The 41,395-nt window shown below is 59.3% G+C and carries 41 protein-coding genes, 1 tRNA gene and 2 pseudogenes; 20 read left to right on the top strand and 24 right to left on the bottom strand.

The window, feature by feature from the left end; genetic code table 11:
- On the top strand, positions 1–328 hold a 328-nt coding region (locus ACIOU6_RS22490; protein ID WP_128614188.1), incomplete at its 5' end, for a phosphoenolpyruvate carboxykinase (ATP).
- Between the two features lie 41 nt (positions 329–369).
- Here the strand turns inward: ACIOU6_RS22490 and ACIOU6_RS22485 are convergent.
- The 6 genes and pseudogenes from ACIOU6_RS22485 to ACIOU6_RS22460 all read right to left on the bottom strand — a co-directional run.
- Positions 370–492, bottom strand: a pseudogene (locus tag ACIOU6_RS22485) (XRE family transcriptional regulator); the annotation flags it as partial.
- Between the two features lie 91 nt (positions 493–583).
- Entirely contained in the window at positions 584–856 is a 273-nt protein-coding gene (locus ACIOU6_RS22480) for a type II toxin-antitoxin system RelE/ParE family toxin (RefSeq protein ID WP_401138938.1), read from the bottom strand.
- The gene (locus tag ACIOU6_RS22475) at positions 856–1,299 is read right to left on the bottom strand and encodes a hypothetical protein (protein ID WP_221731032.1); all 444 of its coding nucleotides are present in this window, start codon (positions 1,297–1,299) and stop codon (positions 856–858) included. The genes ACIOU6_RS22480 and ACIOU6_RS22475 overlap by 1 nt, the downstream gene beginning before the upstream one ends.
- Before the next feature lie 154 nt (positions 1,300–1,453).
- Positions 1,454–1,753, bottom strand: coding sequence for a hypothetical protein (locus ACIOU6_RS22470; RefSeq protein ID WP_401138937.1), 300 nt, complete (start codon positions 1,751–1,753; stop codon positions 1,454–1,456).
- A 354-nt stretch (positions 1,754–2,107) separates the two neighbouring features.
- Positions 2,108–3,235 (bottom strand): hypothetical protein, encoded by a 1,128-nt coding sequence (locus ACIOU6_RS22465; RefSeq protein ID WP_221731034.1) that lies wholly within the window; start codon positions 3,233–3,235, stop codon positions 2,108–2,110.
- Between the two features lie 96 nt (positions 3,236–3,331).
- Positions 3,332–3,619 carry a hypothetical protein gene (locus tag ACIOU6_RS22460; RefSeq protein ID WP_401138936.1) on the bottom strand — a complete coding sequence of 96 codons (288 nt, stop codon included), beginning with the start codon at positions 3,617–3,619 and terminating at the stop codon, positions 3,332–3,334.
- A 293-nt stretch (positions 3,620–3,912) separates the two neighbouring features.
- On the opposite strand from ACIOU6_RS22460, the gene ACIOU6_RS22455 reads away from it, so the two are divergent.
- The 4 genes from ACIOU6_RS22455 (at position 3,913) to ACIOU6_RS22440 (ending at position 8,429) form a co-directional block, all read left to right on the top strand.
- Complete coding sequence (locus tag ACIOU6_RS22455) at positions 3,913–4,416, top strand: polysaccharide deacetylase (protein WP_401138935.1); 504 nt, start codon at positions 3,913–3,915, stop codon at positions 4,414–4,416.
- Between the two features lie 163 nt (positions 4,417–4,579).
- Positions 4,580–6,514 (top strand): ATP-dependent DNA helicase RecQ, encoded by a 1,935-nt coding sequence (locus ACIOU6_RS22450; protein ID WP_401138934.1) that lies wholly within the window; start codon positions 4,580–4,582, stop codon positions 6,512–6,514.
- Positions 6,515–6,681: 167 nt separating this feature from the next.
- On the top strand, positions 6,682–7,905 hold the full coding sequence (locus tag ACIOU6_RS22445) for a 3-hydroxyacyl-CoA dehydrogenase NAD-binding domain-containing protein (protein ID WP_401138933.1): 1,224 nt from the start codon (positions 6,682–6,684) through the stop codon (positions 7,903–7,905).
- 104 nt (positions 7,906–8,009) lie between these two features.
- Positions 8,010–8,429 (top strand): acyl-CoA thioesterase, encoded by a 420-nt coding sequence (locus tag ACIOU6_RS22440; RefSeq protein ID WP_401138932.1) that lies wholly within the window; start codon positions 8,010–8,012, stop codon positions 8,427–8,429.
- Between the two features lie 67 nt (positions 8,430–8,496).
- Here ACIOU6_RS22440 and ACIOU6_RS22435 read toward each other — a convergent pair whose 3' ends face one another.
- The 4 genes from ACIOU6_RS22435 to ACIOU6_RS22420 all read right to left on the bottom strand — a co-directional run bounded on the left by ACIOU6_RS22435 (position 8,497) and on the right by ACIOU6_RS22420 (position 13,471).
- Positions 8,497–8,979, bottom strand: a complete 483-nt coding sequence (locus tag ACIOU6_RS22435) for a glycine zipper domain-containing protein (RefSeq protein ID WP_221731040.1) — start codon at positions 8,977–8,979, stop codon at positions 8,497–8,499.
- A gap of 327 nt (positions 8,980–9,306) precedes the next feature.
- Entirely contained in the window at positions 9,307–11,655 is a 2,349-nt protein-coding gene (locus ACIOU6_RS22430) for an FdhF/YdeP family oxidoreductase (RefSeq protein WP_401138931.1), read from the bottom strand.
- Positions 11,652–12,491: a formate dehydrogenase accessory sulfurtransferase FdhD gene (fdhD, locus tag ACIOU6_RS22425; protein ID WP_401138930.1), complete on the bottom strand. Its 840-nt coding sequence runs from the start codon at positions 12,489–12,491 to the stop codon at positions 11,652–11,654. The genes ACIOU6_RS22430 and fdhD overlap by 4 nt, the downstream gene beginning before the upstream one ends.
- Before the next feature lie 92 nt (positions 12,492–12,583).
- Positions 12,584–13,471, bottom strand: a complete 888-nt coding sequence (locus ACIOU6_RS22420) for a LysR family transcriptional regulator (RefSeq protein ID WP_221731043.1) — start codon at positions 13,469–13,471, stop codon at positions 12,584–12,586.
- A 143-nt stretch (positions 13,472–13,614) separates the two neighbouring features.
- Here ACIOU6_RS22420 and lysM point away from each other — a divergent pair, with 143 nt between their 5' ends.
- Positions 13,615–14,064, top strand: a complete 450-nt coding sequence (gene lysM / locus ACIOU6_RS22415; protein WP_221731044.1) for a peptidoglycan-binding protein LysM — start codon at positions 13,615–13,617, stop codon at positions 14,062–14,064.
- Positions 14,065–14,158: 94 nt separating this feature from the next.
- Here lysM and yrfG read toward each other — a convergent pair whose 3' ends face one another.
- Positions 14,159–14,821, bottom strand: a complete 663-nt coding sequence (gene yrfG / locus ACIOU6_RS22410; protein WP_401138929.1) for a GMP/IMP nucleotidase — start codon at positions 14,819–14,821, stop codon at positions 14,159–14,161.
- An 88-nt stretch (positions 14,822–14,909) separates the two neighbouring features.
- On the opposite strand from yrfG, the gene nudE reads away from it, so the two are divergent.
- Both nudE and cysQ read left to right on the top strand, forming a co-directional pair.
- On the top strand, positions 14,910–15,476 hold the full coding sequence (gene nudE, locus ACIOU6_RS22405; RefSeq protein WP_221731046.1) for an ADP compounds hydrolase NudE: 567 nt from the start codon (positions 14,910–14,912) through the stop codon (positions 15,474–15,476).
- An 11-nt stretch (positions 15,477–15,487) separates the two neighbouring features.
- Positions 15,488–16,315, top strand: coding sequence for a 3'(2'),5'-bisphosphate nucleotidase CysQ (cysQ, locus tag ACIOU6_RS22400; RefSeq protein WP_401138940.1), 828 nt, complete (start codon positions 15,488–15,490; stop codon positions 16,313–16,315).
- Between the two features lie 64 nt (positions 16,316–16,379).
- Here the strand turns inward: cysQ and ACIOU6_RS22395 are convergent, their stop codons facing one another.
- From ACIOU6_RS22395 to rfbC, 4 genes are read right to left on the bottom strand one after another with little or no spacing between them, the layout of a single operon-like run.
- Positions 16,380–16,835 carry a thioesterase domain-containing protein gene (locus ACIOU6_RS22395; RefSeq protein WP_221731047.1) on the bottom strand — a complete coding sequence of 152 codons (456 nt, stop codon included), beginning with the start codon at positions 16,833–16,835 and terminating at the stop codon, positions 16,380–16,382.
- Positions 16,832–18,217 (bottom strand): sigma-54 dependent transcriptional regulator, encoded by a 1,386-nt coding sequence (locus ACIOU6_RS22390; RefSeq protein WP_221731048.1) that lies wholly within the window; start codon positions 18,215–18,217, stop codon positions 16,832–16,834. Before ACIOU6_RS22390 ends, ACIOU6_RS22395 begins: the two co-directional genes overlap by 4 nt.
- Positions 18,214–20,022: an ATP-binding protein gene (locus ACIOU6_RS22385; protein WP_401138928.1), complete on the bottom strand. Its 1,809-nt coding sequence runs from the start codon at positions 20,020–20,022 to the stop codon at positions 18,214–18,216. The genes ACIOU6_RS22390 and ACIOU6_RS22385 overlap by 4 nt, the downstream gene beginning before the upstream one ends.
- Before the next feature lie 42 nt (positions 20,023–20,064).
- Positions 20,065–20,610 carry a dTDP-4-dehydrorhamnose 3,5-epimerase gene (gene rfbC / locus ACIOU6_RS22380; RefSeq protein ID WP_221731050.1) on the bottom strand — a complete coding sequence of 182 codons (546 nt, stop codon included), beginning with the start codon at positions 20,608–20,610 and terminating at the stop codon, positions 20,065–20,067.
- A 147-nt stretch (positions 20,611–20,757) separates the two neighbouring features.
- Between rfbC and ACIOU6_RS22375 the strand changes: the two genes are divergently transcribed.
- From ACIOU6_RS22375 to ACIOU6_RS22360, 4 genes are all read left to right on the top strand, one after another.
- Positions 20,758–23,670, top strand: a complete 2,913-nt coding sequence (locus tag ACIOU6_RS22375) for an aminotransferase (protein ID WP_401138927.1) — start codon at positions 20,758–20,760, stop codon at positions 23,668–23,670.
- Positions 23,671–23,972: 302 nt separating this feature from the next.
- The gene (aguB, locus tag ACIOU6_RS22370) at positions 23,973–24,851 is read left to right on the top strand and encodes an N-carbamoylputrescine amidase (RefSeq protein ID WP_221731052.1); all 879 of its coding nucleotides are present in this window, start codon (positions 23,973–23,975) and stop codon (positions 24,849–24,851) included.
- Between the two features lie 5 nt (positions 24,852–24,856).
- On the top strand, positions 24,857–25,963 hold the full coding sequence (gene aguA / locus ACIOU6_RS22365; RefSeq protein WP_401138926.1) for an agmatine deiminase: 1,107 nt from the start codon (positions 24,857–24,859) through the stop codon (positions 25,961–25,963).
- 245 nt (positions 25,964–26,208) lie between these two features.
- Positions 26,209–26,421, top strand: a complete 213-nt coding sequence (locus ACIOU6_RS22360; protein ID WP_221731054.1) for a hypothetical protein — start codon at positions 26,209–26,211, stop codon at positions 26,419–26,421.
- A 185-nt stretch (positions 26,422–26,606) separates the two neighbouring features.
- On the opposite strand, the gene ACIOU6_RS22355 is transcribed toward ACIOU6_RS22360, so the two are convergent.
- Positions 26,607–28,700 (bottom strand): TonB-dependent receptor, encoded by a 2,094-nt coding sequence (locus ACIOU6_RS22355; RefSeq protein WP_401138925.1) that lies wholly within the window; start codon positions 28,698–28,700, stop codon positions 26,607–26,609.
- A 256-nt stretch (positions 28,701–28,956) separates the two neighbouring features.
- On the opposite strand from ACIOU6_RS22355, the gene ACIOU6_RS22350 reads away from it, so the two are divergent.
- The 6 genes from ACIOU6_RS22350 to ACIOU6_RS22325 all read left to right on the top strand — a co-directional run bounded on the left by ACIOU6_RS22350 (position 28,957) and on the right by ACIOU6_RS22325 (position 33,653).
- Entirely contained in the window at positions 28,957–29,625 is a 669-nt protein-coding gene (locus ACIOU6_RS22350; RefSeq protein ID WP_221731056.1) for a DsbA family protein, read from the top strand.
- A gap of 297 nt (positions 29,626–29,922) precedes the next feature.
- Positions 29,923–31,209, top strand: coding sequence for an OprD family porin (locus ACIOU6_RS22345; protein ID WP_401138924.1), 1,287 nt, complete (start codon positions 29,923–29,925; stop codon positions 31,207–31,209).
- Between the two features lie 231 nt (positions 31,210–31,440).
- The gene (locus ACIOU6_RS22340) at positions 31,441–32,187 is read left to right on the top strand and encodes a 2OG-Fe dioxygenase family protein (RefSeq protein ID WP_221731058.1); all 747 of its coding nucleotides are present in this window, start codon (positions 31,441–31,443) and stop codon (positions 32,185–32,187) included.
- Positions 32,188–32,266: 79 nt separating this feature from the next.
- The gene (locus ACIOU6_RS22335; protein WP_175555635.1) at positions 32,267–32,644 is read left to right on the top strand and encodes a GNAT family N-acetyltransferase; all 378 of its coding nucleotides are present in this window, start codon (positions 32,267–32,269) and stop codon (positions 32,642–32,644) included.
- Positions 32,641–33,357, top strand: coding sequence for an AzlC family ABC transporter permease (locus tag ACIOU6_RS22330; protein WP_221731059.1), 717 nt, complete (start codon positions 32,641–32,643; stop codon positions 33,355–33,357). The genes ACIOU6_RS22335 and ACIOU6_RS22330 overlap by 4 nt, the downstream gene beginning before the upstream one ends.
- Complete coding sequence (locus ACIOU6_RS22325; RefSeq protein ID WP_339434265.1) at positions 33,336–33,653, top strand: AzlD domain-containing protein; 318 nt, start codon at positions 33,336–33,338, stop codon at positions 33,651–33,653. Before ACIOU6_RS22330 ends, ACIOU6_RS22325 begins: the two co-directional genes overlap by 22 nt.
- On the opposite strand, the gene ACIOU6_RS22320 is transcribed toward ACIOU6_RS22325, so the two are convergent.
- A complete protein-coding gene (locus tag ACIOU6_RS22320; RefSeq protein WP_221731060.1) occupies positions 33,570–34,496 on the bottom strand; it encodes a LysR family transcriptional regulator in 927 nt (308 codons plus the stop codon). The genes ACIOU6_RS22325 and ACIOU6_RS22320 overlap by 84 nt on opposite strands.
- Before the next feature lie 333 nt (positions 34,497–34,829).
- On the opposite strand from ACIOU6_RS22320, the gene ACIOU6_RS22315 reads away from it, so the two are divergent.
- Entirely contained in the window at positions 34,830–35,240 is a 411-nt protein-coding gene (locus ACIOU6_RS22315; protein ID WP_221731061.1) for an MbcA/ParS/Xre antitoxin family protein, read from the top strand.
- An 11-nt stretch (positions 35,241–35,251) separates the two neighbouring features.
- Complete coding sequence (locus tag ACIOU6_RS22310) at positions 35,252–35,917, top strand: RES family NAD+ phosphorylase (RefSeq protein WP_401138939.1); 666 nt, start codon at positions 35,252–35,254, stop codon at positions 35,915–35,917.
- 92 nt (positions 35,918–36,009) lie between these two features.
- Here ACIOU6_RS22310 and ACIOU6_RS22305 read toward each other — a convergent pair.
- The 7 genes and pseudogenes from ACIOU6_RS22305 to ACIOU6_RS22275 form a co-directional block, all read right to left on the bottom strand.
- Positions 36,010–36,085, bottom strand: a tRNA-Thr gene (locus ACIOU6_RS22305).
- A 75-nt stretch (positions 36,086–36,160) separates the two neighbouring features.
- Entirely contained in the window at positions 36,161–36,997 is an 837-nt protein-coding gene (locus ACIOU6_RS22300) for an FkbM family methyltransferase (RefSeq protein WP_401138923.1), read from the bottom strand.
- Between the two features lie 345 nt (positions 36,998–37,342).
- Positions 37,343–38,578 carry a methyltransferase gene (locus tag ACIOU6_RS22295; protein ID WP_401138922.1) on the bottom strand — a complete coding sequence of 412 codons (1,236 nt, stop codon included), beginning with the start codon at positions 38,576–38,578 and terminating at the stop codon, positions 37,343–37,345.
- Positions 38,559–39,248, bottom strand: a complete 690-nt coding sequence (locus ACIOU6_RS22290) for an ABC transporter permease (protein ID WP_221733170.1) — start codon at positions 39,246–39,248, stop codon at positions 38,559–38,561. The genes ACIOU6_RS22295 and ACIOU6_RS22290 overlap by 20 nt, the downstream gene beginning before the upstream one ends.
- A complete protein-coding gene (locus ACIOU6_RS22285; RefSeq protein ID WP_221733169.1) occupies positions 39,245–39,940 on the bottom strand; it encodes an ABC transporter permease in 696 nt (231 codons plus the stop codon). The genes ACIOU6_RS22290 and ACIOU6_RS22285 overlap by 4 nt, the downstream gene beginning before the upstream one ends.
- Before the next feature lie 78 nt (positions 39,941–40,018).
- Positions 40,019–40,765: an ABC transporter substrate-binding protein gene (locus ACIOU6_RS22280; RefSeq protein ID WP_221733168.1), complete on the bottom strand. Its 747-nt coding sequence runs from the start codon at positions 40,763–40,765 to the stop codon at positions 40,019–40,021.
- A gap of 13 nt (positions 40,766–40,778) precedes the next feature.
- Positions 40,779–41,324: pseudogene (locus tag ACIOU6_RS22275) on the bottom strand (ATP-binding cassette domain-containing protein); the annotation flags it as partial.
- Between the last annotated feature and the right edge of the window lie 71 nt (positions 41,325–41,395).

Here is a 41,395-nt window from a genome sequence, read left to right as displayed (position 1 = left end):
CTCCAAGGTCTACCTGGTCAACACCGGCTGGACCGGCGGTGGCTACGGCGTCGGCAAACGCTTCAACATCCCGACCACCCGCGCAGTGATCGCCGCCATCCAGAGCGGCGCACTGATCGGTGCGGCCACCGAGCACCTGGACACCATCAACCTCGACGTGCCACTGGCCGTACCGGGCGTTGAAACCAACCTGCTCAACCCACGCAACACCTGGGCTGACAAGGCTGCGTACGACGAGGCTGCCAAGGCACTGGCCGGTCTGTTCATCGAGAACTTCAAGAAGTTCGAAGTGAGCGACGCGATCAAGGCTGCTGGGCCTAAGTTGTAAGCGTTGGTTTGTGGTGAATGAAAAAGCCGCCCTTAGGGGCGGCTTTTTTGTGCGAGTTGTTTGGCCGTCAGCCTCCTGCGTAACCGAGCCAATTTCAAGCGTTCGCCAAGGTCCTTCAGGAGTCGTGCAGTTTTAGGAAGCAGAGCCGCAGTCTTTCTGGCCATAACGCTAGTATTCCTTCACTTGGGTATTGATAACGCCAGAATAATTGCACTTCCGGGGAATGGGTTTGCCCTGTCGAATCCTCGTGATCTGTCATAGCCATTGCTGTCGGGCATGCATTATTCGAAGCACCTCCACACATTCATCTTTGATCGTGTAGACGATGACATAGTTGGAAGCTGCGACGATTTCTCGTGTGCCTTCAACTCTGCCCCTTCTGTATAAGGTCGGGCGCTTTCGGGCGACTTCCCCTTTTGATTCAAACACCTCGTCGAGATCCGCAGCCGCTTCAGGATTGTCTTGACTAATGCGGTCCATTATTCGGTCTCGGTCATCAAGCGCCTCTTGGCGCCAGATCAACCTCATCAACGCACGCGTTGACGCAGGGCATCGCGCTTGGCAGCAAATATTCGTCGAGCGTCTTCATCGCTCACGCTGGGTCTTGGATCATCAATGCTGATTTGCACCTGCCGCTTGAACCACTCTTCATACGCCGCCGCCTCATGAGCTTGCTTCATTGCTTCGGCGCGATCAGGACGTGTGTAGGTTTTCATTTGCAGCGGGTCATAGCTGGATGCATCCACATTGAAGTGAGTGATACCCAGTTCTTGCAAATAGGCCACTAATGTTTCAAGGCGTTTGAACAAGCGCACCTGACCACTGCGTTGCGCTGCGAGCGAACTTGCTTTGCTTCCCTGATGAATTTGAATCGACCAGCCACCAGGCTTGGCGATGATACGTGTGCTGCTGACTGAACCGTTTTCAATCAGGCGCGTCAGGGTGCTGTGATCGATGGTTTCAGTGGTCATGACGGCGAACTCTTGGCTGAACAATGGCTGCCATCGTACGCAATCAATAGTAGTTTGCAAAATTCAACTCCTGCACTGGACGCCGGGTGTCCCGCATCCATGTTCTTTGGTGAGGCAGGCGCCACTTATTGGGAGCGCACCTGCCTGAGATTTTTCAGACTGGCGCTTTCCAATTGAGCATTTGCTGCTGCGCGACTTGCAGCAGACCACAGCCATCCTGCGTCAGCAGATAGAGGGCGTGGGTGATGTGGGCGATGTCTTCGACGTCGGTTTGTTTGAAGCTGAGGCAGTAGTGGGTTTTAAGCAGGTCGCTGGAGGCGCGCAGGCGCTGGACGGCGCATTCGAGGATGTCGTGCGGGTTGGCCGCAGTTTCGATGATCAGGGGCTTGGTGTCGGTGAGGTTGGATTCGAGTGGGCGGTAGCGATCGGGGGCGAGCGGGTTCCATGCGTTCATTATGTTTGGCCTCGAAATATGTCATGAGAATCCGCGCCCACCGTGACCAAGCGATAGGTGGCGGACTGCGTTCGGGTTGGTCAACCAGTGAGGCACTCACAACCGGCACGCCCGAAGGCGTCCCGAGCTCAGCCGCCATAAAGCGTGCCGACACAAAAAGCGCCAGCAGCGTACAACGAGTGCGAGTGCACAACTCATACGGGTGACCAAGCCCGAACCGCTGATTTGACAGCGACAGTCACGACTATAGGTTTGAACTACCAAGCGCCGATAGGCGGCAGCGGGGTCCAGACTTGTAGGAACGGGACGAAGATCAGATAAGAGATTGCTGTAGGTTTTTTCGCTCGCTCACCGTCAACCAAGATTCTTGTACGCCGCCTCATCCAGCACACTGGTCGTCAGCCCGGTTTCGGGTGTGTAAATCGAACCTTTCACCGCTGAAAACGGCACACCTTTGCTACCCAGCGACACATAACGTTCGTCTTGGTCCAGTTCGGTGAAGTAGGTGTACGAACACTTTTCCATGGCCTGGTATTTCGCGGCGGCCCTGACGATGGCGTCGGTGTGCTGGCGCAGGTCAGTGTCGCTCAGGTTCAGGGTTTTGCTCAGCGGCGTGCCCCAGCGCTGGAGGCACACTTCGGCGAAGTGGCGGACGATCAGGCCGGGTTCGGCCAGCACGTTAGGGCCGCTGTCGCCGTCAGCGGCGGCGTTGCCCACCAGTGTGGCGTGGCGGCCGGGCATCGGGAAAACGCTGGTTTTGGTGCCAGTGGCGGTTTGCGGGATGACGCAACTGAAGCCTTTGGAGCGCTCGTTCCGGGCATAAAAGCCGACATATTCTTTGACGTTGGCATTGAGTTTCACCCGGTGTTCCTGAAAATTGCCGATGCCCGGAACCGGGTCAATGGCGAAGATCTTGACCGGAATGTTCTTCAGTGCGTCGTCGGCGTACAAGGCGTTGGCCAACATGTGGCAACTGACGCCGCCGCGACTCCATCCCACCAGGTTGACTTGAGTGGGAATGACACCGTCCTTACGGTACGTCTTGATGATTTGTTCCTGTAACGTTTGCTGAGTAACGCTTCGCTCTCCGTAGTTATATTTTCGCCACATCCACGAGCCTTCGATTTTTACGTCTTCGATGGGAATGCCGGCAGCTTTCAGTCGGTTGTATTCTGCTTCGGTCAGTTGTTCACGCTGCCAGTCGCATTTGCCTTTGATAATGTTCACGGCATGTTGGACGTTCTCCTCCCAACCTTTTCCGAGCAGCGTACCGCTCAGGTTGTAATCGCCGGACTCGGTAAACAGTTCATCGGCCTGCAAATTGCTGGTGCCCGGGCCGTCGACGACGACCCATTCGGCAAACTCCCGGCCGCTGTGGTGCGAAGCAAGCGTGGAAACCAGTTCGCCGTTCCAGTAGTTCGGATTGTTCGTATCAAATCTGGTGGAGCCAGTACCGCAAAAAAAGACAGTTAAAGTCGTCATGTTTGTTGCTCTTTTAATGGAAGAGCAATCAATCTAGTGCGGTTCTTTTTTGTGGTGAAGCAGTGGGTTGTTGCCAAGTTTGTTGCGTGTTGTTTTTTAGTTTTTATTATTGACTTTGAATTTCGCCACTTCCAGTAGTTCGCAACCATCCTGAGTCAATAAATAAAGCGCATTGATGATGTTGGGAATGTCTTTGACATCCGCTTGTTGAAAACACATGCAGTAAAGCGTTTCCAGCAGATTGTTGGCGGCGCACAGTCTTTGTTGAGCGGCATTGAGCAAGTCTTCATGGCTGGCGTCAGTGTCGATAACCAGCACCGGATTGTCGCTGTAGGTGGTTTTCAAGCGGCGATAGCGGTTGATGGGTGGATGCAGTGAGTTCATGGATGAAGTCTGTCCTTTGAGAAGTCGCTACGGCGAGATTCAGTCGCGCCGGCCACTATAGGAGGGTGTTGCGCAGCGGGACAAGACGGCCAGGATGGACAGCGTTTGTAGGGGGTTTTCCGGGGGAGCAAGTATTTGCCCTACATGTTTTCATGACCTTTTTAAGGCAAAACCCTTATATGGGAAATTTCCCACGGCTTTATCAGGCACTTCTGGGTAAACATCTGTATTGTGCGCGCCAGAATCTGTGGGACTTTTCCAAACGTCCGATACACGCTTAAAGGGAATTAGGTATGCAGTGGCTACGAATGGCCTCGATCATATTGCTGTGGGCTATTGGCTACCGTTTGACATTGGCAGCTGATATTGGCAACGCACTGGTACTGGATCATCTGGATCGAACCGGTTGGCCCGGTGCACTGACCAACCAGGTGAATGTCGACACGGCCTCCCGCGCCGAAGTGCTGATGTTCGGCAAAGCCTTGCTCGCCAGCGAAGCGCTGGACGAGTCGGGTTTGAAGCAACGGCTGGGCGTGCCGCAAGTGCAGCTCAAGTCGATCAGGCAAGTGCGCAACGATCTCTGGGATCGTTTGCTGAGCACCTATCGCAACGCCAGTCAGGACTGTGACGGGCAACCCTTTTGTCCACAGGTGCGTAGCATCTCCGATCTGCGCCAACTGGCGGCGGCGTTCACCGGGGACATCAGCCCGGCCCATGCGCTGTGGGCGAGCAAGAGCCTGGATGTGCATGAGCAAATGTTGAACGAGCAGTTGCGCGTGGCGGTGTTGCGGCCCTGAGTTCTGGATTTCGTGTTGCTTGGGCGGGCCGCCTCCCGGGCACTGAGCTGTGCGCGCCTTTCGCTGTATCATTCCGTATCGATTTGGCCCCCGACCTTTTCTCGACTCGCTGCGATCGCCCGCTAGGCTGTTGGCATGGCAGCGGTCAAAGGAGTGACAGCGAATGCACAACACCCTGGAACAGGTTTTTGGTTATCCACAGTTTCGACCCGGACAAGAGGCCGCCATCAGCGCGGTGCTGGCCGGGCGCTCGGCGGCGGCGATCTTTCCCACCGGTTCCGGCAAGTCCCTTTGCTATCAATTATCGGCGCTGATGCTGCCGAATCTGACCCTGGTGGTTTCGCCGCTGTTGGCGCTGATGCAGGATCAATTGGCGTTCCTGCAGCGCCACGGCATTTCGGCGGGCAGCATCGACTCGGCGCAGAGTCGAGACGATGCCAATGACGTGATGGCCCGCGCCCGTTCGGGTGAATTGAAGATTCTGATGATTTCGGTCGAGCGTCTGAAAAACGAGCGCTTCCGCAATTTCCTGCAGCAGGTGCCGATCTCTTTGCTGGTGGTGGATGAGGCGCACTGCATCTCGGAGTGGGGCCACAATTTTCGCCCCGACTACCTCAAACTGCCGGACTACCAGCGCCAGTTCAATATCCCGCAAGCCTTGCTGCTGACCGCCACCGCCACGCCGAAAGTCATCGCCGACATGCAGGCAAAATTTGCCATTGCCGCTGACGATGTGGTGACCACCGGTTTCTACCGGCCCAATCTCAATTTGCTGGTGGAACCGGTGCGTGGGCAGGACAAGCGCCGGCGTCTGGTGGAGTGGATGGCCGAGCGTCCGGGCCAGCCGAGTATCGTTTATGTGACCTTGCAGAAAACCGCCGAACACATCGCTGAACACCTTGAACGCAACGGTATTCAGGCTGAGGCCTATCATGCCGGTCTGCCCCACGATAAGCGTGAAGGTATCCAGAAACGCTTCATGGCCGGGCAGTCCAATTGCATCGTCGCGACCATCGCCTTCGGCATGGGCATCGATAAAAGTGATATCCGCAATGTGGTGCACTTCGACCTGCCCAAATCCATCGAAAACTACAGCCAGGAAATCGGCCGCGCCGGGCGTGACGGGCAGCCTTCGGACTGTCTGGTGCTGGCCAATCGCGACAGCCTCAATGTGCTGGAAAACTTCGTCTACGGCGACACGCCGGAACGCGAAGGCATTCGTTATGTACTCGATGAATTGAAAGCTTCGGCACCGCAAGGGCAGTGGGAGTTTCTGCTCGGGCCATTGGCAGATCACAGCAACATCCGTGCGTTGCCCCTGAAGACTTTGCTGGTGCAATTGGAGTTGCGTGGCTTGATCGCACCGCGTTACGCCTATTACGCCGAATACCGTTTCAAATACCTGCTGGAGCCCGAGGCGTTGCTTGAGCGTTTCGAGGGCGAACGCCGGGATTTCGTCGCGGCGATCATCCACACCTCAAGTCGGGCGCGAACCTGGGCTACGGTGGATTTCGAGGCGATGTATACGCAGTATTCGGCCGAGCGTAATCGGGTGGTGAAGGCGCTGGATTACTTCCAGGAAAAGCGCTGGGTCGAGCTTGAGAGCAAGCAGATGACCGAGGTCTACAGCTTGTTGCAAAGTGACTTCGACAGCGACGTTATGAGTGCAGAGTTGCACGATGTCTTCACTCGCCACGAGCAAACCGAAGTCGCGCGGATTCACGCCATGCTTGATGTGTTCGCTACCGAACGCTGCCTGGGTTATCGCCTGGCGGAGTACTTCGGCGATCACAATGCCCCTGAGCGCTGTGGGCATTGTTCGGTGTGCCATGGGCACATTGCCCGGTTGCCGGCGCCACCGGAACTGCCTGCGCTTGTGGATAAAAGTTTTGCGGCTCTGTGCGGTGATTTTATCCACAAGCATGAGCAGCACACGGGCCATGCGCCGACGGCCGAACGACTGACGCGGTTTCTGTGCGGGATCAGTGTGCCGCTGTTCACCAAGCTCAAGGCGCGGACGATTTCCGGGTATGCGGCGTTGGAGGAGTATCCCTTCGCTGAGGTGCGAGGCTGGGCCGACAATCACTTGCTCGACTGAACCGAGAGTTCTGTGGGAGCGAGCCTGCTCGCTTCCACAGGGATTGTTGTGATCGAGCAGAGCTGCATCCATCCGCTGAATGTTGATCATCACGGTAATAAACTTCAAAAACCGTCGCTGGCTGATTATGGTGAGACCAGTCTTTGGATCGCCAACAAGAGAACAACATGAGCCAGACATTCGGTATTGAGCAGGCTGCCGTGATCGGTGCGGGGACCATGGGGCGCGGCATTGTCATGTGCCTGGCCAACGCTGGGGTGACGGTGCAGTGGGTCGACAACAATCCACAGATGCTTGAGCAGGCGCTCGCCACGGTGGCGGACACTTACGCACACAACGTGCGTCAGGGGCGCATTGATCAGGCTGAGGCAGATGCGCGGCTCGCCCGGGTCAGTGCGGCGGCGGATTACACGGCGGTCCGCAATGTCGATCTGGTGATCGAAGCGGTGTACGAAAACCTTGAGCTGAAGCAGAAGATTTTTCGCGAACTCGATGGCCTGCTTAAGCCCGAAGCGCTGCTGGCGAGTAATACGTCGGCGCTGGATATCGATGCGATTGCTGCCGCCACCCGTCGCCCTGAGCAAGTCCTGGGCCTGCATTTCTTCAGTCCGGCGCACATCATGAAACTGCTTGAAATCGTCCGTGGCGCGAAGACTTCACCCGCCGTGCTGCACGCCGCGCTGGCGCTGGGCGAGCGCATGGGCAAGGTCAGTGTGGTATCGGGCAACTGCCACGGTTTTATCGGCAATCGCATGCTCCATCCGTATGTGCTTGAAGCACGCAAGATGTTGCTGGAAGGGGCTTACCCACAGCAGGTCGACGCAGCCTTGCAGGGCTTTGGTTTTGCCATGGGGCCGTTTCGCATGTACGACGTGGTCGGTATCGATCTGGAGTGGCGTGCGCGTGAGTTGGCCGGCAAGGGCCAGGATGCTCTGCAAGTTCAGGTGGATAATCGCTTGTGCGAGATGGGCCGGTTTGGTCAGAAATCCGGCAACGGTTATTACCACTACGAGCCGGGCAGTCGTCAGGCTGAGCATGATCCCGAGGTCGATGCGTTGGTGTTGCGGGTCAGTGAAGCATTGGGTTTCCAGCGCCGTGACATCGGCCCGGAAGAGATTCTTGAGCGGTGTTTGCTCGCGCTGGTCAACGAAGGGGCAAAGATTCTGCAGGAAGGCATTGCCGAGTCGGCGCATGACATTGATCTGGTCTATCTGAACGGCTATGGCTTCCCGGCGGACAAGGGCGGGCCGATGGCCTGGGCGGATCGGCAAGGGCTGGCGGATATTCATCAGCGCTTGCTGGCGCTGGAGACACGGCAGGGCGATCAGTGGAAACCGGCGCGGTTGATCGGTGAGTTGGCAGCGCAGGGGAAGGGTTTTGCCGACCGTTGAATGATGTGGCGCCATTACTGGCGCCTTCGCAGGCAAGCCCGCTGCCACAGGTATAGTGGTCGTCCTCACTGTCAGCGTGAGGTCGATCAATACGAGAACTACGCATGAACCAACGCACCGACTACCCGCATTTCCAACCCATCACCACGCGCTGGCACGACAACGACGCCTACGGCCACGTCAACAACGTCACCTATTACAGCTTCTTCGACACTGCCGTGAACACTTACCTGATTCAGGCCGGTGGGCTGGATATCCATGACGGTGAGGTGGTGGGCTTTGTGGTCAGTTCGGCGTGTGACTACTTTGCTTCCATCGCTTTCCCGGACTTGATCGAGATCGGTCTGCGGGTGGGCAAACTGGGCAACAGTTCGGTGCAATACGAATTGGCAGTGTTCAAGGTCGGCGAAAGCGAGGCGTGTGCGGCCGGGCGTTTCGTGCATGTGTTTGTTGATCGGGCGAGCAATCAGCCAGTGCCGATCCCGGTGCAATTACGCCAGGCGCTGGAATATCTGGTGAGGTGACAAGCAAAAAAAATCGCAGCACTGGGGCTGCGATTTTTGCTTTACCGGCCAACGAGGTATTCAGGCCTCAGTCGCGATAGTACTTGTGGTGTTTGCGGTGGCCGTAGGCATGGCCGCGACCTGGATGACGGTCGCGATAGTAACCACGGTCACGATCACGACCGCGATCGTAATGACGACCATCGTCGTTGCTACTGTTGCCCATGTAGTTGCCCAGCGCGCCACCGGCACCGCCACCCGCTGCGGCGCCAATCAGGCTGCCGGTGGAGCCGCCCACGCTGCGGCCGACCACGTTACCGCCGGCTGCGCCCAGCGCGCCACCGATGGCCGCTTCGCCACGGCTGTGTTTGTTTGCGCCAACGGCGCTACCACCCGCGCCGCCCAGGGCCGCGCCAATGGTGGAACCTGTATTGCCGCCTAACGACTGACCGACGACCGAGCCAAGAACCCCGCCCAATGCGCCGCCCACACCTGCTTCGGTGGTGCCGCCAGCAGACGCGAAGCCACTGACCAGGCCAAGGGACAACAAGAGAATCGAGGAGAACTTCATAGGTGAGCCTCAAAGGGATGACGGCGCGATCCTGAGGCTCTGTCACGAGCGTGACAATCTAAATCCGACGAGTAACACGACTTGTATGCAATTGTGCAAGTTACTGTTTTAACTGCGGAACTTAACCGATTTTCGCCGGTCTTTACCTACTTCGGACTGGCCGCTTTTGTGAAAAAGCGGCCTTTTTTTTCGGCGGTGGAAAAGTGTTTGAGCTTAAGAAGTGCATTGACTGAACCGACGCGTTCTCGAGCAAGCCTGCTCCCACATTGAAATGCATTCCAATGTGGGAGCGGGCTTGCTCGCGAAGAGGCCGGAACAGGCACCGTATCAAGCCGACTTGGCCATGATCAGCCCGGTCTCGCTCGCCGCTTCCAGGCGAATCGCAATGAACTTCGACGTCGGCGTATGGCTGCCATCCCCAGTGCTTTCCAGCGGCACCAGTGGATTCACTTCCGGGTAATACGCGGCGGCCTGGCCGGCCGGAATATCAAACGCCAGCAGCGTAAAGCCCTTCACCCGACGCTCACGACCATCGTCCCAGATCGAAACGATGTCGGCCTTCTGCCCCGGCCGGAAGCCCAGGCGAATGATGTCGGCTTCGTTGACGAACAGCACGTCGCGCTGGCCTTTCACCCCGCGATAACGGTCGTCGAGACCATAAATCGTGGTGTTGTACTGATCGTGGGAACGCATCGATTGCAGGATCAGATCCGGCAGTTGCCCGGTGGCGCGGGTGCGTTCGTGGACCAGATCCTTGGGCAGCATGTTGGCGCGGAAATTGGCGCGGCCCGACGGGGTGCTCCACTTACGTGCTCCGGCGCTGTTACCGAGGTAGAAGCCGCCCGGGTTTTTGATCTTCTCATTGAAGTCTTTGAAGTTCGGGATGGTGTCGGCGATCAGATCGCGAATGCGTCCGTAATCGGCCACCAGCCAGTTCCAGTCCACCGGTTTACTGCCCAGCGTGGCAGCGGCGATACCGGCAATGATCGACGGTTCCGAGCGCATCTGGTTCGACAGCGGCTGCAATTGGCCGTTGGAGGCGTGAACCATGCTGAACGAGTCTTCCACGGTGACGGCTTGTGGGCCTTCGGTCTGGATGTCGATGTCGGTGCGGCCCAGGCACGGCAGGATCAGCGCGTCTTTACCGTGGGCCAAATGGCTGCGGTTGAGTTTGGTGCTGATCTGCACGGTCAGGTCGCAATTGCTCAGCGCCGCGAACGTGCGAGGGCTGTCCGGTGTGGCTTGGGCGAAGTTGCCGCCCAGACCGATAAAGACCTTGGCGCGACCTTCGGCCATGGCATGGATCGCCTCGACCACGTTGTGCCCGTTTTCACGCGGCACCTTGAACTGGAAACGCCGCTCAAGGGAGTCGAGGAACGCCACGGGCGGGCGCTCGTTGATGCCCATCGTGCGGTCGCCCTGCACGTTACTGTGACCGCGCACCGGGCACAGGCCTGCGCCGGGCTTGCCGATGTTGCCGCGCAGCAGCATCAGGTTGGCGATTTCCTGGATGGTCGGCACCGAATGACGATGCTGGGTGATGCCCATCGCCCAGCACATGATCACGTTCTTGCCTTTGGCGTACATGCGCGCCGCTTGCTCGATCTCGACCAGGGTCAGGCCGGACTGCTCGACGATCTGCTCCCACGGCGTGTCGTCGACAACGCCCAGGTATTCCAGCACGTTGGCGCTGTGTGCATTGAGGAAGTCGTGATCGAACACCGCAGGCGCGCCAGCCTTCTGCGCGTCGCGCTCCCATTGCAGCAGGAACTTGGCCATGCCGCGCAGCACCGCCATGTCACCGCCCAAGGCCGGACGGAAGTAAGCGGTGTTGGTCGGCTTGTCACCGTTGGTGAGCATTTCGATCGGGTGCTGCGGGTGTTGGAAACGTTCCAGACCGCGCTCTTTCAGCGGGTTGATGCACACCACTTGCGCGCCGCGTTTCACCGCTTCACGCAGGGGTTCGAGCATCCGTGGATGGTTGGTGCCGGGGTTCTGGCCCCAGACGAAAATCGCGTCGGCGTGTTCGAAGTCATCGAAGGTCACGGTGCCTTTGCCGACGCCGACACTCTGCGCCAATGCCACGCCGCTGGCTTCGTGGCACATGTTCGAGCAGTCAGGGAAATTGTTGGTGCCAAAGGCACGCACGAACAACTGATACAAGTAGGCGGCTTCGTTACTCGCGCGACCCGAGGTGTAGAACTCGGCCAGATCCGGGCTTGGCAGATTTTGCAGGTGTTTGGCGATGAGCGCGTAGGCGTCGTCCCAACTGATCGGTTTGTAGCGATCGGTCTGGGCGTCGTAGACCATCGGCTCGGTCAGGCGGCCCTGATACTCAAGCCAGTAATCGCTCTGTTCCAGCAGCGAAGTCACGCTGTGTTTGGCGAAGAACTTGGCATCCACGCGACGCTTGGTCGCTTCCCAGTTCACCGCTTTGGCGCCGTTCTCGCAGAACTTGACCATCCCGCTTTCCGGCGAATCACCCCAGGCGCAACCCGGGCAGTCGAAGCCGCCGTTCTGGTTGGTCTTGAGCATCATGCGCAGGTTTTTCAGCGCGTTGTCGCTGGTCAACCAGGCCTGGGCCACGCTGATCAGGGCACCCCAACCGCCGGCTGCGCCTTTGTAGGGCTTGTAGCGCGGGACAGGTTTCTGGTCGGCTTGATGATGTTGGCTCACGCTTGATTCTCCATCGCGGGGCTATACACCCGCGGCGCACTTTTCTGCGGCAGGTGGATGAGATTGAGGTTGTGCCGACGGGCCCATTGCACGGCAAGGCCCGTAGGCGCGGACAGGCTGACCAGGGTCTGGATGCCGGCGCGCAAAACTTTCTGGATCAATTCGAGGCTGCAACGGCTGGTGACAATCGCCAGACCGCCCTCGGTGGGTATCTGCTGGCGGATCAAGCCACCGATCAGTTTGTCGAGGGCGTTGTGCCGGCCGATGTCTTCGCGACCGAGCAGCAACTCGCCGCTGGCGTTCATGAACACCGCCGCATGCACCGCACCGCAGTGCTGACCCAGCGGCTGGAAGGCGCCGATGCGCTGGCGCAAACCGTCAAGCCAGGCGATGGGTGGCAAGGGCGCGCCGGGCAAGATCTTCAGGTCAGGCAGCGCCTGTTCCACCGCTTCGACGCCGCACAGGCCGCAACCACTGGTGCCGGCCAACTGGCGCCGCTGTTGCTTGAGGTTCCAGAAGGCGCGGTTGGCGATGGTCACCTGTGCATATTGCGCAGAACCAGCGCCGGTCAGTTGCAGGTCATAAATGTCGTTGGCGTCTTCGATGATGCCGCTGCCGAGGCTGAAACCGACGATGAAGTCCTCAAGGTCGGTCGGCGTCACTAGCATGACTGCCTGGCTGATGCCGTTGTAGGCAATCGCCAACGCCACTTCCTCGGCCAGCGCGGCGCTGGCCGATTCCTGTAGGGGCAGATCGCTGTAGCTGTAGGTCTGGCTGGCTGCGGGCGCGGGCGTTTCGAGTGCAGGCGCCGCGCAGGCTGGGCGCTTGGCGTTCATGGCATCACCAACGGATTGATCAACGCTAAGACTAGGCGCGGCAAGATGTCGCGTCTAATCGCTACTTTCGATCTACCGATAGATGACGTCGATCAAGAGTCGCTTGGTGATTTCTGATACAGCGCGAAACAGGCTTCTGCCAGCGCCGATCGCGGGGCGCCTCGTCGCATGATCAGGCCCAGCGGGGCGAGGGTCTGGGCGCTTTCGATCGGTTGCAGGCGCAGGTGGTCGGTGAGTTTTTCCAGGCCGGCGTCGAGCGGCATGATCGCGCAGCAAAACCCGCCGTGCACCGCTTGTAACAATTGATGCACGGCGTCGGTTTGCAACAACGGCTGCGGGGTCAGGTTCCGACTGTGGAAGTTGTGGTCGATGGACTGGCGGAAATGCATGCCGCTGGTGAGCATCCCCAACGGCAGTTCGATCAACGCCTCCCAACTCAACGGCGCTTCGCCGAAGGTGAAGGAGCGCTGATCGTAGAGCAGGCCCATGTGGGTTTCGCTGAAGGCCAGGGATTCGAAACGCTCATTATCCAGACGATCGAGATAGGACACGCCAAGGTCGATACGGTTGTTCGCCAACTGTTCGAGGATCTGCTCGGAACTCAACGCCGACATTTCGAAACGCAGGTTCGGGTGCGCACTGTGCAAACGCTGCATCAGCGGCAGTGGATCGAAGCTCGACAGCGGCACGATGCCTAAACGCAACGTACCGATGAGGTTGCCGCGACAGGCCGCCGCTTCCGCCTGCAAGCCGTCATAAGCCGCCAGCACCGTGCGCGCCCACGCCAGCACGCGCTCCCCCGGCGCGGTGAAGCCTTCGAAGCGTTGTCCCCGGTTGACCAGCGGCAAATCGAGTTCTTCTTCAAGGCTGCGCAGACGCATCGACAGGGTCGGCTGGGTGATGTGGCAACGCGCGGCGGCCTGGCCGAAGTGGCGGGTTTCGTCGAGGGCGATGAGGAATTTCAGTTGCTTGATGTCCATCTTCGCTCCGAAGGGTGTTGGCAGGGGTGGACGATTCTAACGCTTGTGGCTGGGGTGGGTCATTGGTCGGCGTGGAACCGTATTTGGCGAAGGTGGTCTAGGCTTTGACGTCTGACCCCTTTTATTCCATGGAGTGAAACACGATGAGCCTATTCAGCTTTTTGAAAGATGCCGGTGAAAAAATCCTTGATGCGCTCACGCCGGACAAGGCCCAAGCCAACGGTGAGGCGCTGACCAAGCATGTGCAGGACGCGCTGACGGGAATCGACACGTCGAAGATTCAGGTCAAGGTTGAAGGCGAGAAAGTCATTGCCACGGGTGAAGCGGCCAGCCAGGAGGAAAAAGAAAAAATTCTGCTCGCACTGGGCAACGTTGTCGGTGTCAGCGGCGTAGACGACCAGATCACCGTGACCGGTGGTGTTGCAACCGCCGCGAAATTTGTCACCGTCGAGAAGGGTGACACGCTGAGCGCGATTTCCAAAAACGTGTACGGCGATGCCAGCAAGTTCAACAAGATTTTCGAGGCGAACAAGCCTCAGCTCAAACACCCGGACAAGATCTATCCGGGGCAGGTACTGCGTATTCCTGAGTAAGACTCAAGGCCGCTTTCGCGAGCAAGCCCGCGCCCACAGAGGAACGTATTCCAATGTGGCAGCGGGCTTGAACTCGCGAAGCAGACGACCTGATCTAGAGCCCTGCAATCAAATCGCGGTAGTCCTCGACCGCCGCAAACTCAGCGGTGTCCTTAGGCCCCTTGCGGCTGTCTGGTTCCTTCACCGCCAGTAAATGCGTCACGCCGAAATCACGCGCACTGCGCAGGATCGGCAAGGTGTCGTCGATAAACAGGCTGCGCGCCGGATCAAAGCCGATATCGGCCTGCAAGGCGTCCCAGAACTGCGGATTTTCCTTGGGGTGACCGTAATCGTGCGAGCTGATCAGCCGCTCAAAGTACGGCGCCAGTTCGATCCGTTCCAGTTTCAGCGACAACGAATCGCGGTGCGCGTTGGTGATCATGATCACCCGTTTTCCCGCCTGCTTTATCGCCGCCAGAAAGGTATCGGCATCCGGGCGCAGGGCGATCAAGTGCGCGGTTTCCTGTTTCAGTTCACGCACCGACAGTTTCAGCTCGGCACTCCAGAAATCCAGGCAATACCACTGCAACTGGCCGGCATGTCGCTCAAACAGCGGCTGCAACTCCATCTCGGCCATGGCGCGGCTCACGCCGTGCAGTTCGGCGTAGCGTTGGGGCAGGTGTTCCAGCCAGAAATGGTTGTCGAAGTGCAGATCCAGCAACGTGCCGTCCATGTCCAGCAGAACGGTATCGATGTCAGACCACGGTAAAGAAGGCATGGCAACGTCTCGAGCGGTAGAAAGATATCCGACGTAAACAATCGGGAAAGCCGCGTTATAGTAGCGCGTTCACGCCAAGGAGCTTTGCATGCGCCAGAAACCCACCGTACTCGCCCGCGAGATCGTCGCCACCAGTCGCCTGTTTTGCGTCGAAGAACTGAAGTTGCGTTTTTCCAATGGCGTGGAGCGCACTTATGAGCGGCTGGTCGGCAAGGGCGCGGGTTACGGCGCGGTGATGATCGTGGCCATGCTCGACGCCGAACACGCGGTGTTGGTCGAGGAGTATTGCGGCGGTACTGATGAATACGAATTGTCCTTGCCCAAAGGTTTGATCGAGCCGGGCGAAGATGTGCTGGCGGCGGCCGAGCGTGAGCTCAAGGAAGAGGCCGGTTTTGGCGCGCGGCAACTGGAACATCTGACCGAGTTGTCGCTGTCGCCCGGTTACATGAGCCAGAAGATTCAAGTGGTGCTGGCCACTGATCTTTACGAGGAGCGGCTTGAGGGCGACGAGCCCGAGCTGATGCGGGTCGACAAGGTCAATCTGCGCGAGTTGTCGGCATTGGCAATGAATCCGCAGTTTTCCGAAGGCCGCGCGTTGGCCGCGCTGTATCTGGCCCGTGACCTGCTGACCCAGCGTGGATCCTTTCAATCATGAGTGAAGTGTCGATGAATTTTCCCCATACGTTGATGGCGCCGGTGGTCGAGTTGGCATTGCAGGCCGGTGAGGCGATTTTGCCGTTTTGGCGATCAGGGGTTGAAGTCACCGCCAAGTCGGATGATTCGCCGGTTACGGCGGCCGACCTGGCCGCACACCACCTGATCGTCGCCGGGCTGAAGGCGCTCGATCCAAGCATCCCGGTATTGTCCGAAGAGGACGCCGACATCGCGCAAAGCGTTCGCGCCGGGTGGCAGCGCTGGTGGCTGGTGGACCCGCTCGATGGCACCAAAGAGTTCATCAGCGGCAGTGAAGAATTTACCGTCAACATTGCGCTGATCGACAACGGTCGGGTGGTGTTTGGCGTGGTGTCGATGCCAACCAACGGTCGTTTCTATGTCGGCGGTGCCGGGCTCGGTGCCTGGCGTTGTGACAAGGGCGGTACGCCGGTTTCGATTCAGGTGCGTGATGTGCCAGCCCCGGGTGAGGCGTTCACGGTGGTGGCCAGCCGCCGGCATTCGAGTCCCGAGCAGGAACGCTTGCTGGCCGGGTTGAGCGCCAGTCTGGGTGAGCTGCAATTGGCCAATATCGGCAGTTCGTTGAAGTTCTGCCTGTTGGCCGAGGGCGCGGCGGATTGCTATCCGCGCCTGGCGCCGACTTCGCAATGGGACACGGCGGCGGCGCAGGGCGTGCTCGAAGGCGCGGGCGGTGAGGTGCTGGACTTGCAGGGTGAGGCGTTCTGTTATCCGGCGCGGGAATCGCTGCTCAATACGTCGTTTCTGGCACTGCCGGCGAAGGCGGCGTGGCGTACCCGGTTGCTGGAACTCGCCCGTTCCTGAGCGGTGAATGAACCATTGTGGCGAGTCCCTTCCTCGCCACAAACGCTGGGTGAGTTCCTGAGGGTTAGCGGTGCAGGACGTACTGCCCGCTAAATGTCACCGCATCCTCATCACTGCCGGCATTGACGATCCGCGTATTCAAGGTCAATCGCGCCCGGCCATAACGCTGATACATCGCCAGAAATTTCTTCCACACCGCCGCATCCGGCGCCAGGCAGATCGCCGTGGCATCCCCCGTCACTGGCAGCGGATAACTGATCTGCCCTTGCTGAATGACGATGTGCCCGTCCTCGATCCCTTCTTCCTTCAGCCGCAAATGCAACCAGCCCCACCCGGCCAACACCGCGCCGCAGTAGAGGCTGCCGCCGAACATGGTGCTCTTGTGGTTGACGTTGGCGTCCAGCGGCAAATGCAGGCTCAATTGCTGCGCCTGCCAGTCGAGCACTTTGAGGCCCATCGCCTGGGTCAGGGGAATGTCGTGATGCAGGACCGATTGCAGATAGCGGCTGTCACGGTTCATTCGGTTTCGTCTCCTTGGGCGCCACTGTCGGCAAAACTCAAGCCGTGTTTGCGCAGCTTGTCGTGCAAGGTCTTGCGTGGAACGCCGAGGGCTTCGGCGAGGCTGCGCACCGAGCTGTGGGAGCGCGCCAGTTCGGCGGCAATCAACGATTTCTCGAAGTTTTCCACTTGCTCGCTGAGTCCGCCACTGATGACTTCCACGGTCGTGCCGCTGCCCTCGACGCCCGTGTTATCCAGCGCCAGTTCAAGACCGAGAGCGAACCGCTCGGCGGCATTTTGCAGTTCACGCACGTTGCCAGGCCAGGTGTGGCGCAGCAGCAAGGCGCGGTGTGGCGGTTGCAGTTCGTGGGGCGGCAAACCGTGGCGAGCGCTGGCTTCATCGGCGTAGTGCTGGAACAGCACCAGAGCGTCTTCGCCACGCTCGCGCAGCGGTGGAATGCGCAGCGGCGCGACGTTGAGGCGGTAATACAAGTCGGCGCGGAAGCGGCCCTGATCAGCGGCTTGGCGCAGGTCCTCCTTGGTGGCGGCGATGACGCGGATGTCCAGCGGGATCAGTTGATTGCCACCCAGGCGCTCGACTACGCGCTCCTGCAACATGCGCAGCAGTTTGACCTGAACGTCCATGCTCATGCTTTCGATTTCATCGAGGAACAGCGTGCCGCCGTTGGCGAATTCGAACTTGCCGATCCGGCGTTTTTGCGCGCCGGTGAAGGCCCCGGGTTCGTGGCCGAACAGTTCACTTTCCACCACGGACTCGGCCAATGCCCCAGCGTTGATTGCCACGAACGGGCCGTTACGGCGGCTCGACAAGTCGTGCAGCGCACGGGCGACGACTTCTTTGCCAGCGCCGGTTTCGCCGAGGATCAACACGTCAGCCTTGGTCGCCGCCAATGCACCGATCTGTTCACGCAAGCGCAGCATCGGCTTTGACTGGCCGACCAGACGCGCACTCAACTCGTTGCGGTCGCTGAGGGCCAGACGCAGGCTGCGGTTGTCCAGCACCAGTCGGCGCAGGGCCAAGGCACGGCGCACGCTGTCGAGCAGGGCGTCGCTGGCGAAGGGTTTTTCGAGGAAGTCATACGCGCCGGCGCGCATCGCTTGCACCGCCAGTGGCACGTCGCCGTGGCCGGTGATCAGCAGCACGGGCAATTCCGGGTCTTGGTCGTGCAACTCGCTCAACAATTCCAGACCATCCATGCCGGGCATACGAATGTCGCTGACGACAACGCCCGGCCAGTCGCGCTCCAGTTGTGCGGCCAAACCTTTGGCTTCGGACAGCGGCAGGATTTTGAGCCCCGCCAGATCCAGCGTCTGGCCAAGGGCCTGACGCAGGTGCGGATCGTCGTCGATCAACACCACCTGAATGCGATTGTCGATGGTCATGCACTTCGATCCTCGGACGGTTGCAGGCTGACCCCGGGCGCGCCGGCGCGCAGGCGCAGGGTTATCAAGGCGCCACCTTGCTTGTGGTTGGCGAACGACAGTTCACCACCGAAGGCGCGCATCAGGGTTTCACAGATCGCCAAGCCCAGCCCCAAGCCCTGAGTGCGGGTCTTGGTGGTGTAGAAGGGCTCGCTGGCGCGGCCGAGGGCTTCCATGCAGAACCCCGGGCCGTTGTCGCGAATGTACAGATTGACGCCCTCGGCGGTGGATTCGGCACTCAGCCACAATTTGCGTGGCGGGCCTTTTTCGGTGAGGGCATCGAGGGCGTTGGCCAGCAGGTTGCCGAGCACCTGACGCAAGCGCGTTTCCCCGGCCTCGACCCACAACGTGGCGGCGGGCAGGTCGCGGATCAGCTCAACCTCCATGCTGCGCCGACGTTTGGCCAGCAAGGCCAGCGCATCGTCCAGCGCCGGTTGCAGGGCCACGCTTTCCGGCGCGTGGCGGTCGCGACGGGCGAAGGCGCGCAGGTGCGCGATGATCGAGGCCATGCGCCCGGTCAGCTCACTGATCAGTTTGAGATTGCCGCGTGCGTCGTCGGTGCGTTGATGATCAAGCAGCACTTCGGCGTTTTCGGCGTAGCTGCGAATGGCCGCCAACGGTTGGTTGAGTTCGTGGCTGATGCTCGCCGACATCGTGCCCAGCGCCGACAGTTTGCCGGCCTGGACCAGATCGTCCTGGGCACGTACCAGTTCCTGCTGGGCCGTTTCCCGCTCCAGCACTTCCTGCTTCAAACGACGGTTGAGGCCTTCCAGATCGCTGGTGCGTTCGGCGACGCGACCTTCCAGCTCAAGCCGCGCCTTGGCTTCAAACGCGATGCGCTCCAGATAGTGGCGACGGCGCTGCATCATCAGACCGAGCAACAGCATCAACACCAACAGCGTGGCGCCGCCAATGGCCACCACCGTGCGCACCGGGCGGTCGATCAGGGTACGCGGGGCGAGGATGCTGACGCTCCAGCCGGTTTCGGCGATGTCGTGAGTCTGGATCAGCCAAGCGGTGGGGCTGAGGTTAAGCGGGCGCGGTTCTCGGGTCGGGTAGGGCTGGATCGCGGTGATGGCGGCACGTTCGGCGTCGCTCAACGCGCGGGTCGAGCGGAAGCGCCATTCCGGGCGCGACGTGAGGATGACCACGCCGTTGTGGTCGGTCACCAACAGTTGTTCCGGGGTTTTGCCCCACAGGCTTTCGGTGTGATCGAGATCGACCTTGATCACCAGCACCCCCAGGATTCTCTCGCCATCGCGCACGGCGGCGGCGAAGAAGTAGCCGCGCTTGGCCGATGTGGTGCCCAGACCGAAGAAGCGCCCGAGACGTCCGGCCATGGCTTCGCTGAAATAGGGGCGGAAGGAAAAATTACGGCCGACAAAGCTGTCGTGCTTGTCCCAGTTCGACGCGGCCAGCGTCTTCCCGGTTGTGTCCATCAGGTACATGACTTCGGCACCGGTCTGCGCACTGATGTTTTTCAACAGACGGTTGGCGTTGCCTTGGGTGACCCCATCGTCTGGCGCTCCGAGCACAGCGCGCAGGGCCGGCAGTTGGCCGAGTATCTGCGGCAGTACTTCGTAGCGGTGCAGGGTGCCCAGCAGGTTGGCGACGTACAGGTCGAGGGTCTGGCGGTTCTGGCCGGCCAGTTCGCTGCGGTAATAGCGCTCAGCCAGATGCTCCAGCGGCCACAGCAGCGGCGCCAGGCACAGGGCCAGAAGGGCGAGGCTGCGCCAGCGGGGTCTGCGGGGGAGAGATGGTTTCATGTGCCGGATGCGCCTGTGTGAACAGGCGCATTATGCCCGGCCTCAGGAAAAGACGTCAGCGTCCTTGAGCAGCGCTGCTGCCTGATCCTTGGCGGACAGTTTCGGCGCCTCGTCCAGTTGCCAGTCGATGCCCAGAGCAGGGTCGTCCCAGCGAATGCTGCGTTCGGAAGAAGGATCGTAGTAATTGGTGGTCTTGTAGAGGAACTCGGCGAACTCGCTCAGCACCACGAAACCATGGGCGAAACCTTCCGGCACCCAGAGCTGACGATGGTTTTCAGCCGACAGGCGCACCGCTACCGACTTGCCGAAGTGCGGCGAGCTGCGGCGGATGTCCACGGCCACATCGAGCACTTCACCGACCGTGACGCGAACCAGTTTGCCTTGGGTGTTTTGCAGTTGGTAATGCAGGCCACGCAGCACGCCTTTTTGCGAGCGCGAGTGGTTGTCTTGGACGAATTGGGTGTCCAGACCGGTGGCGTCCTGGAACGCCTTGGCGTTGAAACTCTCGTAGAAGAAACCGCGCTCGTCACCGAACACCTTGGGTTCGATGATCAGAACACCGGGCAGATCGGTGGTGATGACATTCATGAGAATTTCCATAGGCAGATGTGAATGGCCGACATTCTTGCGCAAAGTGCCGGCGGATGCGAGCGCTTGAATAACCACGATGAGGGGTTGCGCATCCTCTGCTGCGGTGGCGATATAGGCGCCTAATAAAATTCCAGGGGTCGTTTCATGTCGCTCGCCACGTTGATTCATCGCGCCAGTTTGCCCAGCCCGCAGGTTTCGCAGGCGCAGGCCCTGCAATGGCTGGCCGAGCACTACGGGCTCAGCGGCACGTTGCAGGCCCTCGGCAGCCAGCAGGATCTCAATTACCGCATCGACACTGAGCGCGGGCGGTTTGTCATGAAAATCTGCCGGGGCGATTACGCCCTTGTGGAGCTGCAAGCCCAGCACGCCGGCCTGAAATATCTGGCCGAGCACTGCGATGTGAACGTGCCCCGGGTGATTGCCGCCCATAACGGTCAGGACTTGCTGACGCTGGATGTCGACGGCGAAGCGGTGCATGTGCGGCTGCTGGATTACATCGAAGGCCAGCCGCTCACGCATCTCGATCACCTCGGCCATGAAGTGGTCGCCGGGTTTGGCAGGCTTTGTGGCGAGATGGACCTGGCGCTGGCAGGCTTCGACCATCCGGGCCTGGAACGCACGTTGCAGTGGGACGCGCGCCATGCCAGCGCTTTGATCGGCCATTTGCTGCCAGTGATCAGGGACGATCAGCAGCGCACGTTGATCGCCGACGCCGCCGAACAGGCCGAGCGCCGTTTGCAGCCGCTGGCAGACAAGCTGCCGGTGCAGGCGATCCACATGGACATCACCGATGACAACGCGGTGTGGGCACGCGACGCCCAGCGTCATTGGCAGTTGCAGGGGGTGATCGATTTTGGCGATCTGGTCCGCACCTGGCGCATCACCGATTTGTCGGTGACCTGTGCGGCGTTGCTGCATCACGCCGGTGGCGATCCGTTTGTCATTCTGCCGGCGGTTCAGGCCTATCACGCGGTCAATCCGCTGCAACACGAAGAACTGCAAGCCTTGTGGCCGTTGATCGTCGCTCGGGCGGCGGTGCTGGTGCTCAGTGGCGAGCAGCAGGTCAGCATCGATCCGGGCAACGCCTACAGCCGCGACAACCTGACCCATGAGTGGGAAATCTTCCGCGTGGCCACCTCGGTGCCGCTGGCACTGATGGAAGCGGCGATTCTCAGCGCCGTCGGTCAGCCGTTGCCGGCGATCAACAGCGAAGGATTTGTACCGTTGCTGCCGAATCTGGTCGGGCGCGAATTTGCGTTGATCGATCTCGGCGTTTTGAGCGCGCATTTCGAGGCTGGGAATTGGGAGCAGGACGGCATCGATCAGCGTCTGTTGAACGACGCAGCGGCGGCCCATGGTTTGGCGGCGAGCCGTTATGGCCAATACCGTTTGTCGCGCACCCGGCCGGACAGCGCTGAAGAACCGGACACGTTCGCGCTGCACGTCGAATTGCGCGTGCCCACTGGCACACCCGTGGAGTCGCCGTTTGCCGGTGTGGTTCATCAGCACGCAGATGGCGTGCTGCAACTCGACGGCCCACAGCTCAGCGTGCGCTTGTGGGGCGTGACGCCTTCGCTGCACAGCGGCGCAGCGCTGGTCAAAGGTCAGGTGCTGGGCGCGGTCAGCGGGCCGTTGATCGTGCAACTGAATCGCGGTGCGCAACTGAATGCGCCGCTCTTCTGTACGCCATCGCGCGCCGCCGCGTGGCAAGCGTTGTGCCCGTCTCCTGCGGGGTTATTGGGGCTGGCCTGCGATGCCGAGCCAGAGCTGGACGCCAAGACCCTGCTTGAACGCCGCGATGCCAGTTTCGCCCGTACACAAAAACACTATTACGTCGATCCGCCGCGCATCGAGCGCGGCTGGCGCAACCACCTGATCGACATGCAGGGCCGTTCCTATCTCGACATGCTCAACAACGTGGCAGTGCTCGGTCACGGCCATCCGCGCATGGCGGCGGTCGCTGCCCGTCAATGGTCGCTCCTCAATACCAACTCACGCTTCAACTATGCGGCGGTCGCCGAGTTTTCCGAGCGCTTGCTGAAGCTGGCGCCGGAGGGCATGGATCGGGTGTTTCTGGTCAACAGTGGCAGCGAGGCCAATGACCTGGCGATCCGCCTGGCTTGGGCTTACAGCGGCGGTCGCGACATGATCAGCGTGCTGGAGGCCTACCACGGCTGGACGGTGGGTGCCGATGCGGTGTCGACCTCGATCGCCGACAACCCCAAAGCCCTCGAAAGCCGCCCGGACTGGGTGCATCCGGTGACCGCGCCAAACCTCTATCGCGGCGAGTTCCGTGGCCTCGATTCGGCACCTGACTACGTGCGCAGCGTCGAACATCACTTGGCGAAAATCGCCGAGCAGAAACGCCAACTGGCCGGGTTCATCTGCGAACCGGTGTACGGCAATGCCGGTGGCATCTCGCTGCCGACGGGGTATCTGCAGCAGGTGTACGCGCGGGTCCGCGCACAGGGTGGCGTGTGCATCGCCGATGAAGTGCAGGTCGGTTACGGGCGCATGGGCCATTTCTTTTGGGGCTTCGAAGAGCAAGGCGTGGTGCCGGACATCATCGTCATGGCCAAAGGCATGGGCAATGGCCAGCCACTGGGCGCGGTGATCACTCGCCGGGAAATCGCCGAGGCGCTGGAGGCTGAGGGTTACTTCTTCTCGTCGGCCGGTGGCAGTCCGGTGAGCTGCCAGATCGGCATGGCCGTGCTGGATGTGATGGAGGAAGAAAAACTCTGGGAGAACGCCCAAGTGGTGGGCGGCCACTTCAAGGCGCGGCTCGAAGCCTTGATCGATAAACATCCGCTGGTCGGCGCCGTGCATGGTTCGGGGTTCTATCTGGGGCTGGAGTTGATCCGCAACCGCGAGACGCTGGAGCCTGCGACCGAAGAGACCTCGTTGCTGTGTGATCGTCTGCGCGAACTGGGGATTTTCATGCAGCCGACCGGCGATGACCTGAACATCCTCAAGATCAAACCGCCGATGGTGACGCCGCGGCGCAGTGTGGACTTCTTTGTCGACATGCTCGACCGGGTGCTCACCGAAGGCTTGTAAAACCCACGAACCCCTGTGGGAGCGGGCTTGCTCGCGAAAGCGGTGCTTCAGTCGACATCCAAAGTGACTGACACACTGCTTTCGCGAGCAAGCCCCACACCTTTCGTTTGGTGGTTTTAATTCGATTTGTATCGGTATTAAGTCTTTAAAATCAGACGAAATACATTTTTGTAGCTTCAAAAGCCGATATTTATCGGCTATAAAGTCGCCATTGCTCCGGCATGGTGATTTTTGTCCGGTGCGCGCGTTTTTTCTCTTCGGTCGAATCCTCGACCGTCAAAGCCTTTGCCCGGAGATGATTCATGAGCCGTATCGTTACCGTCGCCGCCACTCAGATGGCCTGTTCGTGGGATCTGGAAGCCAACCTTGAAACCGCTGAAAGGCTGGTGCGCGAAGCGGCCGCCCAAGGCGCGCAGATCATCCTGATCCAGGAATTGTTCGAGGCGCCGTACTTTTGCCAGAAGCCAAACCCGGACTATCTGCAACTGGCCACGACGGTTGAAGAAAACGTCGCGATCAAGCATTTCCGCAAAGTCGCCAAAGAGCTGCAGGTTGTATTGCCGATCAGCTTCTACGAGCTGGCCGGGCGTGCGCGTTTCAACAGCATTGCGATCATCGACGCCGACGGCAGCAACCTCGGGATTTATCGTAAAAGCCACATTCCGGACGGCCCGGGCTACCACGAGAAGTACTACTTCAACCCGGGCGATACCGGCTTCAAGGTGTGGAACACCCGTTACGCGAAAATCGGCGTGGGCATCTGCTGGGATCAGTGGTTCCCGGAAGCGGCGCGGGCGATGGCCCTGCAAGGCGCGGAAATCCTGTTTTACCCGACCGCCATCGGCAGCGAGCCGCACGACAAAAGCATTTCGTCCCGCGATCACTGGCAGCGCGTGCAGCAGGGTCATGCCGGCGCCAACCTGATGCCGCTGATCGCCAGCAACCGCATCGGCCACGAAGAACAGGACGGCTACGACATCACGTTCTACGGCTCCTCCTTCATTGCCAACCCGTTCGGCGAAAAAGTGCAGGAGCTGAATAAAACCGAAGAAGGTATTCTTGTGCACACTTTCAACCTCGACGAGCTCGAACATATTCGCAGCGCGTGGGGTTCATTCCGCGACCGCCGGCCGAATCTGTACGGCGCGTTGAAAACCCTCGACGGTTCCCTGGAGTCCTGATCCCGATGACCACATTGAAAAGTACCCCGCGCGCCGACGGCTTCCACATGCCGGCCGAGTGGGCACCCCAGACTCAGACCTGGATGATCTGGCCCGAGCGTCCGGACAACTGGCGTCTGGGCGGCAAACCGGCGCAAGCCGCACACGCGGCAGTGGCTAAAGCCATTGCCCGTTTCGAGCCGGTGACCGTGGCCGTTTCTGCCGGCCAGTACGAAAACGCCCGTGCGCGTCTGGACGTGCCGAATATCCGCGTGGTCGAGATGTCCAGCGATGATGCTTGGGTACGCGACAGCGGCCCGACGTTCGTCATCAACAACAGCGGCGAAGTGCGCGGCGTGAACTGGGACTTCAACGCCTGGGGCGGCTTTGACGGCGGCTTGTACTCGCCGTGGAACCGCGACTCACAGGTCGGCGGCAAGATCCTTGAGATTGAGCGCAGTCCGCGTTACCGCACCGAAGGTTTTGTGCTCGAGGGCGGTTCGATTCACGTCGATGGCGAAGGCACGCTGATCACTACCGAAGAATGCCTGCTCAACCGCAATCGCAACCCGCACCTGAGCCGCGAAGAAATCGAAGCGGTGCTCAGCGCCAACCTGGCTGTGGATAAAATCATCTGGCTGCCGGACGGTTTGTTCAACGACGAAACCGACGGCCATGTGGATAACTTCTGCTGCTACGTGCGTCCGGGCGAAGTGCTGCTGGCGTGGACCGACGATCCACAGGATCCGAATTACCCACGCTGCCAGGCGGCGATGAACGTGCTGCAAAACAGCATCGACGCCAAGGGACGCCCGTTCACGGTGCACAAAATGCCGATTCCGGGGCCGCTGTTTGCCACCGAAGAAGAGTGCGCTGGCGTTGATCCGGTGGACGGCACGCAAGAGCGCAACCCGAGCGTGCGTCTGGCGGGTTCTTACGTGAATTTCCTGATCGTCAACGGCGGCATCATCGCGCCGAGCTTCGACGATCCGATGGACGGCCCGGCCAGGGAAATCCTGCAGAACCTGTTCCCGCAGCACGAAGTGGTGATGGTGCCGGGCCGCGAACTGTTACTGGGTGGCGGCAATATTCACTGCCTTACCCAACAGCAGCCAGCGCCGCACAAAGAGTGAGTTGAGTCGTAACAGCTTGAGTTGATTGAACAATCAGCGGGGCGACGATTCGCTTGCCCGATAGACAAAGAAGCCCGCGTCCCTGCTGGACGGCGGGCTTCTTTGTATCCGCTTGTCGACAAGTGCGAAACATTGGCATAGCTCTTGTATTGAAACTTGAGTACTAGGGAGGGAGGAGAACTTCAACAGTTCTGTCATAAACCTTGGATAACTTAGCCGCTCATTAACGGGGGGAGAGCGCCGAAATGAACGCCGAAGTGAACATAGTCAGAGCACGAACTTTGCGCCCCATGGCCGTAAACGGCAAATCGCTCCAGGTAGTCGCGCACTGGTTGAAATCCAATGGAACGCGTCAGATCAGGGAAGCTGATCCGCGCCGGATGATGATCGAGCGTTACCCCGCTGACCTGTTCAGCGAAGCAGAACTGGATGCGTTGTGGGCTGTGATGCAAGGATAAGAAAAACAACAGCGATGGGTAAAAGCGCTGCCGGGATGGCGGCGCTTTTTTATGGGCGTTGCAAAATCCAGTGTGAACACTGACTGGGGGGGCTTGCTCCCGAATGCGGTGGGTCAGTTAACGGAGATGTCGACTGACCGGACGCCTTCGGGAGCAAGCCCCCTCCCACAGGTTTTTGCGCTTATTTAGAAGCTGTAGGTGCCCGTCATCACCACGCTACGCGGCGCTCCCGGCTGGATTTGATATTGGCTGGTGGCCGACGCGTAATACTCGCGATCAGTGATGTTGTTCAGCGCCGCGCGCAAATCCCAGTCCTTCAAGCGATAGCCGACCAGCGCATCCCAGCGGCCATAGCCTGGCAGCACGGTGGTGTTGGCGTTGTCGGCATAGCGCTGGCCAACCAGGGTCAGACCGCTTTCTCCGTACCAGCCCATCTCCGGCTTCCAGGTCAGGAACAGGCTGGCGTTGCGCTTGGCCACGTTGTTGATGCGCTTGCCTTCCAGGCCATTGTTGTCCTTCTCGATGATTGCATCCTGCACACCGACGCCACCGCGCACATACCAGTTGCCGATGATTTTGCCGGTGCCGGTGAGCTCAATCCCGCGTGAGCGCTGAACGCCGGTCATGATGGTCAGGGTCGGATCGTTCGGATCGGTGGTGCGGCGGTTGTAGAGCTCCAGGTCATAGATCGCCAGGGTGGTGCTCAAACGGTCATCGAGCCAGTCACTCTTCACGCCGATTTCTTTCTGCTTGGTCAGCTCAGGGCTCAAGTCGTTGCTGTTACCGGCTGCGCCCGGCGTGATGCCGATCAGACCGCCGCCCACTGGCGAGAAGGTCTTGGACCACGAGGCGTAGAAGGAATGATTGTGCAGCGGCGTCCAGACCAGACCCACGCGCGGGCTGGTGCTGTGGCTGTCGCGGTCTTCGGACATGTTCCTGAGTTTGTTGGTCGACTCGATATCGAAGGTGTCGTAGCGCAGGCCGGCAAGCACTTGCCACTGATCGTTCAGGCGCAGTTGATCCTGCACGTACACCGCGCGGCTTTCGACTTCGGTGTGGCTACTGCTTGAGAGCTGCATCGCGCCGGTGTGGCGCAGGTCGCGATTGGGGTTGAACAGATCAAGCGCTGGCACAGCTTGCGCGCCCGGCGTCCGGCCGGTGGCCGCGTTATACAGCTTTGGATCGCGGCGCTGACTGCCGGTTTCGATACCCGTGAGCAGGCGATGCTCCAGGCCGAACGTGTCGAACGCGCCTTCCAGTTCCAGGTTGTTGTAGACGTTGCGAGTCGTCAGGTCCTGCTGCCAGTGCTGGCGCGTGACCTTGTTGGTCGCAGGCGTATATCCGGTGAGGTAGGTGTTGTCGAAATCACTGTCGAGTTTGAACACACCGAGGGTCTGGCGCAGTTGCCAGTTGTCGTTGAGTTCGTAAGTGAGTTTTGAACGCAAGGACTGCGTCTTGTCGTCGATGAAGTCGTGTTCGTTGCCGTAAGTCGTGTCGCGGCCCACATCCGCCGGACGTCCGTTTACCCCCGGAATGCCGCGATCCGGCGTGCGGTTGTAGCGGCTGTATTCGTACTGCACCAGCCAGTTCAGGTCGGGTGTCAGTTGCCAGCTCATCGACGGCGCGAACAGTTGACGGTTACCGCTGACGCCGTCGCGGAAACTGTTTTCATCCATGTTGCCCATGTTCAGGCGCAGGCTGATGTTCTCGCTCGGGTCGGCGCTGAGGTCGGCGTACAAACTGCGCAGATCCTCGCTGCCGCCCTGGGCTTCGATGGTCGAGCGGCGGCCGGGCTCCGGCATTTTGCTCACCCGGTTGACGATCCCGCCTTGGCTGCCTCGGCCGTACAGCACGGCAGCCGGGCCTTTGAGCACTTCAACCCGTTCGACGTTGTGCAGGTCGCGCTTGTACTGGCTGTCGTCACGAATGCCATCCAGATAGAAATCGTTGCTGGCGTCGAAGCCGCGAATGCGCAAACTGTCGAAACGGGTATCGGCGCTGCTGCTGACGTTGGGCATGCCACTCAAGGCGTCGCCGATGTCGTTGGTGCCGTAGTGGGCGACGTTCGAGGTTTTGATCGAGTCGATGGCCTGCGGCACATAGCGCACCGGCGTCGATGTGCGGGTCGCGGTGTTGCTGATGGTGACGCGCGGGTCATCCGCTTGCGCTTCAGCGCTGATGGCGGTGGCGGGCAGTTCAGTCGCCGAGTAGGCAAAACCGCTGGACAGGAAAGCAGAAAGCCCAAGGATTACGGGCGTAAGACGAAACGGGGCAGGCATTGAAAAGCGCATCCGAAAGGTGGGAAGAATATCGAGCGCGCGAATGGTAATGCTTTGCATTTGCTTCCGTTAATTATTCCGAAGAAGTTCCTTGGTCTGATTGTTTCAATTTATGTCTATCTGGATACACCCGATCGTTTGCACCATTCGCCCGATTCACGAAACAGTCTGAAAGCCATTCCGGCGTTTTTCTGCAACAGCTTGAGCACTAGTCTGCCGGCATCGATTTTTCCCACTTTCCTGCCGGAGCGCTCTGATGATCCTTCACTACATTTATGACCCGTTGTGCGGTTGGTGTTACGGCGCCAAACCGCTGGTGCAAGCGGCGCAACACGTTTTGCCGGTAATCGCCCATGCGGGCGGCATGATGAGCGGCACCAACCGCCAGCGCGTGACGCCACAGTTGCGCAATTACGTCATGCCCCACGACCGGCGCATCGCCGAATACACCGGGCAGCCGTTTGGCGAGGCGTATTTCGAAGGTTTGCTGCGCGATCACACCGCCGTTTTCGATTCGACGCCACCGATTGCGGCCGTCATGGCCGCAGAGGCCATCGACGCGCGTGGTTTGCAGATGCTCGGGCGGTTGCAGACAGCGCATTACGTGGAGGGGCGGCGAATTGCCGAGCAATCAGTTCTCCTGGAACTGGCGCAGCAGATGGGATACGTCGGGGAAACCTTTCAGGCCACGGTTAAATCGGCTGATACCGAGCACCACATAAAAGCCACTCGTGGTTTGTTGGCCCAACTGGGAGGGCAGGGATTTCCGACTTTTGCGTTGGAAAAGGACGGTCAATTCACGCTCATCGACATCAGTCCTTGGCTGGGCAAGCCGCAGGCCTTTGCCCAATGGTTGGGTGAGGTCATTGGCAGCGAAGGGGTTGGCGAGTCTTCAGCCTTCTGTGGACTGGACGGTTGCGCCTGATACACGCGGGATTCACTGGCTGTGGGCATTTCCGAGCAACCAGTCAGCGGAAAATTTACGTTTCTTAGACGATTTTTGCCTATTTAAAGACGATTCTTGAAATTGACACATTGTTCCGGGCGCGGATAGGATTCGCCCCAACGCCTGTGGCCAACCGCCATGACTCAAAAATAATAAGAAGGCCCGACACGACTTTGTCGTGGGCGGGCCTTTTTGTTTCGGGGTGAAAAAAGAGCGCATGAGCGCCGTTTCAGCCGTTCGACACAGTGCGTTTCAACCCGTAATAAGGAAAACAAAATGTTGAACAAGCGAATCAGCCTGATCGCTCTGGGGATGTTGAGCGCCACTTCGGTCATGGCTAACGAACAGGCCGAATCCAAGGGTTTTCAAGAAGACAGCAGCCTCAAAGTGCTGCTGCGCAATGCCTACATCAATCGTGATTACAAAGACGGTAACAAAGACAAAGCCGAGTGGGGCCAAGCGGCCATCGGTACGTTCTCGTCCGGTTTCACCCAAGGCACCGTCGGTGTTGGCGTTGACGCCTTCGGTCTGTACGCACTGCGTCTGGACGGCGGCAAGGGCCGTAGCGGCGCCGGTGGTATCGACTTTTTCAAACAGGGCGACAGCGGCAACGCGGCTGACGATCTGTCCAAGTTTGGTGCAGCGGTCAAATTCCGCGTGTCCAACACCGTACTGACCTACGGTGACCAGATGCCGGCCCTGCCGGTGTTGAACTACGACAACTCGCGTCTGCTGCCGGAAAGCTACACCGGTACCTTGATCACCTCTAAAGAGATCAAAGGCCTGGAGCTGAACGCCGGTCGTTTCACCGCCGAATCGCGCAAGAGCGCTGAAGGCCGTGACAGCGGTGGTCTGAAATCGATCAACGTACTGGGCGGTAGCTACCAGTTCACCGAACAGTTCAAGGCAGCGCTGTACGCTTCCGACGTCGAAGACGTATTGAAGAAACAATACGTGAACGCCAACTACGTGTTCCCGATCGACAAGGATCAGTCCCTGACCCTGGACTTCAACGGTTATCGCACAAAGCTGGACAACTCTTATGTCCGCGAAAACGGTGTAACCGGTGACGACAACAAGATCTGGAGCCTGGCAGCCACCTTCGCCACTGGCCCGCACTCGTTCACCGTGGCGCACCAGCGCTCCACCGGCGACAGCAACCTGGGCTACGCCTACGGCGGTTATCAGAAAGGTCAGGGTCGCGTCGGCGACGGCGGCAACACCATCTACCTGGCCAACTCCTACTGGTCGGACTTCAACGCTGAAGACGAACGCAGCTGGCAACTGGGCTACGGCCTGGACTTCGGCGCCTTCGGCGTACCGGGTCTGAGCTACAACTTCGCGTACGTGCGTGGCGATAACATCACCACCTCCACCAGTGAAGGCGGCACCGAGCGCGAAATCTTCAACCAGTTCAAGTACGTCGTGCAAAGCGGCCCGGCCAAAGACCTGAGCGTGAAACTGCGCAGCTCGATCCTGCGTGTTTCGCAAAAATCCAGCGAGTACAACGTCAGCGGCAACGAAGTGCGTGTATTCGTCGATTACCCGATCAACATCTTCTGATGATCGAACAGGTGTAATACATCTGAGAAAAACCCCGACTGGTCGGGGTTTTTTTTCGACTGTTTTCCGGTGAAAACCAGAAAAAACCCGTGTTTTTGTCATGTGAAAGTTGTTTTTCAGCCACTTCAAACTTCGTTTCAAACAGGGCTTTAAATGCCTGAAATTCTTTCTCATGGACGCAAATTCTCCACCTAATAGATTAGGCCGCTCAACGCAGCGGAGAATTTGGTAATGATCGTTTTGAACAGAGAAGTGGGCGAATCGCTACGGCGCGACAAATATGTCAACGTCCAGGGTGGTGACTTCAATCTCTACGGTCATTTTGCCGACTTCGTCAGACTGACCAAAAGTTGGGAAAACATGGAGCCTGACAGTTACTACGGTCAGGCCGAAGCCGGCATGCGTTACCGTCGTTACAGCGACTTTGAGTACAACCCCAAAACGCGCGAACTGAAGCAACTTGAGCATCGCGCCTACGTGCAGTCCAAGGAAAACAACGCTTATGTGGGCGGCATGGTGCGCCACTTTCAGGACTTCTCTGATGAAGTCATCGAGTCGCCGGTGATGCGCAGCCTGATCGACACCGATTTTGAAGTGTACAAAAGCGTGTTGCCGGAAGAGCTGCACGATGAAATCTGGCAGTGCCAGATCCATCAGATCCGTATCGAGATCAAACCCGGCAAACAGTTGGAAATTACCCCCGAAGGGATTCACTGCGACGGTTATCCGTTCAGCGGTGTGCACTTCTGGGGGCGCAACAATGTCGAGGGTGCGGAAAGTCGTTTGTACGATATTCATGAGCATCAATTGGCGTCGACCACGTATAAGGAAATTCTCGACACCACCTACTTCCTCGATCGCGACATGCGCCACTACGTGACTCCGGCGCGCAACTCACACACCCATGCCATGGCGTACCGGCAGATTCTGGCGATTTCCTTCTCGCGGCCCGGGACCGCTTTCGACATTGTTCGCTAATCAGATCACCCCAATCGACGGCGTCGAATGTTCGACGCCCGTGGTGCTGCGACGCGCCACGGCAAAGGATGCGCAACCCATGGAGCGCTTCTTCCGCCAGTTCGACGAAGTGTCGTTCTGCGAATGGCAGGACGCCAAATGTCTGCGCGGCGTGTTGATCCAGAAAACCACCACGGCCTATCTCGCCTTCGACGTGGCCGGCGAAATCGTCGGCGCGGTGCTGGGCGGTATGCTCGGCAGCCGCGGCACGATCAACCATCTGGCCGTCAGCCCCTGCTATCGCAGCCAGGGCGTTGGTCAACGCCTGGTTGAAGCGGCGTCGTCCGACATGAAGCGGGTCGGTGTGTTGCGGATGTTTCTGTTCGTCGACGATGCTAACCTCGCGGGCAAGCGTTTCTGGACTGCCCAGGGTTTTTGCGAGCCTCACGGCGAACGGACATTTGAGAGGGATCTATGAATGAAACGTCCGGCAGTGCGCCGCTGATGGTCAACCCTCAGCCGTCGCGCACGTTTGCCGAAGCCAGCCCGGTGGTGGCCGGGTATTTCACGGTGTCGTTTGTATTCGGCTTGATGGCCGTGAATGCCGGACTGCCCATGTGGCTGCCCGTGGCGATGTGCTTGTTTGTTTATGCCGGGGCTTCGCAATTTGCGGCGTTGGCGTTGATCTCAAGCGGTGCATCGTTGACCACCATTGTGCTGACCACGTTCCTGATCAACGCGCGACACATGCTGATGTCGGTGTACATGGCCAAGGCCCTGCGCGCCATGGGCCTCAGTCGCATGGAGCGCTGGTGTTACGCCGGTGGTCTGACCGACGAATCCTTTGCTTTCCACAGCGTGAAACTGGGCACCGGCGCACCGGTGAACGTACGTTATCTGATTGGCTTCAACCTGTTCTGCCACACCTCGTGGGTGCTCGGAGGCCTGCTGGGTGCGGTGTGCGCACAGTACGCGGCGCACCTGATCAAATACCAACTCGATTACGCACTGACCGCGATGATGCTCTACGTGCTGGTGTCACTGTGCAACACACGCAAAAAACTCATCGCCGCCGCGGCGGCCGTGCTGTGCATGGGCGCACTGAGCCTGGTCAGCAGTTCGCCGTTTAATGTGTTTATCGCCACGTTTGTGGGCTGCGGAGTCGGTGTATGCCTGACCAAACGTTCCTGATTCTGGTGGTCGCGCTGATGATGGCCGTGACCTTCCTGCCACGCGCCTTGCCACTGCAAGTCAACACCGAGCACTGGCCGCCGTTTATTGCGCGGGCGCTGGAGTACTTGCCGGTGGCGATCGTCGCTGCGATCAGCCTGACACCCTTGTTGATCAAGGATCAGCACCTGCAACTCGATCGCCCGGAATTTTATGCGGCGATTCCTACGCTGTTATGTGCGTATTTCAGCAAAAACCTCTTTCTCAGTGTGGCGGTTGGCACGGCTGCGTACATTGCGCTCGGCTCGTTCATGTAGCGGCAGAGCGACGACATCGCTCAACGCCTGGCTCGACAATTCAGGATTGTTCACCGCCAGGCGCACCTCGAGGAAATCCTCGAACCCGGGGAAAATCGTCAGGCCGTTTTTCTGCGCGGCCTCACGCGAGACCATGCCCACCGCGTCCATCTGCGTGATGAGCGACAGCGTCAGGGTTTCGCTGCACGAGTAGACCATGCGCTGACCGTTCTCGTGATTGCCCAGACCGGCGTCGAGAAAACGCAAGAAGCTGTGGGAATACGGACAGTCTTCCGCAGGACGCACCTGAAACTTGTCACCCAGCAACGTCAGCGGATCATTCTCCTGACCGCAATGTGCACCGACCACCTGCACCTGTACCTCGGGCAGGACGATGCTCGGCAAACCCGGTCGCTGCGGGCCAATCAGCACGGCGAGGTCAAAGTCCTCATTCTTCAGCTTGCTGAGGTTTTCCATCGACTCGGCGTAGCTGAACTCCATCTGATAATCGGGAAACACCTCAATCAGGCGCCCGATCATTCGCCGATTGAAGTCCGGCGATAACGTGTTGTTCAACGCGACCTTCAACGTACGCTGCCCCGGCACTTTCAGAGCCTCGACTTTATCTTCCATCTGTCGCGTGGCAATCAGCACTCTGTCCATATACGGCGTCAGCTCAGTGCCTTGCGGCGTCAGCGTCAGCCCTTTGTTGGAACGACGAAACAAGCGGAAACCGAACTGCTCTTCGACCTTGTTCAACTGCGCGGCCAACGCCTGCACAGTCAGGCACGAATGCTCGGCTGCGGCCGACAAAGAGCCGGTCTGCACGATGCGCATGAGGTTGCGTAAGGTTCTGCTATCCATGGGTAATGCCCTCTAAAGTGGGCTGGGTATTGTTGTTTACGAGACTGCCGATCCGGCGTCCTATGCCGGCTATATTCCAGCACCTGAGCATAGTTGTCGCGGGTTTAGTAGCGAATTGATGTCTCCACCGATGGCTGGAGGCTGACACAGGATCGGGGTTTTTGGTGACGTTGGGGTGATTGCGGTCAAAAAATACTCACGTGAAATAACAATTCGCGGCTTTTTTAACATTCCTGTTTGGATAACGAGCTGATCCGTTAACGGATTAAAAGAAAACAAACATCCGTATCTGTACTAGGCTTAAAGGCATGTCAGCTACCAATGGAGGCGGCCATGCCTACCTCAACCCCAGTCCTCAACCCACGTGAACAACTCGACGCCCCCGAAGCAGGCCGCGTCGCGCTGAAGTTTTTCTTCAATCTCATGGAACGTTGGGGCTGCAACGCCGAGCAGCAGCGCACCTTGCTTGGCGGGGTCGGCAATACGACGTTCTACAAATACAAACATCTGCCGCCAAACGTGCGCCTGCCCCACGACACCCTTGAGCGCATCTCCTATTTGATGGGGATTCACAAGGCGTTGAGCATCATCTTCAGCAACAGCCGTGAGCGCGCCTTCACTTGGGTGAGCAGCCCGAACACAGCGGCGCCGTTCAATGGGCAAACGGCGCTGGACTACATGCTGGGGGGTAGGGTGGTCGACATCGCCGACGTGCGTCGCTACCTCGACGGTGTGCGCGGTTGAAGACGCCAGCGCTGGTTGATGTTCAATGGTCGCGAGCCTACCGGATCGTCAACAGCAGCTTCCCGCCGATTGCACTGTTCGAAGACGTACTTGATCCCGAAGACCTGGAAATCGCCTATGCCATCGAGGCGCTGACCAACGATCGCCTGATCGAACAGGCCGGCGTCCTCGCCCGGGTGCGCCCAGCAGATCGACTCTCCGGCCCCGGCTCGACTCCGGTAATGGCCGCGTTCACCCACATCGGCAAAAGCAGCCGCTTCTGCGACGGTACCTTCGGCGTTTACTACGCCGCCAGCAGCCAGGCCGCCGCCATCGCCGAAACCTGCTATCACCAGGAGCGTTTTCTCGCTGCCACCCACGAGGCGGATCTTGAGTTGACCATGCGCACTTACGTCAACCGGGTGGTCAAACCGCTGCACGACGTCCGCCGCGATTACCCGCATTTGCACAACGCTGATCCGGACGCCTACGGCCCGTCTCAGATCTTCGCCCGACAACTGCGTGAAACAGAGTCCTGGGGGGTGCTCTACAACAGCGTTCGCTTAGCCGGGCACGAATGCGTCGCGGCATTCCGCCCGCCGGCGGTGTCGATTCCCAAGCAGGGCAAGCATCTGCGCTATGTGTGGAGTGCAAGCCAGCGCCGGATTTCGTTTGTGTTTGAAATCAGTCAGGTTTGAAACAAGCAGACCCTCGCAGTAGCGAAGGCTTTGTACGTTTAATACCCAGAAACAACAAAGCCCCTGCATTTCTGCAGGGGCTTTGTTTTGTATGGTGCCGGCACCAGGAGTCGAACCCGGGACCTACTGATTACAAGTCAGTTGCTCTACCAACTGAGCTATACCGGCGTGTGGGCGACGATTATAGCGACTGGGTTAATTCTGTAAACCCCTGAATTCAGACTATTTTTGCATTCGGTCGAATCAAGCCCTGCGCAGTGCATTACGCAGCGTTTTTAGCGCCCGCACGGTGCGGCTGTTTTGCAGGGTGAGCAGTTGCGCTTCGGCTTGTTCGGCGCGGTGCAGAGCGTCGGCGAGTTGTTGCGAGGTTTGGAGTTCGCCGGGGCTCAGAGGGTGGGCGAGGGCGTGGCCCTGGCAGAGTTGGAAGTTATCGAGGTTGCAGGGCGGGATATCGAAGGCGGGTTTTAGGTTGAGGTGTTCGTCGGCCAGGAACCAAGTGTTAAGTCCGTCGAACAGGATCGCTTGATAGCCGGCCTCGGTCACCAGGTGTTCCCAGGTGTGGTCGCGTTGCCATGGGGTTTCGATGACGATGATCCACGGGCGGAAGCGGTTGAAGTCCATGCCACGCAGGACGGTTTCTTCGTGGCCTTCGACGTCGATTTTAAGAAAGTGGATCGGTCGGTCGCTGACGTACTGTTCGCAGATTGACGTCAGCGTGCGGGCTTCGACGGTCAGGCTGCGCACGTCCATGCCGAGGTCTTTGCGCTGCTGGGCAACGGCCGGGTCTGCGGTGGAGAGGCCTGTGCCGGGGATACCGTAAAAGGTCACTTCGCCGGGTTGGTCGCTGGCGATGCATTGTACGGTCGCGTCGCGTCGGCGTTGTTGGCAGAGGGCGTCGTAGTAGTTCTGCATCGGTTCGACGTTAACGCCGTGCCAGCCGTGGTCGTAGAAGGCTTTGGTGACCGAGTCATGGCTCGGGTCATTGGCGCCGACATCGATATAGAAACCCTGTTCGAACGACTTGAGTGCACGCCATAGGCGGATGTCTTCGAAATTCTGCGCGTAGGAAATGAACGTCACGGGCGCTTCCTGTCCGTCGGATTATTGTTCTTTGTCCGTGCGCTACCGGCACGCTGTGGCCTTGTATAGCAAGGCTGGCGAGAGGTCGCAATTATTCACTTCGCTGGCCCGTTATTCGGCAGTTATGCCGTTTTGATTGGCGGCTTATGCACAACTGAGCGGCCCGGTACCGGGCTTAGGTCGGTTTTTGTGAAGGTGTTCTCATTTTGTGCGCAAACCCCTGTTTTCTCGGTTTTTTATCAATGTGAACAAAAAATGACCAGCAGGGTTTAAGCCTCGAAACAGCCATGGATATTGGATCCGTTAGAATTCCATCAACAGAGTTATCCACAGGATGAGGCGTTTTTAAGCGCGTTCGGCGAGCAGTAGGAAATTGCGTGGGGTAAGCGGTGCCTCGCAAAAAGTCCCGAGGCGTACGACATATCCCTGCTCGACGAGGAAAAGTGCTCTATCAAGATTCAGCCAAAGCTCCAGCGGACGTCGGAAAAGTCCTCGAAGCAATTCGAGATTGCGCACTTCGGCCAACCGCTGCCATCCGGCGGATTCGAGCGCCTGCCAGTCTTGCGCGCCGACTGTGGATAACGCTTTGAGGGAGGCCAGGTCGCAGCAGTAATCAGCGAACGGTTTGTCCAGCCAAGTACTGGGCAGTGAGGGGGTTGGCAAGTATTCGTCGACGCCGCGTAGCTGTCGTTGCCAAAGGTCGAAGGCCAGGCGTCGAGCCATCGATGCGTCGCGTTGACGTCGGACTCGTGCTCCGGCGGTGACGGTTTCGCTCATTGGCAGCGCCAGATCTTCCAGCGATAGCTGTAGGGCGGTTTCCAAACCAGCGCAGGACACTGCCTGATACGCAGTGCGGCTGATCCGGTTGTAGCAGCACGGCGCGATGGCGAGTTGTCGGCAACCGCTGGCGCTGGCGAGTTGCATCAGGCGCACATGCAGATCGCCACAGGCGTGGAGGGCAACGGGCGTGTGTGCGGCGTTCAATAACGTTGCTGCATCCGCCGCCAATACATCCTGTTCAATGTGCAGGGCGTGCAGATGATGACGGTTGCTCAACGCCTGACCGCTGGCGACCAGCAAGGGATCGTATTCAACGCAGGTCAGTTGTTGCCCTTCGCGCAGCAGGCGCCGACCCAGGTGTCCCTTGCCGGAACACCAATCGAGCCAGTGCGTGGGCTGCGCGGTAAAAGACAAACGACTGGCAAACGCTTCAATCTGCTGCCACTTGCGTCCCGGCACATCGACATTCAGTCGATGCCCCGCGGCTTCCAGCGTATGCCCCGGCAACTCACCGACTGCACTCAATTGAGCCGACAACGCTGCCAACGCAGCGAACGGCTCCGGGGCTTCGGCGAGATCGGCAGGCCGGTTATGCGCGCGCTCTGCATCGTCCAGTGATCGTGCGCGTAGCCACGAAGACAATTGGGGGTAGGTGGTTTCCCATGGGAGCGAAAGATGGGTGAAGGGGCGAGGTTTCCACAGTGCCTGATGCTCAATCAAAAAAGCATCCAGTGCCGTGAAGCGGGCGAGTAGGTCCTCGCCCGTCAGCACATGGGAAGTGTCAGCGCCCTTGGCAGGCATCGACGCGCAGCCAGCGCTCCAGCAGCTTGAAGCCGCGCACCAGCACGTAGGACATCAGCAGATAGAACACGCCCGCGGCGAAGAAGATTTCCACCGGCAGGTAGGTGCGGGCAATGATCGTGCGGGCCATGCCGGTCAATTCCAGCAAGGTCACGGTGCTGGCCAGGGCGCTGGCCTTGAGCATCAGGATCACTTCGTTGCTGTAGGCCGGCAGGCCAATGCGCGCTGCGCGCGGGAGGATGATGTAGAACATCGCCTTGGGTTTGGACATGCCCAAGGCCCGCGCCGCTTCGATTTCGCCCGGTGGAATCGCCTGAATCGCGCCGCGCAGGATCTCGGCGATGTACGCGGCGGTGTGCAGGGTCATGGTCGCTGTGGCACACCAGAATGGATCGCGCAGGTACGGCCACATCGGGCTGTTACGGACGGCGTCGAACTGCGCCAGTCCGTAGTAGACCAGGAACAACTGAACCAGCAACGGTGTGCCACGGAAAAAGAAGATGTAGGCGTAGGGCAGCGCGCGCACGTACCACAGCTTCGAAGAGCGGGCGATGCCCAGCGGAATGGCCAGCAGCAGACCGGCGATCACGGCGATGGCCACCAGTTCCAGGGTCAGGGTCGCGCCCTGCGCCAGCTTCGGCAGCCATTTGATGATGACTTCCCAGTTCATTGGGTGCTCCTCGCGAAGCCGCGAGCGGCGCGTTTTTCCAGCAAGTGCATGCCGGTCATTGCCAACACGGTCAGGCCCAGATACATGAGCGCGGCGACCATATAGAAGGTGAAGGGCTGTTTGGATACGGTCACACCGATCTGCGCGTGACGCATGATTTCTTCCAGGCCAATCACCGACACCAGTGCGGTGTCTTTCATCAGGATCATGAACAGGTTGCCCAGGCCCGGCAGGGCGATGCGCCACATCTGCGGCATGATCAGCCGGGTGAAGATCCGCCATTTCGACAGGCCCAGGGCCACGCCGGCCTCACGGTGACCTTTGGGAATGGCGAGAATCGCGCCACGAAACACTTCCGTGGCGTAGGCGCCGAAACAAAGGCCCAGCGCAATCACACCGGCGGCGAAGGCACTGAGTTCCAGGTCGGGATTGCCGAAGAACTCGCCGAGGGCGCGCATCAGATTGACCGTACCGAAGTAGATCAATAGCACCCAGAGCAATTCCGGGACGCCACGCACCAGCGTTGAATAAAAGCCGCCAAGCCATTGCAGCGGCTTGTACGGGGAAGTCTTGGCCAAGGCGCCGAGCAGACCGAGCACCAGCCCAAGGCACAGGGCCGAGAGTGCCAGTTTGACGGTCATCAGCGCGCCAGCGGCGAGCGCCGGGCCGAATCCGTAGAGGTCGATAATCATGGATTTCTGTTCAAATCGCGGCAGGCAGGGCCGGGAGCCGACGCCGTCGGATCACGGCGTCAGTCCGGCAGGTCAGGATCAGTAGATGCTGAACGGGAAGTACTTGTCGTTGATCTTCTTGTAGGTGCCGTCAGCGACGATTTCCTTCAACGCAGCGTTCAGTTTCTCGCGGATCGGGTCGCCTTTACGCACAGCGATACCGATCTTGTCGCTTTCTTCCACCGGGTCACCTTTGAATTCGTAGGCTTTGCCGGCTTCGCTTTTCAGCCACTCGTAGTTGACGTACTTGTCAGCGAGGATGCCGTCCAGACGACCGGACGTCAGGTCCAGGTAGGCGTTTTCCTGAGTGTCGTAAAGTTTCAGTTCGACGTCCGGCATGTTGTCTTCCATGAAGGTGCCGGCCAGGGTCGCGCGTTGGGCGCCGATCACTTTGCCTTTCAGGGAGTCCTTGTCGGTCTTGAACTCTTTATCTTTCGGCGCGATGAATTGCAGTTTGTTGGAGTAGTACGGGTCGGTGAAGTCCACCGCGCCTTTGCGCTCGTCGGTGATCGACATCGAGGAGATCAGGAAGTCGAACTTCTTGGCGTTCAGGGCCGGGATGATGCCGTCCCAGTCGGAAGTGATCACAGTGCACTCGACTTTCATCTTCGCGCACAGGGCGTCGCCGATGTCTTTGTCGAAGCCGACCACGTTGCCGCTGGCGTCTTTGTTGTTGAACGGCGGGTAAGCCGCTTCGATGCCCATCTTCAGGGTTTCAGCCATGGCACCGGCGCTGAATGCGAGGGTGACGGCCGCAGCCAGGAAGACCTTTTTATAGTTCTGCATGCATGTTGCTCCGTTAGCGGTTGCTGGACATGAATTGTTTGCAGCGCGCCGAAAGCGGGTTTTCGAACACCTGCTGTGGCGATCCTTGCTCTTCTACCAAGCCTTGGTGAAGGAACACCACTTCGCTGGAGACCTGACGGGCGAAGCCCATTTCGTGGGTCACGAGCAGCATGGTGCGGCCTTCTTCGGCCAATGCGCGGATGACACTAAGTACTTCCTGAACCATTTCCGGGTCAAGGGCGGAGGTGGGCTCGTCGAACAGGATCACCTTAGGCTGCATCGCCAGCGTGCGGGCGATGGCCGCGCGTTGTTGCTGACCGCCGGACAATTGCGCCGGGTAGGCGTGGCGCTTGTCGGCGATGCCGACCTTGGCCAGCAGTGCTTCGGCGACTTCGATCGCCTCGGCTTTGCTCTGGCCGAGTACACGGCGCGGGGCTTCGATGATGTTGTCGAGCACGCTCATGTGCGGCCACAGATTAAAGTTTTGAAACACAAAACCAATCTCTGAGCGCAGGCGGTTGATCTGCTTGCCGTCAGCGGCAACCAGTTCGCCATTCTTCCCGGCCATGTGCTAGAGTACTTAAACCGCAACCAGAATCAGGCCCAGAAGCGGGTTTTCCTACTTGATGA

The sequence above is a fragment of the Pseudomonas sp. NPDC087615 genome (genome assembly GCF_044743445.1).
Taxonomy (GTDB): domain Bacteria; phylum Pseudomonadota; class Gammaproteobacteria; order Pseudomonadales; family Pseudomonadaceae; genus Aquipseudomonas; species Aquipseudomonas baetica_A.
Note: the sequence above shows the minus strand (reverse complement) of the source record. Positions and strands in the feature narration are given on the sequence as shown.

Excerpts from the sequence above, each read along its gene's own strand:
- ACIOU6_RS22480 (WP_401138938.1), bottom strand. The coding sequence starts at position 856 with ATGAGGTTGATCTGGCGCCAAGAGGCGCTTGATGACCGAGACCGAATA.
- ACIOU6_RS22475 (WP_221731032.1), bottom strand. The coding sequence starts at position 1,299 with ATGACCACTGAAACCATCGATCACAGCACCCTGACGCGCCTGATTGAA.
- ACIOU6_RS22470 (WP_401138937.1), bottom strand. The coding sequence starts at position 1,753 with ATGAACGCATGGAACCCGCTCGCCCCCGATCGCTACCGCCCACTCGAA.
- ACIOU6_RS22465 (WP_221731034.1), bottom strand. The coding sequence starts at position 3,235 with ATGACGACTTTAACTGTCTTTTTTTGCGGTACTGGCTCCACCAGATTT.
- ACIOU6_RS22460 (WP_401138936.1), bottom strand. The coding sequence starts at position 3,619 with ATGAACTCACTGCATCCACCCATCAACCGCTATCGCCGCTTGAAAACC.
- ACIOU6_RS22455 (WP_401138935.1), top strand. The coding sequence starts at position 3,913 with ATGCAGTGGCTACGAATGGCCTCGATCATATTGCTGTGGGCTATTGGC.
- ACIOU6_RS22450 (WP_401138934.1), top strand. The coding sequence starts at position 4,580 with ATGCACAACACCCTGGAACAGGTTTTTGGTTATCCACAGTTTCGACCC.
- ACIOU6_RS22445 (WP_401138933.1), top strand. The coding sequence starts at position 6,682 with ATGAGCCAGACATTCGGTATTGAGCAGGCTGCCGTGATCGGTGCGGGG.
- ACIOU6_RS22440 (WP_401138932.1), top strand. The coding sequence starts at position 8,010 with ATGAACCAACGCACCGACTACCCGCATTTCCAACCCATCACCACGCGC.
- ACIOU6_RS22435 (WP_221731040.1), bottom strand. The coding sequence starts at position 8,979 with ATGAAGTTCTCCTCGATTCTCTTGTTGTCCCTTGGCCTGGTCAGTGGC.
- fdhD (WP_401138930.1), bottom strand. The coding sequence starts at position 12,491 with ATGAACGCCAAGCGCCCAGCCTGCGCGGCGCCTGCACTCGAAACGCCC.
- ACIOU6_RS22420 (WP_221731043.1), bottom strand. The coding sequence starts at position 13,471 with ATGGACATCAAGCAACTGAAATTCCTCATCGCCCTCGACGAAACCCGC.
- lysM (WP_221731044.1), top strand. The coding sequence starts at position 13,615 with ATGAGCCTATTCAGCTTTTTGAAAGATGCCGGTGAAAAAATCCTTGAT.
- yrfG (WP_401138929.1), bottom strand. The coding sequence starts at position 14,821 with ATGCCTTCTTTACCGTGGTCTGACATCGATACCGTTCTGCTGGACATG.
- nudE (WP_221731046.1), top strand. The coding sequence starts at position 14,910 with ATGCGCCAGAAACCCACCGTACTCGCCCGCGAGATCGTCGCCACCAGT.
- cysQ (WP_401138940.1), top strand. The coding sequence starts at position 15,488 with ATGAATTTTCCCCATACGTTGATGGCGCCGGTGGTCGAGTTGGCATTG.
- ACIOU6_RS22395 (WP_221731047.1), bottom strand. The coding sequence starts at position 16,835 with ATGAACCGTGACAGCCGCTATCTGCAATCGGTCCTGCATCACGACATT.
- ACIOU6_RS22390 (WP_221731048.1), bottom strand. The coding sequence starts at position 18,217 with ATGACCATCGACAATCGCATTCAGGTGGTGTTGATCGACGACGATCCG.
- ACIOU6_RS22385 (WP_401138928.1), bottom strand. The coding sequence starts at position 20,022 with ATGAAACCATCTCTCCCCCGCAGACCCCGCTGGCGCAGCCTCGCCCTT.
- rfbC (WP_221731050.1), bottom strand. The coding sequence starts at position 20,610 with ATGAATGTCATCACCACCGATCTGCCCGGTGTTCTGATCATCGAACCC.
- ACIOU6_RS22375 (WP_401138927.1), top strand. The coding sequence starts at position 20,758 with ATGTCGCTCGCCACGTTGATTCATCGCGCCAGTTTGCCCAGCCCGCAG.
- aguB (WP_221731052.1), top strand. The coding sequence starts at position 23,973 with ATGAGCCGTATCGTTACCGTCGCCGCCACTCAGATGGCCTGTTCGTGG.
- aguA (WP_401138926.1), top strand. The coding sequence starts at position 24,857 with ATGACCACATTGAAAAGTACCCCGCGCGCCGACGGCTTCCACATGCCG.
- ACIOU6_RS22360 (WP_221731054.1), top strand. The coding sequence starts at position 26,209 with ATGAACGCCGAAGTGAACATAGTCAGAGCACGAACTTTGCGCCCCATG.
- ACIOU6_RS22355 (WP_401138925.1), bottom strand. The coding sequence starts at position 28,700 with ATGCCTGCCCCGTTTCGTCTTACGCCCGTAATCCTTGGGCTTTCTGCT.
- ACIOU6_RS22350 (WP_221731056.1), top strand. The coding sequence starts at position 28,957 with ATGATCCTTCACTACATTTATGACCCGTTGTGCGGTTGGTGTTACGGC.
- ACIOU6_RS22345 (WP_401138924.1), top strand. The coding sequence starts at position 29,923 with ATGTTGAACAAGCGAATCAGCCTGATCGCTCTGGGGATGTTGAGCGCC.
- ACIOU6_RS22340 (WP_221731058.1), top strand. The coding sequence starts at position 31,441 with ATGATCGTTTTGAACAGAGAAGTGGGCGAATCGCTACGGCGCGACAAA.
- ACIOU6_RS22335 (WP_175555635.1), top strand. The coding sequence starts at position 32,267 with ATGGAGCGCTTCTTCCGCCAGTTCGACGAAGTGTCGTTCTGCGAATGG.
- ACIOU6_RS22330 (WP_221731059.1), top strand. The coding sequence starts at position 32,641 with ATGAATGAAACGTCCGGCAGTGCGCCGCTGATGGTCAACCCTCAGCCG.
- ACIOU6_RS22325 (WP_339434265.1), top strand. The coding sequence starts at position 33,336 with ATGCCTGACCAAACGTTCCTGATTCTGGTGGTCGCGCTGATGATGGCC.
- ACIOU6_RS22320 (WP_221731060.1), bottom strand. The coding sequence starts at position 34,496 with ATGGATAGCAGAACCTTACGCAACCTCATGCGCATCGTGCAGACCGGC.
- ACIOU6_RS22315 (WP_221731061.1), top strand. The coding sequence starts at position 34,830 with ATGCCTACCTCAACCCCAGTCCTCAACCCACGTGAACAACTCGACGCC.
- ACIOU6_RS22295 (WP_401138922.1), bottom strand. The coding sequence starts at position 38,578 with ATGCCTGCCAAGGGCGCTGACACTTCCCATGTGCTGACGGGCGAGGAC.
- ACIOU6_RS22290 (WP_221733170.1), bottom strand. The coding sequence starts at position 39,248 with ATGAACTGGGAAGTCATCATCAAATGGCTGCCGAAGCTGGCGCAGGGC.
- ACIOU6_RS22285 (WP_221733169.1), bottom strand. The coding sequence starts at position 39,940 with ATGATTATCGACCTCTACGGATTCGGCCCGGCGCTCGCCGCTGGCGCG.
- ACIOU6_RS22280 (WP_221733168.1), bottom strand. The coding sequence starts at position 40,765 with ATGCAGAACTATAAAAAGGTCTTCCTGGCTGCGGCCGTCACCCTCGCA.